We start from the raw sequence: 56,483 nt of genomic DNA on the forward strand, positions 1-56,483 counted from the left end.
GGGGGGCGGGGGTGTGGGGGGTGCACTCCCCGGGGCACGCGGGGGGGGGGGCCCCGGGGGGGGGGGGGGGCCCGGGGGCCCCTCCGGGGCCCGCCCGGGGGGGGGGGGGCCGCCGGGCCCCCCCGCCCCCGCCGCGCCGCGCCTGTGACTCGCGTCATCGCGCCCACGGAATTCGCGCGTAGGATCGGGAACAGCTCTACCGGCCCGCCTGTTGGAGGAAGCATGACCGACACCACCGAGATCGCCACGCACGGCGTGGACCTGTCCGACGTCGCCGCCGACAAGGTTCGCAGCCTCCTCGAGCAGGAGGGCCGCGACGACCTGCGTCTGCGTGTGGCCGTCCAGCCCGGCGGCTGTTCCGGCCTGATCTACCAGCTCTACTTCGACGAGCGCATCCTCGACGGCGACGCGCTGCGTGACTTCGACGGCGTCGAGGTCGTCGTGGACCGCATGAGCGTGCCCTACCTCGAGGGCGCGAAGATCGACTTCGCGGACACCATCGAGAAGCAGGGCTTCACGATCGACAACCCGAACGCCGGCAGCTCCTGCGCCTGCGGCGGTTCCTTCAGCTGAACCGCTGAGCGACTCCGACGGCCCGGCCACCCCCACGGGGCGGCCGGGCCGTCGTCGTTGCGGGGCGGTGTCGTTGCGGGGCGGTGTCGTCGCGGGCCAATGTCGCCGTGGATCAGTGTCGTCGCGGATCAGGAGGCGGCGCCCAGACGCACGGTGATCGACCACGTCGTCGGAGCGGTCCCGCCGGCCACGCCGCCGTCCTCGTCGCCGTCCTCGTCGCCGCCCCGGTCGTCGGGCTCCTCCGCCGCTCCGGTCTCGGCCTCGGTCCCGGTCGTGGTCTCGCCGACCGTCGCGTGCCCGCGCATCCGGGCCCAGGCGGGCACGTCGAGACGGGCCGCCGGGTCGGTCGACAGCACGGTCACGAGCGTCCCGGCGGGCAGGTCGCGGGCCGCCGCGGCGAGCCGGATCACCGGGAGCGGGCAGCGCAGGCCGCGGGCGTCGACCACCACGGCGTCCGCATCTGCGCCGATCTCTGCGCCAGACCCTGCGCCGTCGGTGCTCACAGCCCGGCCACCCCGAGCACGTCGCGCACCCGCCGGACGGCGCCCGGCAGGACCGCGAGGAAGCGGTCGACGTCGTCCTCGGTGGTCGACCGGTCGAGGGCGATCCGCACGTTGCCGTGCGTGAGCACCCCCATCGCCGCGAGCACGTGCGACGGCTCCAGGGTGCTGGCCGTGCAGGCCGAGCCGGAGCCGACCGCGAACCCGGCCCGGTCCAGCTCGGTCACGAGGGCCTCTCCGTCCACGTACAGGCAGGAGAACGTCACGACGTGGGGGAGCCGGTCGTCCGGGTCGCCCACCACCTCGACGTCGGGAACGGCGGCGGCCGCCGCCCGCACGCGCGCCGTGAGGAGCCGGCGCCGCTCGTCCTGGGCGGCGCGGTCGGCCGTCGTCGCCTGGAGGGCCACGGCGGCGGCGAACGCGGCGGGCACGCTCACCCCGCCGGGCGCCCAGGGGTCGGCGTCCTCCGGCCCGGGCGGCACGGCACGCACGCGCTGGCGCACGGCGAGCACGCCGACCCCGGCGGGCCCGCCCCAGTCGGCCGGGTGGGCGGCGAGGAGGTCCCAGGAGTCGGGGACGACGTCGTGACCCAGCGACGCGCCCGCGTCCACGAGCAGCGGGACCCCCGCCGCCCGCGCGGCGTCGTGCACGACGGCCAGCGGCTGTCGCGTGCCGACCTCTCCGTTGGCGTGCTGGAGCGCGGCGAGCGCGACGCCGGGTCGCGCGACCCGCTCCGCAAAGGTCGCCGCGTCGACGCGGCCGTGGCGGTCGACGTCCACCACGACGCGCTCGCCGTCCCGGGCCCCTGCGGCGGCCGCCGCCGCGTGCAGCACCGCCGCGCGCTCGGTGGCGCCCACGACGACGTCCCCACCCGCGCGCCGCCGGGCCTGCACGGTGCCCACCAGGGCGTCGCGGAGGGCGGACGCGTGGCTGGCGGTGAAGCGCACCTCCTCCGTGCGCGCGCCGAGGACGGCGGCGACGGCCTCTCGTGCGCCGTCGAGCAGCCGCGCCGCGCGGCGTCCCTCGGTGTGCAGCCGGTGCGGGTCGGCCCAGCCGTCCTCGAGCGCCTGCAGCAGGGCCTGCCGCGCGAGCGGGTGCAGCGGGGCGCCCCCGCCGTTGTCCAGGTGCACCCGTGAGCCGGCGGTCGCTGAGGACGTCGCCGCGGTCGCCGCCTGGGACGTCGGGGTGGACGGCGCCGAGGGGGAGTGGTTCCCGGTCGGGTCGGTGGTGTCGGTCACAGGCGTGCTCCGTGGGGGCTGACGTGCGTCCCGACACCGTCGGCGGGCGGGTCGGGCGGGCGCCCGAAGCGCGCCCGGGGCACGATCGTGCCATCTTCGGGGTCTCGAGGTCCGGTCGGTCGGGGTCCAGGAGCGCTCCGAGGATCTGACACTCCTGAGGATCGATCTGACACTCTCCAGGGGTCTGTGTGCAAGAAGGAGATGTGGACGTCCCGTGCGGAAAGAGTCACGCCCCGAGGGGGCTTTTGCGGCGTCGAACCTGCTCCGGGCGCGCTAGGCTGCACTTCATCGAGGACGAAGGTCCTGTCCGCGTGCCTGTTGCCCAGAGGGGCCGTGGCGGTCGGGCAGGACGTGACGTGAAAGGCCTCCCTTGCACTCGAAGAGCCCCACCCGCACCCGGCGGGTCATCCTGCGCGCGACGGCTATCGCCGGCGCCGTCGCCGTGTTGGCCTCCGGTTGTGCCAGCGACTCCGTCAAGCGCGGATACCTGCCCGGCTACAGCGACGGGGAGGTGACCAACCAGACCGAGCGAATCACCAACCTCTGGGTCGGCTCCTGGATCGCGGCGCTGATCGTCGGTGTGATCACATGGGGCCTGATGCTGTGGTGCGTCGCGGCGTACCGCAAGCGTCGGGACGACCACCAGCTCCCGATCCAGACGCGCTACCACATGCCGCTCGAGATCATGTACACGGCCGTGCCGACGATCATGATCCTCGTCCTGTTCTTCTACACGGACCGCGACATGTCGGCGGTGCAGGACACCAGCGCCGAGCCGGACGTGAACATCCAGGTCATCGGCAAGCAGTGGAGCTGGGACTTCAACTACCTCGACGACGACGTCTACGACTCCGGGCAGCACCTGCTCGACGTCGGCGGCCAGACGCTCGACGACGAGGTGGACGGCGCCCCGGGCACGTCGAAGGACGTCCCGACGCTGTACCTCCCGGTCGACCAGACGGTCGAGTTCACCCTGGACTCGCGCGACGTCATCCACTCCTTCTGGATCCCCGCCTTCCTGTACAAGCAGGACATGATCCCGGGCCGGACGAACACCTTCCAGGTCACCCCGACCCGTGAGGGCACGTACGCCGGCAAGTGCGCCGAGCTCTGCGGCGAGTTCCACTCCGGGATGCTCTTCAACGTCAAGGTCGTGTCGCAGGCGGAGTACGACGCCCACATGGCCGACCTCGAGGCCGCGGGCCAGACCGGCGAGCTCGGGCTCGACCTGAACCGCCAGCAGCACGACGCGAACTTCCCGCAGGAAGACACCCTCCCGGAGGTCGAGAACTGATGGCGGCCACGACTGCCCCCGCGCACGACGTCGAGGTCATCCCCGGTCTCGCGCCGAAGCGCCAGAACCTCGGTCGCACCGTGGTCAAGTGGATCACCTCCACCGACCACAAGACGATCGGCTACCTGTACCTCATCACGTCGTTCATCTGGTTCGCCGTGGGTGGCATCCTCGCCCTGCTGATCCGCGCCGAGCTGTTCATGCCCGGCCTGCAGGTCGTGCAGAGCAAGGAGCAGTACAACCAGCTCTTCACGATGCACGGCACGATCATGCTGCTGCTGTTCGCGACGCCGTTGTTCGCGGGCTTCGCCAACGTGATCATGCCGCTGCAGATCGGTGCGCCCGACGTCGCGTTCCCGCGGCTCAACATGTTCGCGTACTGGCTGTTCCTCTTCGGCGGCCTCATCGCGGGGGCGGGCTTCTTCACCCCGCAGGGCGCCGCGTCGTTCGGCTGGTTCGCCTATGCGCCGTTGTCGAACACCACGTTCAGTCCAGGGCTAGGCGGAGACCTCTGGGTGTTCGGGCTCGCGCTGGCGGGCTTCGGCACGATCCTCGGTGCCGTCAACTTCATCACCACGATCATCACGATGCGCGCGCCGGGCATGACCATGTTCCGGATGCCGATCTTCACGTGGAACACGCTCGTCACGAGCCTGCTCGTGCTGATGGCCTTCCCGCCGCTGGCCTCTGCGCTGTTCGCGCTGGGCGCCGACCGTCGCCTCGGTGCGCAGGTCTTCAACCCCGAGAACGGCGGGGCGATCCTCTGGCAGCACCTGTTCTGGTTCTTCGGCCACCCCGAGGTCTACATCATCGCGCTGCCGTTCTTCGGCATCGTGTCGGAGATCTTCCCGGTCTTCAGCCGCAAGCCGATCTTCGGCTACAAGGGCCTGATCTACGCGACGATCGCGATCGCGGCGCTGTCCGTGACGGTGTGGGCCCACCACATGTACGTCACCGGTGCGGTGCTCCTGCCCTTCTTCGCCTTCATGACGATGCTGATCGCCATCCCGACCGGCGTGAAGTTCTTCAACTGGATCGGCACGATGTGGCGCGGGAAACTCACGTTCGAGACACCCATGCTGTGGTCGATCGGCTTCCTCGTGACCTTCCTCTTCGGCGGTCTGACGGGCATCATCCTGTCGAGCCCCGCCCTGGACTTCCACCTGTCCGACTCGTACTTCGTGGTGGCGCACTTCCACTACGTGGTCTTCGGCACCGTGGTCTTCGCGATGTTCGCCGGCTTCTACTTCTGGTGGCCGAAGTTCACGGGCCGGATGCTCAACGAGCGGCTCGGCAAGGTCCACTTCTGGCTGCTGTTCGTCGGCTTCCACATGACCTTCCTCATCCAGCACTGGCTGGGTGTCGAGGGCATGGCCCGCCGCTACGCGGACTACATGCCCGAGGAGGGCTTCACCTGGGAGAACCAGGTGTCGACCATCGGCGCGTTCATCCTGGCCGCCTCGACCCTCCCGTTCCTGTGGAACGTGTACACGACCTGGCGCAACGCGCCGAAGGTCACCGTCGACGACCCGTGGGGCTACGGCCGCTCGCTCGAGTGGGCCACCAGCTGCCCGCCGCCGCGGCACAACTTCACCTCGCTGCCGCGCATCCGCTCGGAGTCGCCGGCCTTCGACCTGCACCACCCCGAGGTCGCGGCGATGGAGCAGGCGCCGGGCCACGGCCCGCTCAACCAGGTCTTCGGTGACCCGGAGCGCCGGGGGCACCAGCAGCTCGTCGAGGAGCGACGCGACAGCGCGCAGTCGTCGGCCGCACAGTCGACCACCACCGTGATCGACGACGAGGAGGAGAACCGCAAGTGAAGATCGAGATCAAGCTCTTCCTGTTCCTCGCCCCGTTCTTCGTCCTGGTCGGCGTGATCTACGGGTTGGTCACGCACTTCCAGGAGCCGGTCGGCTACCTCGGCATCCCCCTCGTAGGGGCGCTCGTCGCCATGGTGGGCGCCTACCTGGCGCTCACCGCGCGTCGCATCGACCCTCGCCCGGAGGACGACGAGGAGGGCGAGATCGAACAGGGCGCCGGCGACCAGGGCGTGTACTCGCCGTGGAGCTGGTGGCCGCTGGTCATCGCCGCTGCCGCCGCGGTCGCGTTCCTCGGGCTCGCCGTGGGCTGGTGGGTGCTGTACATCGGCTTCATCCTCGGGGTCATCGGGCTCGTCGGCTGGGTGTTCGAGTTCAGCCGCGGGCAGCACGCCCACTGACGCTCCTGCTCTGACGAGAGCCCCTCACGCGACTCGCGTGAGGGGCTCTTCGCCGTTCCGGGGGGAGGCGACGTCGCGGGACACGGATCGGCAACGATCGGCGTCCGCGCGGTCCGACCCGCCCATGGGACGACGGTCCCGTGATGCAATGAAGTCTCACGTTTCCCCGAGAAGGAGCAGCATGCGCGTCCCCCAGAAGACCGTGGCCCTGGCGTCGGCAGGCCTGGTCGCCCTCGCCCTGAGCGCCTGCGGGGGCGCGTCCCCGGCACCCGCCGGGGGCGAGCAGGCCGCCCAGGAGCAGGCGGCGGAGATCGCGACGGTCTCGACGATGACGGACCTGGCCGGGAAGATGAAGGCCGCGCAGGGAGAGGCCTCGACTGCGCACATGGAGCTGACCTACTCGGGGGAGCTTGCCGAGTCGGCCGGGATGACCGAGAGCACCACGACGGCCGACGTCGCCTACGGCCCGACGTTCGAGGAGACGACCCTGCAGATGACCATGGCGGTCATGGGCATGGACATGGACATCGTGCTGCTCGACGGCACGATCTACCTGTCCATGGGCGAGATGACGCAGGGCAAGTACCTGTCGATGACCGCCGAGGACATGGCGGACGACCCTGCCCTGGCCGGCACGATCGACTCGATGGAGTCCATGGACGCCGCCTCGCAGGCGGAGGCGATGGCCGACGCCGTCACCTCGTTCGAGCACACCGGCTCCGAGACCGTCGACGGCGTCGAGACCGAGGTCTACACGGCCACGATCGACCCGTCCAAGGTGAAGGACGGCACGGCGGGCATCGATGCGTCGACCGCGGACCAGCTCGGCGAGATCTCCGCGGTGTACAAGGTGGACCCGAAGGGGCTGCCCGTGGAGGCCGACATCACGATGGAGGTCGAGGGCCAGGAGATGGTCGTCGAGTCGACGTTCAGCAAGTGGGGCGAGCCGATCGACGTCCAGGCGCCCGCCGACGAGGACGTGATCCCGTACTCGGAGTTCGGCCAGAACTGATCCCGAGGCTGCCGCGCAGCTCGGAGAGGACGACGAAGGGCCCCGCACGCGGATGCGTGCGGGGCCCTCGCGCGTGCTTGCGCCGCCCTGTGCGGGCTGAGCGGGTCAGGCGGGGACGATGAGCCCGGCGGTCTGCGTGCGGGCGCGCTGGAGGCGCGCGGCGACGTCCTGCCAGTTCGCGATGTTCCAGACGGCCTTGACGTAGTCGGCCTTGACGTTGAGGTAGTCCAGGTAGAAGGCGTGCTCCCACATGTCCAGCATGAACAGCGGGGTGATGCCGACGGGGACGTTGGCCTGCTGGTCGAAGAGCTGGAAGATCGCGAGGCGCTGGCCGATGGAGTCCCAGCCGAGCACGGCCCAGCCGGAGCCCTGGATGCCGGTGGCGACGGCGGCGAACTGGGCCTGGAACGTCTCGAACGAGCCGAAGGCGTCCTTGACGGCCTCGGCGAGCTCGCCCTCGGGCTGGCCGCCGCCCTCGGGGGAGAGGTTGTTCCAGAAGACGGTGTGGTTGGTGTGGCCGCCGAGGTTGAACGCGAGGTTCTTCTCGTGCAGGTTCACCGCGGCGTTGTCGCCGGACTCGCGGGCCTCGGCGAGCTTGTCCAGGGCGGTGTTGGCGCCGGTGACGTAGGCGGCGTGGTGCTTGTCGTGGTGCAGCTCCATGATCTTGCCGCTGATGTGCGGCTCGAGGGCGCTGTAGTCGTAGGGCAGGTCAGGGAGCGTGTAGACAGCCATGCTGAGTTACCTCCGGTTGCGTGCCGCACGTCGTGCCCGGCGTGCGATGGGGGACGTCGTCGACGACCGGTCTCCGACCGAACTCATCGGCCGGGGACGACGACGGCCCGCGCACCCCGCCCGACGAGTCGGGGGAGGGAAGCGCGGGCCACCGTTCCAGCCTGCAGGAGACTCAGTGCTCCCGCTCGACGTTGCCAGACCCCGAGACCAGCTCGGGGGTGTCGTGGGCGGGCTCGAGCTCGTCGTGCTCGCCGTGGGCGTGCGCCGCGGCCAGCTCGGCCGGAGTCACGGGCTCCACCCGGTCCTCGTAGAAGAACTGCGACAGCTTCTGCCAGCGCTTGTCCTTCTTGTAGCCCTTGCGCTTGACGCCGCGGGCGTCGGTCGCAGGCTCGACCTCCAGGGGTCGGTGCGCCTCGTAGTTGACGCGCAGCCAGCGCTCCTGCTCGTCGAGCGGGCGGTGGACCTCGATGTACTCGCCGTTGGCGAACCGGACGATGCGGCCGGTCTCGTGACCGTGCAGCACCAGTTCGCGGTCCTTGCGCTGCAGGCCCAGGCAGATCCGCTTCGTGACCCAGAACGCGAAGACCGGGCCGACGAAGAACAGGATCCGGAAGACCCAGGTGATCGTGTTGATCGACAGGGCGAAGTGTGTCGCGATGAGGTCGTTCGACCCGGCCAGCGCCAGGATGACGAACGCCGTCAGGAACGCGACGCCGAGGCCCGTGCGGGCCGGGACGTTGCGCGGGCGGTCGAGCACGTGGTGCTCGCGGTGGTCGCCGGTCACCTTCGCCTCGACGAACGGGTACACGAAGAGGAACGTGAACAGCAGGCCCGGGATGATGACCGCCGGCACGAGGATGTTCAGCGACAGCGTGAAGTCGCCCCACGTGACGATCTCGGCCTGGCCCGGCATGAGGCGCAGCGATCCCTCGAGGAACAGCATGTACCAGTCCGGCTGGGCTCCCGCTGACACCGGTGACGGGTCGTACGGGCCGTAGTTCCAGACGTTGTTGATCGCCATCGTGCCGCCCATGAGGGCCAGCACGCCGAAGATGATGAAGAAGTTGCCGCCCATCTTCGTGGCGAACGCCGGGACCGCGGGGTAGCCGACGACGTTCTTGTCGGTGCGGCCACCGCCCGGGTACTGGGTGTGCTTGTTCAGCACCATGAGGAACAGGTGCACGCCGACCAGCGCCAGGATGAGCGCGGGCACGAGCAGGATGTGCACCGTGAACAGGCGCGGGATGATGTGCTCGCCCGGGAACTCGCCGCCGAAGACGAACCAGGAGAGGTACGACCCGATGATCGGGATCGACTTGATGACGCCGTCGGTGATGCGCAGGCCGTTGCCGGAGAGCACGTCGTCCGGGAGCGAGTAGCCCGAGAAGCCGGCGAGGAGGCTGAGGATCAGCAGCATCGTGCCGACCAGCCAGTTGAGCTCGCGGGGCTTGCGGAAGGCGCCGGTGAAGAAGACGCGCATCATGTGCACCACGATGCCGGCGACGAAGATCAGCGCCGACCAGTGGTGGATCTGCCGCATGAGCAGGCCGCCGCGCACCTCGAACGACATGTTGAGCGTCGACGAGAAGGCCGTGGACATGAGCTGTCCGTCCATCGTCGCCGGAGCGCCGTGGTGCGTGACGAGCGCCATCGACGGGTCGAAGAACATCGCCAGGAACACGCCGGAGATGAGCAGCACGACGAACGAGAACAGCGCGATCTCGCCGAGCATGAAGGACCAGTGGTCCGGGAAGACCTTGCGGACGAGCTGCTTCGCGAGCACGCCGACCTTGGTCCGCTGGTCGAGGTAGTCGGCGGACTTGCCGATCACGGTCGTCGGCTCCGCCGTGGCGGGGGGAGTGGTCGTGGTGCTCACTTCAGGCGCTCCCAGTAGCTCGGGCCGATGGGCTCGTTGAAGTCGTCCTCAGCCACAAGATACCCCTCGTCGTCGACGGTGATGGGCAGCTGGGGCAGCGGGCGCTTGGCCGGTCCGAAGACCACCTTGCAACCGTCCGCGATGTCGAACGTCGACTGGTGGCACGGGCACAGCAGGTGGTGCGTCTGCTGCTCGTAGAGGGCGACCGGGCACCCGACGTGGGTGCAGATCTTCGAGTACGCGACGATGCCGTCGTAGGAGGCGCCCTCGCGGTGGTCGCGCTTGAGGTCGCGGGGGTCCATGCGCACGAGGAGCACGACCGCCTTCGACTTCTCCGTGATCCACTCGTGCGACTCGCGCTCCTCGGCGGGCACGTCGGGGATGACGTGCGCGACGGAGCCGACCGTGAGGTCCGAGGCCTTGATCGGGCGCCCGGAGGGGTCGTACGCCAGGCGGACGCCCTTCTTCCAGATCGTGTGGCGGAACGAGGCGACGTTCCACGTGCCACCGACGCTCGACACGAGCGGCACGGCGATGGTCAGCGGGAAGAGGGCGAGCGCGGAGACGACCGCGCCCTTGAGGACGGGGCGGCGGGCGATGCCGGAGTCCTCGAGACCGTCCTTGAACTGCTGCTGGACGACCTCGCGCACGTCCTCCGAGCTGCTGCTCGAGTGGCGCTCCTCGACGTACTCCTTGCCCGACATCAGGGTCTTGGCCCAGTGCACGGCCGCGAAGCCGATGCCGAAGAGGGAGATCGCGATCGCGACGCCGAGCAGCACCGTCGAGAGGCGCACGCCGGGCGTGGTGCCGTCCGGCCGGACGGCGAAGTAGGCCACGATCGAGCCGATCGTGCCGAGGCACGACACGGCGAAGAGGATCGCGATGATCCGCTCGTTGCGCTTGGCGGCCTTGGGGTCGGTGTCCGTCAGGCGGGGGTGGTGCGCAGGGACGCCCGGGTCCGCGAAACGGTCGGTCCGGGCGACCGTGCCGTCGCCGTCGTGCCGGGCCACGTCGCGCGACGGGCCCTGGGGGTTCTGGTTCTCGCTCACGAGGACTTCGCTCCGATCCACACCGCGCCGCCGATGATCAGGCCGATGCCGATGATCCAGGCCCAGAGGCCCTCGCTGACCGGGCCGAGCGAGCCCAGGGTGAGGCCACCGGCCGAGCCCTGGTCCTGCTCGTCGAGGAAGGCGATGATGTCGCGCTTCTCGTCAGGGGTGATGTTGGCGTCGTTGAACACCGGCATCGACTGCGGGCCGGTGAGCATGGCCTGGTACACGTTGCGGCCGGAGGTGTCCCACAGCGGCGGCGCGAACTTGCCCTCCGAGAGGGCGCCACCGGCGCCCACGGCGTTGTGGCACATGGCGCAGTTGGTGCGGAACAGCGCCATGCCGTTGGCGGCGTCGCCCTTGCTCCCGTCCACCTGCTCGTCGGTGGGGATGGCCGGGCCGGCGCCGAGGGACGCGACGTACGCGGCGAGCGCGGCGGTCTGCTCCTCGTCCATCTGCCGGGGCTTGGCCTCGGCCTGGGGGCCGTTCATCTGCATCGGCATCCGGCCGGTGGAGACCTGGAAGTCGACCGCGGCCGCGCCGACGCCGACGAGCGAGGGCGCCTCGGTGGTGCCTTCCGCGTTCGGGCCGTGGCAGGTGGCGCAGTTGGCCTGGAAGAGCTTCTTCCCGGTCTCGATGTCCGCGGTGCTGGCGGTGTCGGCCTGGGCCGGGCTCGGGGCCAGGGCGGCGTAGACGCCGCCCGTGACCAGCAGCGCCAGCAGCAACAGCACGACCGGCGCGAACCGGTGGTGCCTGCGGGCGGCGAGTGCCTTCACGAAATGATCCTCGTCTCGCAGATCGAAGGTGCAGGGTCAGTGCCGGCGGCGACGCCGGCCGGGGGGTTCAGCGCAGGAGGTAGATGACGGCGAAGAGGGCGATCCACACCACGTCGACGAAGTGCCAGTAGTAGGACGTGACGATCGCGGTGGTGGCCTCGTGGTGGCCGAAGTTCTTGGCGGCGAAGGAACGCCCCAGCAGGAACAGGAAGGCGATGAGGCCGCCCAGCACGTGGAGGCCGTGGAAGCCGGTGGTCAGGTAGAAGACCGAGCCGTAGGGGCTGGACGAGATGGTCAGGCCCTCGTGCACCAGCTCGGTGTACTCGAAGATCTGGCCGCCGATGAAGAACGCACCCATGAGGTAGGTGAGCGTCATCCACTCGTGCATGCCCCACCTGTTCACCTGCAGCAGGGAGCCGGAGCGCACCGGCTTGAACCGCTCGGCGGCCCACACGCCCATCTGGCAGGTGACCGACGACAGCACCAGCACGGTGGTGTTGATCGTCGAGAAGGTGATGTTGAGCTTGTCCGCCTGAGCGGCCCACTCCGCCTCGGGCATCACCGACCGGACGGTGAAGTACATCGCGAAGAGGCCAGCGAAGAACATGAGCTCGCTCGCGAGCCAGACGATCGTCCCGACCGACACGGGGTTCGGACGGTTGACGCTCACGTGCTGGTGGGCATGGGGGGCAGCAGCCGTTGCGGTCGACACGTCAGCCATTATGGCCGACATACGGCCGGTTCGAGCCACCCGGGCGGGCCTTGCGCGAAGTCGATGTGCACAGAATCTGCGGAAACTCGCCACTCTGCCACTACGAGGTGACGGATCCGTGGAGAGTGCCAGTAAAAGACCACGTTCGGCACCTGCCCGAGGTGACGCGAGTGTGCCACGATGCCAGCAAACGTCGACGTCCGACGGCCGCGGTACGGGTGGCGGACGTCGTGACCGTGCCCGAAGCCGTGCACGTCCGCGAAGGGGAGCCAGACAGTTGACGGATCAGACGGACCAGACGGACCCGACGACGACCAGCCCGACCAGCCCGACCAGCCCGACCAGCCCGACCAGCCCGACCGGAGCGATCGTCCCGACGGCCCGCACGGGCCCGGCGGCCCGGGGGCCGCGCATCCTGCTCTACAGCGACGACCGCACCGTCCGCGCCCACGTGCGCACCGCCGTCGGCCCTCGTCTGCGCGCGCACGCCCCGGAGATCGCGTGGGCGGAGGTCGCGACGCCGGCTGCGCTCATCGCGGCGGCCGACCGCGGCGGGTGGGACCTGCTCGTGCTAGACGGAGAGGCGGACAAGTCCGGGGGCATGGGATTGTGCCGCCAGCTCAAGAACGAGGTGTACCGCTGCCCGCCCGTCGTGGTCCTCACCGGCAGGCCCGACGACGGATGGCTAGCATCGTGGTCGCTCGCCGACGCCGTGGTGCCGAGGCCGCTCGACGCGATCGAGCTGCAGCGCACGGTGGCCGGCTTCCTGACCGCAGCCGCCTAACCCGCCGCGGGGCCGCCCACGCCCTGTCGGAGGGCGTCCTGCTCCGACTCCGAAGGGATCTCCGTGGCCTCCACCGACCCGGCCTCCGACCTCACCTGGCCCGGCATCCTCACCGAGCTGGTCGCCGGGCGCGACCTGACCACCGCCGAGACGGCCTGGGCCATGGACGAGGTCATGTCGGGCGAGGTGCCCCCGACGCGTCTTGCCGGCTTCCTCGTCGGGCTCCGGGCCAAGGGGGAGACGGCCGCGGAGCTCACGGGGCTCGCTGACGCGATGCTCGCGCACGCCACGCGGATCGAGGTCCCGGGGAGGACGGTGGACATCGTCGGCACGGGCGGCGACCGGCACCACACGGTGAACGTGTCCACGATGGCGGCGGTCGTGATCGCAGGGGCCGGGCTGCGGGTGGTCAAGCACGGCAACCGCGCGGCGTCCTCGTCGTCGGGCTCGGCGGACGTGCTGGAGGCGCTCGGGATCCGCCTCGACCAGGCACCCGAGCGGGTCGCGGCCCTGGCCGAGCAGGTCGGCATCACGTTCTGCTTCGCCGGCCTGTTCCACCCGTCGATGCGGCACGCCGGCGTGGCCCGCCGCGACCTGGGCATCGCCACGGCGTTCAACTTCCTCGGCCCGCTGACCAACCCCGCCCAGCCCGGGGCGACGGCGGTCGGCTGTGCCGACGCCCGCATGGCGCCGCTCATGGCCGGGGTGTTCGCGAGCCGCGGGACGGACGCGCTCGTGTTCCGCGGCGACGACGGCCTCGACGAGCTCGCGGCCACCGGCGGCACGACCGTGTGGGAGGTGCGCGGCGGCGCGGTCGTCGAGCAGCGGCTCGACGCCGCGGCGGACCTCGGCCTGCAGCGCATCGAGGTCGCCGACCTCCGCGGGGGCGACGCCGCCCATAACGCGGGCGTGGCGCGCCGGGTCCTCGACGGGACCGACCGCGGCCCGGTGCGCGAGACTGTGCTGCTCAACGCCGCCGCGGGCCTCGTCGCCGACGGGAGCCTGCCCGGCACCGGCCAGGGCTCGCTCGTCGAGCGGCTGGCCGCGGGGATGGAGCTCGCCGCCCGCAGCGTCGACGAGGGCGGGGCCGTCCGGGTGCTCGACGGCTGGGTCGCGGCGACCGCGGCCTGACAGGGCAGCGGGGCGGCCGGGCGGACCCGGCCTGACAGGGCAGCGGGGCGGCCGGACGGACCCGGCCTGGTTGCCCCGGTTCTCGGTCGTCCGGTCTCAGTCGTCCAGGCCGAGGGCGAAGGCCTGCTCGAGGTCGACGTTCGAGTAGGTGCGGAACGCGATGAGCGTCTCCGTGCGCACCACGCCGGGGACCTTGCTGATCCCGTCGGCGATGACGTCGGCGAGCTCCTCGTGCTCGCGCACTCGCACCATGGCGACCAGGTCGGCCTTGCCGGTGACGGAGTAGACCTCGCTGACTCCCTTGAGGTCGGTGACCTTGGTGGCGACCTCGGGGATCTGGTCGGCCTCGGTGTCGATGAGCACGATCGCGGTCAGCATGCCGTCATCGTAGCCACCGACCCCGGGTCCGCGACGTGCTCGGTGGTCTCGTCGGGCGTGCCCGGGCCGGCCCACAGGCCGGCGACCGTCGTCGAGACCGCGCCGAGGTCGGTGTGCGCGGCCGCGGAGCGCACCGGGCACGTCCAGGGGTCGCTCACGTGCACGAGCCGGACCCCGGGCTCCTCCAGCCAGGCCAGCACCAGGGCGGCCTCCTCGGGATGGCATGCGGGCGCGGGCGCCACGGGCGGGGCGACGACCTCCGCCGTGGCGCGCAGGGCGTCGACCACGGGCAGCGGGTCCTCGTCGGGACCGGTCACGGCGGTCGCGGCGAGCCGCGCGTGCTTCACGACGACGAGCTCCCAGCCGCCCGCGGGGGTGGGCCGCGCGGCGACGAGCTCGGCGCACCGGGCGACCGGGTCCAGCCGCTGGGCGCGCGCCGCGCCCTGCACGAACGCCCGGAGCCGGTGGGTCACCGTCCCGGCCTCCTCGAAACGTTCCTGCGCCGCGAGCCTGGCCACCCGCGCGGCGAGGGCGTCGACGACGGACGAGGGGTCGGACGTCAGCGCCGTGCGGGCCGCGTCCGCGACGGCGTCGTACCCGTCGTCGGCGCGGCCGGCCGCCGTGCACGGCGCGGAGCAGCGGCCCATCCCCGCGAGGGCGCACGGGCTGCCGGCCGTCCGCGCGACGCGGGGGAGGCGCGCCGTGCACTGGCGCAGGGGCAGGGCGTCGTGGACCGCCTCGACGGCGGCCAGCGCTGTCTGTCGCGACGTGAACGGGCCGATGTGCGGCGTCCCGGCCCGCACGTCGCGCACGACGGACAGCCGGGGGTAGGCCTCGTCCGTGAGACGCACCCAGGTCTGGCGCTCCGGGTGCTTGGAGCGCCGGTTGTACCGCGGGGCGTGCTCGGCGATGAGGCGCAGCTCGCGCACCGACGCCTCGAGCGGGGTCGCGCAGACCACGGGGGTGACGGCGTGCGCGATCCGCACCATCTCGGTGATGCGCCCGCGCTTCTCCGCGGCCGTGAAGTAGGACCGCACCCGCTTGCGGAGGTTCGTGGACGTGCCGACGTACAGCACCTCGTCCCCGGGGCCGCGGAAGAGGTACACCCCCGGGGCCTCGGGCAGGCCGTCCGCGAGCGTCCGCTTGCGGCGCACGTCCGGCGGGACGGGGTCGGCGGCGCCGGCGAGGTCCTCCAGGTGGGTGATGCCGAGGGGCGCCAGGCGCTCCAGGAGCGCGTGCAGCACATCCACGGTGGCCCGCGCGTCCGCCAGCGCGCGGTGCTCGGGCGTCACCCGTGCCCGGAAGAGCGCGGCCAGGGTGGACAGCTTGTGGTTCGGCGCCTCGTCGCGGGTGACGACGCGGCGCGCGAGGGGCACGGTGTCCACCACCCGGAAGCCCGGCCAGTCGTAGCCGAGCCGGTCGCAGGCGGCGCGCAGGAAGCCGACGTCGAACGGTGCGTTGTGCGCCACCAGCACGGCGTCGCGGGCGAACTCCAGGAAGCTCGGCAGGACGAGCTCGACCGGGGGAGCCGTGGCGACCATGGACGTCGTGATGCCGGTGAGCCGGGCGACGAAGGCCGGCACGGGGTGGCCCGGGTTGACGAGCGACTGCAGCTCGCCCAGCACCTCGCCGCCCCGGACCTTGACCGCGCCGATCTCCGTGATGCCGCCGTCGGCGGCCCGGCCACCGGTCGTCTCGAGGTCGACCACGACGAAGGTGACGTCCCGCAGGGCGGTACCGAGGTCCTCGAACGAGGGCTGGAGCGCGGTCGGGTGCCCGGTGCTGCGCGTCGGGGACGGGGTGGTGCTCGGCATGCCGGGACCGTAGCGGCGGCCTCCGACAGGGGAGCCGGGCCGGGCAGAGGTCGAGCCCGCCGGGACGAGGTCCCGGCGGGCTCGACGGAGCCGGCACGTGCAGCCGCCCGGTGCTGGTGCGAGGCGGCGCCGGTGTCAGCTCGCGGACTTCTGCCGCGTGTCGACGTACAGCTGGTCGATCTCGGTGGCGAAGTCCTTGACGAAGACGTGACGGCGCACGCTCTGCTTGGGCGTGAGATACCCGTTCTCGACCGTGAGGTCGCCCGGCAGCACGGCGAACTTGCGGATCGACTCGGCCTTCGACACCGCCTGGTTGGCACGGGTCACGGCGGCGTCGAGCGCCGCCAGCACGTCCGGGTCGGTCGAGGCCTGCTCAGGCGTCATCTCCGGCTTGTCGTGCATCTTGAGCCAGCCGGGCAGGCCCTCGGCGTCGAGCGTGATGAGCGCGCCGATGAACGGGCGGTTGTCGCCGACCACGACGCACTGGCTCACGAGGGCGTGCGCCCGGATCCGGTCCTCGAGGAGCGCCGGGGCGACGTTCTTGCCCCCGGCCGTCACGATGATCTCCTTCTTGCGGCCGGTGATCGTGAGGAACCCGTCGTCGTCGAGGGTGCCGAGGTCGCCGCTGCGGAACCAGCCGTCGTCGAACGCCTCGGCGGTCGCCTCCGGGTTGTTGTGGTACCCGCGGAACACCTGGATGCCGCGCAGCAGCACCTCGCCGTCCGGGGCGATCCTGACCCCGCAGCCGGGCAGCTGCGGCCCGACCGAGCCGATCTTGATGGCGTCGGGGCGGTTCACGCTGGTCGGCGCTGTGGTCTCGGTGAGCCCGTAGCCCTCGAGGATCGTGACGCCGAGGCCGCGGAAGAAATGACCGAGCCGTTCGCCGAGCGGGCCGCCGCCGGAGACGGCGTACTGGGCCTGCCCGCCGAGCACGGCACGCAGCTTCGAGAACACGAGGGTGTCGGCGACCTTGTGCTGGACGCGGAGCCACAGCGACGGGCCCGACGGCGTGTCGAGCGCCCGCGAGTAGGCGATGCCGGTCGCGGCCGCCCAGTGGAAGATCTTCAGCTTGCCGCCGGCAGCCGCCTTCTGCTCCGCCGCGTTGTACACCTTCTCGAAGACGCGCGGCACCGCGAGGATGTACGTGGGCCGGAAGGCCTCCAGGCCGGCGGTGACCGTCTTGAGGTCGGCCCAGTGGCCGAGCACCGTGCCGCTCGCGATCGCGAGGATCTCGATGTAGCGCGCGAAGACGTGCGCCAGCGGCAGGAAGAGCAGCGTGCGCCCGCCGTCCTTGAACACCTCGGGCACGGCGGCGACGGCGTTCACGCCGAGCAGCGTGAGGTTGCCGTGCGTGATCTCGGCGCCCTTGGGGGTGCCGGTCGTGCCGGAGGTGTAGATGATCGTCGCGACGTCGGCGAGGTCCGCGATCCCGCGGCGGCGGACGATCTCGTCGTCGGCGACGTCGGCGCCCGCGGCCGTCAGCTTGGCGATCGCGCCGTCCTCGATCTCGAGGACCTCGCGCAGGGCCGGCGCACGGTCGGAGACCTCCGCGACGGTGGCGGCGAGGCCGGAGTCCTCGACGACGAGCAGCGTGATGCCGGAGTCGGTGAGGATCCACTCCACCTGCTCGGCGGACGACGTCTCGTAGATCGGCACGGGGACCGCGCCCGCGGCCCAGGCGGCGAAGTCGAGCAGGGTCCACTCGTAGCGGGTGTGGGACATGATGCCGACGGGGTCGCCGGGCTGGACGCCCTTGGCGACCAGCCCCTTGGCGACGGCCACCACCTCGGCGTCGAACTGTGCGGCCGAGACCGGCTGCCAGCCGTCGCCGGAAGGACGCTCGGCGAGCGTGGCGCGCGGGTCGCTCGCCACACGGGTGGCGAGGAGGTCGTTGAGGTTCGACGTGGCAGGCAGCTCGACCGCCTGCGGAATGGTGATCTCGTCCATGCTGACTCCATCGTCCATGCTCATGCATTGGCCAGGGGTGCGTTCCCCGGCCGCCACGATACCGGGTCTCAAGAGTGGTCCAGGACACGGTTCGGTGACGGTCCGTGGCCGATGGTGGCGTCCCGGTGATGGACGAGCGTCGCACCCCCGGGTCGTGGTGGCTAGTCTTGTCCCTGCGCGCACCGCGCGCCCCCGGCGCCGCGACGGCGACCGGGTGTTGCGCCGTGTGGACGCGGCGTCCCGACACATGAACGCGAGGTCCTGCATGCACGCCATCGGAGTCGACATCGGCGGCACCAAGATTGCCGTGGGTGTGGTGGACGAGGCGGGCAAGATCCTCGCGAAGGTGCGGCGCGAGACGGTCGCCGACGACGTCGCCTCGATCGACCGGGCGATCGCGGACGCGTGCACCGAGCTGGCCAAGGAGCACGAGATCGGCGCGATCGGCCTCGCCGCCGCCGGGTTCGTGAGCCCCGACCGGCGCTCGGTGCTCTTCGCACCGAACATCGCCTGGCGCGAGTACCCGCTGGCCGAGCGGATCGAGGGCCTGCTGGACGTCGACGTCCCCGTGGTCGTCGAGAACGACGCGAACGCGGCGGGCTGGGCGGAGTTCCGGTTCGGCGCCGCCCGCGAGGCCACCGACATGCTCATGCTGACGGTCGGCACCGGGCTTGGCGGCGCGATCGTGGTGGACCGCGAGCTCGTGCGCGGCAAGTGGGGCGTCGCGGCCGAGGTGGGCCACATGCGCGTCGTCCCGGGCGGCCACTACTGCGGCTGCGGCCACGAGGGCTGCTGGGAGCAGTACGCGTCCGGCACGGCCCTGGTGCGTGACGCGAAGCAGGCCGTGATCGCCCAGCCGGAACGGTCGGCCCGGCTGGTCGAGCTCGCCGGCGGCGACGTGTCCGCCCTCGAGGGCCCGCACGTCACGCAGGCGGCGCAGGAGGGTGACGAGCTCGCGGTCGAGCTGCTGGCGACGCTGGGCCGGTGGATCGGCGAGGGCTCCGCGTCCGTCGCCGCGCTGCTGGACCCCGAGCTGATCGTCATCGGTGGGGGCGTCGGCGCGGCCGGTGACCTGCTGCTCCTGCCCGTGCGCAAGGCCTACGAGGCGCAGCTCTCGGCCCTCGGGCACCGCCCGGTCGCCCAGATCGAGCTCGCCGAGCACGGCAACGAGGCGGGCATCATCGGCGCCGCCGACCTCGCCCGTCGCTGACCCGACCGTCCCTCCGGCCGGTCGGCTCGCCCGACCAGCCCTCCCGGGTCGGTCAGACGACGGCGCCCGTGCTGTGGTCGTCCGGGTCGCGGCGGTGCGGCATCCGCCAGATCAGGACGCCGAGCGCGACGAGGAAGAGGACTCCGGCGACCGGGCCGGACCATCCGGGGATGCGCAGGGCCGGCACGGCGGCGCGCAGGACGACGCCGAGCACGACGAGCACCGGCACCCCGACGACCGCCGCCCACGCGAGGGTGAGGAGGGGGTCGCGGGACAGGACCGGGTCCGGCTCCGGCGGCGTGAAGTGAGACTCCGTCTCTTCGAGCTCCTCGATCTCCGGCGTGACGGGCCAGTCGCGGGGACCCGGGCTCACCACCCGTCCGGGCGGCGGTGCGGCCTCCTCGCGGCGCTGGTCCGCGGTCGTGTCCTCGGTCGTGTCGCCCGCAGGCTCGTCCGGACGGTCGGCGTCGGCGGGCTCGTCGAGGGGCCCCAGCTGCGCGACGATGTCGGCCCAGCGGGCCTCGACGGCGTCGTCGGGCAGGTCGTCGTCCGGCAGGTCCGGTTCGGCGTCCGGGTTCGGTACGGGCATGGGTTCACTCTATTGTCGTGGGCGATGCTTCGTGTCGACGGTCCCGCCCGTCGGCGCCACGGCCCGTCACCGGCGGTCCGCTGAGCGGGGCGCCGTGCAGCACTGGGCGAGGAGGACAGTTGTTCTACTGGGTGATGAAGAACGTGGTGGTGGGGCCGTGGCTCCGGCTGGCGTTCCGCCCCTGGACGAAGGGCGTCGAGAACGTCCCGACCTCCGGCCCGGCGATCCTCGCGAGCAACCATCTCGCCGTCATCGACTCGTTCGTCCTGCCGCTCGTGCTCGACCGCCAGGTCCAGTTCCTCGGCAAGTCGGACTACTTCACCGGCGGCGGAGTCCGGGGCCGGATGGTGGCCGGCTTCATGCGCGGCGTCGGGACGATCCCGGTGGACCGGTCCGGCGGCAAGGCCAGCGAGGCCGCGCTGAACACCGGGCTGCGCGTGCTCGACGACGGCGACCTGTTCGGCATCTACCCCGAGGGCACCCGCAGCCCCGACGGGCGGCTGTACCGCGGCAAGACCGGCGTCGCCCGCCTCGCCCTGGAGTCCGGCGCCCCCGTGATCCCGGTGGCGATGGTGGGCACCGACGTCGCGCAGCCGATCGGCCGGTCGATCCCCAAGCCGATGCCGATCGGGATGGTCTTCGGCGAGCCCCTCGACTTCAGCCGCTACCGGGGGATGGAGGGCGACCGTTTCGTGCTGCGGTCGGTGACCGACGAGATCATGTACGCCATCCTGCGGCTGTCCGAGCAGGAGTACGTCGACGTGTACGCGGCCACGATGAAGGCGCGCCTCGCGGCGGCCCAGCACCAGCCGCCGGAGGAGCCCGGCGCCGGGTCCTGAGCCGCCTCGGCCCACCGCTCAGCCCACCGCTCGGCCCACCGAAAGGCTCAGCCACGCGTCCGGCGGCACGTCGGGGCGGCCGGGGACCGCGCGGTGGGCGACCGACCACGCGTCGCCCGCGACGTCGGTCGCGACGCGTGGCCAGAACGCCGCCGCGGCGGCGTTGGCGTCCTGGAACGCGATCTCCCACGGCCCGGGCACGTCCCGCAGCACGGCGGCGGCGACGTCGCGCCCGACGCCCTGCTGCCGGGCCGCGCGCACCACGAAGAACGCCGACAGCACCCGGGTCGGCGCGTCGAGCCCCCGGACCAGGGCGAACGCCACGGGTCGCTCGCCCGTCCGTCCACCCGCCCCGGTCGCGTCGCCGTCGACCGTCGCCAGGTACCCGCGCCAGACCGCGGGACGTCGTCACCTCCCGTCCTCGTCCCCCTGCGCGTCGTGTTCGATCCCGTCGATCCCGTCGATCCCGTCGATCTCGTCCAGGGCGGCGCGGAGCCGTTCGTCGCGAAAGTTCCCGTCGGGCCCGGGGAGCTCACCCGAGACGGCGGACATGTCGTGACGGAAGAGCGGCCACAGCCGCTCGAGGACAGGGCGGTCCGCCGGCGTGGCACGCCGGACGCGGACCGGCGGGCCCGCGGGGTGGGTGGACGGGTCGGGGAGGGGCGCAGGTGTCGTCATACGCAAGAGCCTCCCGGCGCCGGACGGCGGGGGAGGCTCGCCCGACATCATCGCACGGCGGGGCCCCGGAGCGCGCGGTGCGTTCGCCCGCCGGACGTGCGGGGCCCGGCGCGGGGAGGTGCTCCTAGGATGGGAGGGTTCCCGTCCCCCACCGAGAGGTAGCCCCTGTCATGTCGGTTCGTCGCGTGGCTCTCCTGACCGCCGGCGGCTTCGCGCCCTGCCTGTCCTCCGCCGTCGGCGGCCTCATCGAGCGCTACACGGAGCTCGACCCGTCGATCGAGATCATCGCCTACCAGTACGGCTACCACGGGCTCCTCACGGGCACGAAGATCGTCGTGGACGAGGAGGGCCGCAAGCAGGCCGGCATCCTGCACCGCTTCGGCGGCTCGCCGATCGGCAACTCCCGCGTGAAGCTCACCAACGCCGCGGACTGCGTCAAGCGCGGCCTCGTGCAGGAGGGACAGAACCCGCTGGAGGTCGCGGCCGAGCAGCTCAAGGCCGACGGCGTCGACGTGCTGCACACCATCGGCGGCGACGACACGAACACCACGGCTGCGGACCTGGCCGCGTACCTGCACGACAACGGGTACGAGCTCACCGTCGTGGGCCTGCCCAAGACGATCGACAACGACGTGGTGCCGATCAAGCAGTCGCTGGGCGCCTGGACGGCCGCCGAGGAGGCCGCGGGCTTCGCCGCGAACGTCATCGGCGAGCACCGCTCCGGCCCGCGCATGCTGATCGTGCACGAGGTCATGGGCCGCCACTGCGGCTGGCTCACGGCGGCCGCCGCGAAGGAGTACCGCACGTGGCTCGACGCCCAGGAGTGGGCGCCCGCCCTCGGCCTGACGCGCGAGCGCTGGGACGTGCACGCGGTGTTCCTGCCCGAGCTGGAGATCGACATCGACGCCGAGGCCGCCCGCCTGCGCGCCGTCATGGACGAGATCGGCAACGTCAACATCTTCCTGTCCGAGGGCGCGGGGATGAACGAGATCGTCCAGCAGCTCGAGGCGGCCGGCGAGGAGGTGCCGCGCGACCCGTTCGGGCACGTCAAGCTCGACACGATCAACCCGGGCCAGTGGTTCGCCAAGCAGTTCGCGGAGAAGCTGGGCGCCGAGAAGGTCATGGTGCAGAAGTCGGGCTACTACTCCCGCGCCGCGGCGGCGAACGCCGAGGACCTGCGTCTCATCAAGTCGATGACCGACCTGGCCGTCGAGTGCGCGCTGCGCGGCGAGCCCGGCGTCATCGGCCACGACGAGGAGGACGGCGACCGCCTCAAGGCGATCGCGTTCCCCCGCATCGCCGGCGGCAAGGCGTTCGACGTCAGCCAGCCGTGGTTCGGCGAGATCCTCGAGGGCATCGGCCAGCCTCTGGTGCCCGCGAAGCCCGCCGCGCACTGACGACCCGGTCGCGCCCGACCCGCAGCCAGAGGAAGAAGCCCGCATGACCACCGCCGTCGACACCCCGCCCGGGAGCGACCCCGAGGGCCTGGACCGGTTCCGGACCCTCGAGGCGCGCCAGCAGCCCGTGTGGCCGGACGCCGAGGCGCTCGCGGCGGTGGCGGGCCGGCTCTCGCAGGCCGCGCCCCTCGTGGTGCCCGCCGAGGCCCGGCTGCTCACGGAACGCCTCGCCGCCGCGGGCCGCGGCGAGGCGTTCCTGCTGCAGGGCGGGGACTGCGCGGAGACGTTCGCCGACGCGAACGCGACCCGCATCCGCAACAAGATGCGCACCATCCTGCAGATGGCCGTGGTGCTCACCCACGGAGCCAGCACGCCCGTGGTGAAGATGGGGCGGCTGGCCGGGCAGTACGCCAAGCCGCGCTCGTCGGACCTCGAGACCCGCGACGGCGTGACGCTGCCCGCCTACCGCGGCGACATGGTCAACGGGCACGAGTTCACGACCGCGTCGCGCACGCCCGACCCGCGGCGGCTCGAGCAGGCGTACCGGATCTCGTCCGCGACGGCGAACGTGGTGCGGGCCTTCACCCAGGGCGGCCACGCCGACCTGCGGCGCGTGCACGAGTGGAACCGCGGGTTCATGCGCAACCCCGCCTACGCGCGGTACGAGCGCACGGCGGCGGAGATCGACCGGGCGATCCGCTTCATGGAGGCCTGCGGCGCGGACTTCGACGCGCTGCGCTCCGTGGAGTTCTACCTCAGCCACGAGGCGCTCATCCTCGACTACGAGCGGGCGCTCACCCGGGTCGACTCCCGGTCCGGCGAGGCGTACGCGACGTCGGCCCACTTCCTGTGGATCGGCGAGCGCACCCGCCAGCTCGACGGCGCGCACGTGGAGTTCCTGTCGCGTGTGGCCAACCCGATCGGGGTCAAGCTCGGCCCGACGACGTCGGCCGACGACGCCCTCGCGCTGGCCGCGCGGCTCAACCCGGGCAACACCCCGGGCCGGCTCACGTTCGTCACCCGGATGGGCGCCGGCAAGGTGCGCGACGTGCTGCCCGAGGTGGTCGAGAAGGTCACCGCCGCGGGCGTGGCCGTCACCTGGGTGACCGACCCGATGCACGGCAACACCATCACCTCCGACAGCGGCTACAAGACGCGCCGGTTCTCGGACGTGCTCGACGAGGTCACCGGCTTCTTCGAGGTGCACCGCGCCCTGGGCACGGTGCCGGGCGGCCTGCACATGGAGCTCACCGGTGACGACGTCACCGAGGTGCTCGGCGGCAGCGAGGAGATCGACGACGCCGGGCTGGCGCTGCGCTACGAGACGCTCGTCGACCCGCGCCTCAACCACCAGCAGTCGCTCGAGATGGCGTTCCGCGTGGCGGAGATGCTCACGAGCTGGTGATGCGCCCGACGGTGCGGCTCACCAGACCGTCAGGGTGACCGTGCTGCCCTTCGGGGCCTTGCCCGTGGTGTCCTGGAACCGGACGGTGTCGAGGATGCCGCCCAGGTAGGCGTTCTCGTCGACCTTGAAGCCCGCCTTCTCGAGCGCCTCGCGTGCCGGCCCGGTGTGCTTGCCCACGACGTTCGGCACCTCGACCAGGGGCGGGCCCTGGGAGATCGTCAGCGTCACCGTGTCCGTGCGGTGCGCGGTGGCCCCCTCCTTCGGGTCCTGGGCCAGCACGTGCCCCTTCGGGACGTCCTCGGAGTACTTCGGGTCGGCCAGCTCGACGACGAGCCCCAGGCCCTCGAGGTCGGCGACGGCCGTGTCCTTCTCCTTGCCCACCTCCTGCGGCACCTGCACCGGGGCGGGGCCGTCGGAGACGGTGAGCGTCACGACGGTGTCGTGCCGCTGGCGCGAGCCCTCGTCGACCGACACGTCCAGCACCTCGCCGCGGCCCGCCTCGTCGTCGTACGACCGGGCGGGGTCGCCGACGGTGAAGCCGGCGTCCTCCAGGGCGCCGGTGGCGTCCTCGTGGTCGGCACCGACCAGGTCGTGCGGCACCGTGAGCATCTGCACGCCGCGGGACACGACCAGCTCCACGGAGCCGTCCGTGCGCACCCGGTCGCCGGGTGCGGGCACGGTCGTCACGACCGACCCCTGCGGGACGTCGTCGTCGAAGGCGCGGCTCGTCGTGGTGCCCAGCCCGGCGTCCTCGAGCACGGCGCGGGCGTCGTCGGCAGCCACCCCGGCGACCCCGGTCGGCACCGAGGTCCACGCGCCGGGACCGTCCGCGAACCACCACCACGTGCCCAGCCCGCCGCCGGCGAGCACCAGCACCAGCGTGAGGGTCCACGCGACCGCGCGACGACGGCGGGAGGGACGCCGGTACGCCTCGGTGGGCTGCTCGACCAGCAGGTCGGTGGGCTGTGCCGGCGCGCTCGCCGACACCTCCTGGAAGAACGCCGTCGGGATCTCGTCGACCGCGTCCGTCCCCGCGCTGCCGTCGTCCTCGCCGTCGTCGGGCGGTGCGTCGCCGATCCCGGGCGAGCCGCCCGGCCCCTCGGCGTCGGAGGGACCGGTGCCGGCCCCGGGCCGCTCCGCCCGTCGCGCGAGCAGGGCGTCGTCGAGCGACGAGCGCAGCGCCTCGACGGCCGCGAGGGCGGCACCCGCGTCCGGCGGGCGGCGCTGAGGGTCCCGCGCCGCGAAGGACGCGACGAGCGCGTCGACCTCGGCGGGGAGCCAGTCCACGAGCGCGGACGGGGCCGGGAGGTCCTCGTGCACGTGGTGGAAGGCGACCTGGATCGGCGTCTCGCCCGCATAGGGCAGCGTGCCCGTGACCAGCTCGTAGGCGAGAACCCCGACCGCGTAGACGTCGGTGCGGGCGTCGCAGGTGCCGCTGGTGATCACCTCGGGCGCCAGGTACGCGACCGTGCCCAGGACGGTTCCGGTGGTGGTCGTGGTCACCTCGGTGACCGCGCGCGCGAGGCCGAAGTCGGCGACCTTGACCCGTGCGCCCGGCACGGTGCCGCCGGCGGAGTCGTCCTGGGGGCCGTCGGGGGCGGCGTCGTCACCGACGACGAGCACGTTCTCCGGCTTGACGTCCCGGTGGACCAACCCCTTGCGGTGCGCGGCGGCGAGGGCCGCGAGCACCTGCGCGACGACGTCGAGGGCGCGGCCCAGGGTGAGGGCGCCCGACGCGTGCAGCTCGCGCCGCAGGTTGGTGCCCGGCACGTACTCCATGGCGAGATAGCTGGTGTCGCCGTCGACGCCCTGGTCGTAGACCGCGACGACGCCGGGGTGGGTGAGGCGGGCGGCGGCGCGCGCCTCACGGCGGAAGCGGGACACGAAGGCGGCGCCGTCCACGCCGTCCGCGAGGTGCGGGTGCATCACCTTGACGGCGACCTCGCGGTCGAGCCGGCGGTCGGTGGCCCGGTACACCGTGGCCATGCCCCCTCGGGCGACGCGCGCGACGATCTCGTACCGCCCGTCGACCAGGCGGCCGAGCATCGGGTCGGTCGTCGTGATGGCCACGCGACGAGTGTAGGGGCGCCCGGTTCGGCAGGCCCGTAGGCTGGTCCGGTGAGCGACACCACCACGCCGGAGCCCGGCGCCCCCGCCTCCGGCAGCACCGACGACCGCACCGACGACCGCACCGCCCTCGAGTCCCTCGTGGACGAGTGGCTCACCCTGCCCGACGTGGCCGAGGCCCTCGGGACCGAGGTGAGCAAGGTGCGCGGCCTGGTCTCGGAGCGCTCGCTGGTGGGGATCAAGCGGGGCGAGCGGAACACGTTCCAGGTGCCCGCCGCGTTCCTCGTGACCGACGACGGGGCCCCGCGCGTGCTCCACACGCTGCGTGGCACCGTGCTGGTGCTCTCGGACGTCGGGCTGGACGACGCCGCCATCCTGCGCTGGCTGTTCGAGACCGAGCCGTCGATCGGCCGCACCCCGATCGGGGAGCTGCGCGCCGGTCGTCGGGCCGAGGTGCGTCGGGTGGCGCAGGCGCTGCTCTGACGCCCGGTCCGTCGGTCTGAGGGCGGCCGGAGGGTCAGGCCGCCCGGTCGACGGCGGCCCGCGCGAGGTCCAGGAGGACCTCGCGCCCGGGCTCGGCGAGCGGGGCCGCCGACAGCGCGTCCAGCGCGCCGTCCGCGAGACCGTCGATGAGGGTCTCGACGCCGTCGAGCGCCCCCGAGCCGGCGATGATCCCGCGCAGCCGCTCGACGGTGGCGGCGTCCAGGGCCGGGTCGCCGAGCCGTGCGACGACGAGGTCGCGGTCGCCCGCGCCCGCGGCGGCCAGCGTGCGCGCCACCAGCACCGTGCGCTTGCCCTCGCGCAGGTCGTCGCCGGCGGGCTTGCCCGTCACGGACGGGTCGCCGAACACGCCCAGCACGTCGTCGCGGAGCTGGAACGCCTCCCCGAGCGGCAGCCCGGCGTCCGAGACGGCCGTCACCCGCGCGGGCGACGCCCCCGCGAGGACCGCTCCGAGCACGAGCGGGCGCTCGACCGAGTAGCGCGCCGACTTGGCGCGCAGCACGTCGCGGGCGCGCTCCTCGTCGGCCGCGGGGTCCAGGCCCCAGGGCTCGGCCTGCACGAGGACGTCGAGGTACTGACCCACGACCACCTCGGTCTGCATGGCGTCGAACAGCGCGCGGGCCGCGGCCGCGCGCTCCGCCGGCAGGTCGGCGACGGCGGCCGCGATCTCGCGCTGGCACGCCACGAGGCACAGGTCGCCGAGCAGGATCGCGGCGGACGTGCCGAACCGCTCGGCCGAGCCCGCCCAGCCCGCGGCGGCGTGCCGCGCCTCGAACGCGCGGTGCGCGGTGGGCTCGCCGCGGCGCGTGTCCGACGCGTCCATGACGTCGTCGTGCAGCAGGGCGGCGGCCTGGAACAGCTCGAGTGCCGCACCGGCCCGCACCACCGCGTCCCGCTCGGGGCCGACCGCGGCGCCGCCGTGGGCCCGGTAGGACCAGTAGCAGAACGCCGCCCGCAGCCGCTTGCCCCCGCGCAGCAGCACGGCGGCCTGGTCGGTCAGCGCGGTCGCCGCGGTGCCGATCGAGGCGACCTCGCGGGCGAGGGCGTCGAGGTGCTCCTCGACCCTGGCGTCGACGTCGGTGCGGAGGTTCTCGAGGTCGACCAGCGACGCGGCAGTGGGCATGCCGACAGCCTATGCGCCCGGTCGGGAGGTCCCGACGGGGCGAGGCCCGTCAGCCGACGACGACGGAGCCGCTGACCGTCACGAGGCGGCGCTCGCCCTCGTCGAGCACGCCGAGGGTGACGGACTCCACGACCGGTCCCGCGTCCTTCTTCCCCTTCGGCGTGCTCTCGCGGCCGAAGGTGGTCTGGGCGGTGAGGCCGGACAGGCTCGACGTGCCGGACTCCTCGAAGCCCGCCTTGCGCAGCCGCTTGGCGAGCTGGTCGATGACCTCCTGCGTGCCGCGCTGCGTGGCGAGGTTGAGGGTGACGTCGGTGAGGCCGCCCTCGCCCGAGGTGGCCGAGCTGGCGAGCACCGTCGCGTCCTCCGGGGCCCCGAGCAGCTTCTCGGGGAACCCGTCGGCGTACCCGCCGACCGTCGTATCCGGGTCAAACGTGGGCAGGGCTGACGCGTCGCCCGGCCCCGCCTCCGGAGCGGGTGCCTCGGTCGCGCCGCGCACCCCGACCCCGGACCCGTCCTCTCCAGTCGCGGCGACGTCGTCGTCCGGTGCCCCGGCGTCGCCGAGCAGCCCGCAGCCGGACAGCGCGAGGAGCGCGGTGAGCGCCGCGGCGCCGACGCCGCGGGCCCCCGCCGCGGGTGCGGGACGCGACCGGGCCGCGCGGCGCGGAAGGCGGGGGAGCGAGGGCACGGCGCCTACCGTAGCGGCCCGCTGTGCCCTGCTCGCACGTCCGGACGGGTGGGACGCCGCGGACGTCGCGCGGCGACGCAGGCCACGGAGCCTGCCCCCAGGCGGGCGCCGTCCACAGCAGGGCACGCCAGCGGCGCAGGGGCCCGAGCGGTGCCCTGGGATCGGACTCATGGACGCCGCATATGCCACCGATCGCGCCGGGGAGTCCGGCCTCGCCTTCGACACGCCCGTCGTGCTCCGCTCCTCCCGTGACCTGCTCGCGGCCGTGCCGTACCTGCTGGGGTTCCGGCCGCGGGAGTGCGTGGTCGTCGTCGCCGTCACCGGGGAGGGCCGGGTCGGCCTCGTCGTGCGGACCGGACCGGCAGACCGCGGCGAGGCCTCCGGAGGCGACGTCGCCGAGAGGTGGGACCGCACGGACGTCGTCGCCCGGGCGGTTGCCGGGGTCGGGGCCCGCCTGGCGCTCGTCGTGCTCTACACGGCGTCCCCGCCGGACCAGGCCCGGGCGCGCGAGGCAGCCGGGGTGGCGGCGCTGGCGGAGTCGCTGGGCCCGGCGGTCGACGTCGAGGCCTGGCTGGTCGGCCCGGACGGCTACCGCGGCCTCGACTGCGTCGATCCTGCGTGCTGCCCGGCGCGAGGGCGGCCGGTGAGCGAGCTCGAGCACGGAGCGGTGGGGGCGGCGTTCGTGGTCGCCGGGCGGGCGGTCGCCGACACGGAGCAGGAGGCGCACCGGGTGCGCGCGCTGCCGGCGAGCGTGCGGGACCGAGTCGCCAAGGCCGCCGGACGCGCGGCGCGGGCGCGCGAGGCGGCAGGTGACACGACCCGTGCGGCGCCTCGTGGGACGGCCCGTGACGAGCTGGGGCACTGGCGTGCCGAGGCCTACGGCGTCTGGTGCGACCTGGTGCGCCAGGCGGCGGCGGAGCTGCGCACGTGCCCGGACGGCGACGTCGAGCTCCCCGCAGCACGACTCGGCCGCCTGGCGGTGGCGCTCGCGGACGTCAGGGTCCGCGACGCCGTGCTGCTGTCGTTGGTCCCGGGGGCGCGCGAGGCGGCGGACCGGACCGCCGGGGCGGGCGGGGACGCCGCCGTCACGCGCGACGTGGAGGCCGCCACGGCCCGAGCGATCGCCCGGGTGGTGGACCCGAGGGTCGGGGTACCGCCGGACGGGGCGACCGCCGACGCGGCCCGGCTCGTGCTGGAGCAGCTGGTGGGAGGCGCGCCGCGGCGGTGGCACGCGCCGCCCCTCGCGCTGCTGGGTTTCCTGGCGTGGTGGCGGGGCGACGGGTGGCTCGCGGCCCGCCGCGTGCGGGAGTCCGCGCGCCAGGACCGGTCCTACCGGCTGGCCGCGCTCGTGGCCGGCGTGCTGGAGGCCGCGGTCCCGCCCGGGTGGGTGAGCGCGGCGCGGGGGCCCGCTGTGGAAGGTGCGTCCGGTGCGGTCGGTGTGACCTGGCCGACCGTCGGGTAGCGTGCCCCCATGGCGATCGTCGTCGGACTCCTGAGCACGGCCGAGGGACAGGCGGCGCTGGCCGCAGCGAAGCGCGAGGCGCGGGAGCGGTCCGTCCCGCTCACGGTCGTCGTCGCCCGGGACGACGGCGGGCCCGAGAGGCAGGCGGTCGAGGACGACCTGGCCACCTCAGGGCTCGCCTACTCGGTGGTGGGCGGAACAGGTGACCTCGCCGAGGATCTGGTGCGCACGGCGCAGGAGGCGGGCGCCGAGCTCATCGTCGTGGGCCTGCGCAGGCGCAGCCCGGTGGGCAAGCTGATCCTCGGGTCCGGCGCGCAGCGCATCCTGCTCGAGGCGCCCTGCCCGGTCCTGGCGGTGAAACCGTGACGACACGCGCGGCGACCCGCGCGGCCCTGGAGCCGTGCGGTGTGACGCTCGCGACCGTCCTCGGGCGGGCCGGCGCGAGCACGGGTGAGATCCGGGGGCGCCGTGCCGCCCGGAGTTTCGCCCGCCGTTCCGCCTGTGCGGCCGGGAATCTTCGCGCCGCCCCGTACGTTGAGCCAGGACCGGGGAACGGACGACGTGGGTACGGGACTGGGCGCAGGAGCCCGTGGTGCCCTTCCGTCGCTGATGTCGCCGGTACAATAGAGGTGTCCGCCTGAGCCACGACAGTCCGAGTCGGAGGCCTTGACGGCGGTGCACCGTCCCCTCGAATGCCGAAAGGTCGGTTTGTGGCGTCCACTGCGCAGAACCCTGCACTTCCCCGCGAGTTCGAGCACCCTGCCCTGCAGGGCCTGCTCGCTCGAGGCACCGCCGACGGCCGGGTCGACGCCGAGAGCTTCCGCGCTGCCTGCGAGAACGCCGCGGTGGCGGACCCGAAGCGTCTGAAGGCGGTCCTGCGCGCCTTCGCGACCGCCGGGGTGGAGATCGGTGTGCCCACGGCCACCAAGGTCGCCGCTGCCAGCGCCGGCCGGAGCACGACGACGCGTGCGAAGGCGCCCGCGGCGCGGTCCGCGAGCCCGGTGAAGACCTCGACCGTGACGACCTCCTCCGTGAAGTCCGCCGCGTCGACGGACGACGAGCCGGCCGAGGCGACGACCGCCAAGAAGCCGGCGGCGAAGGGCGCGTCCACGAGGTCCGCAGGCACCAAGACCGCCGCGGCCAAGGGCGCGAAGCCGACGCGTGGCCGCAAGGCGGCGTCGAAGGACGAGCCCGGTCCCGACGACGTCGAGGACGTCGAGCTCGACGACGTGAACGACGCCGAGGACGAGCAGGAGAACGAGGCCGCCGCCAAGGGCGGCAAGGCCACCGCCGCCGCAGGCAAGGGCAAGGGCGAGGACGAGGAGACCGGCTTCGTCGTCTCGGACACCGACGACGACGACCAGCCCGCGCAGCAGGTCGTCACGGCCGGCGCGACCGCCGACCCCGTCAAGGACTACCTCAAGCAGATCGGCAAGGTCGCGCTGCTGAACGCTGAGCAGGAGGTCGAGCTCGCCAAGCGCATCGAGGCCGGCCTGTTCGCGGAGGAGCGCCTGTCCAAGGACTTCGCCGCCTACGACAAGACGAAGGCGAGCGCCGACGAGCGTCGGATGTACCGCGACCTGCGGTGGATCGCGCACGACGGCAAGCGCGCCAAGAACCACCTGCTCGAGGCGAACCTGCGTCTCGTCGTCTCCCTCGCCAAGCGCTACACCGGCCGCGGCATGCTGTTCCTGGACCTGATCCAGGAGGGCAACCTCGGTCTGATCCGCGCGGTCGAGAAGTTCGACTACACCAAGGGCTACAAGTTCTCGACGTACGCCACCTGGTGGATCCGGCAGGCGATCACCCGCGCGATGGCGGACCAGGCCCGCACCATCCGAATCCCGGTGCACATGGTCGAGGTCATCAACAAGCTGGCCCGCGTGCAGCGCCAGATGCTCCAGGACCTGGGCCGCGAGCCCACCCCGGAGGAGCTCGCCAAGGAGTTGGACATGACCCCCGAGAAGGTGGTCGAGGTCCAGAAGTACGGCCGCGAGCCCATCTCGCTGCACACCCCGCTCGGCGAGGACGGCGACAGCGAGTTCGGCGACCTCATCGAGGACTCCGAGGCGGTCGTCCCGGCCGACGCCGTGAGCTTCACGCTGCTGCAGGAGCAGCTGCACCAGGTGCTCGACACCCTCTCGGAGCGCGAGGCGGGCGTCGTCTCCATGCGCTTCGGCCTGCAGGACGGCCAGCCCAAGACGCTCGACGAGATCGGCAAGGTCTACGGCGTCACGCGCGAGCGGATCCGCCAGATCGAGTCCAAGACCATGTCGAAGCTGCGGCACCCGTCGCGCTCGCAGGTCCTGCGCGACTACCTCGACTGAGGCTGCACGGCTCGGCCCACGCGGCCGCGCCCGCAGCACGCGAGAGCCCCGGTACCGGATCGGTACCCGGGGCTCTCGCGCGTCCGGGACGGCGGCGACGGCCGGCGTCAGGCCGCCGGGGTGCCGTCCACGACGTCCCACCGGGCCGACGGGGCGAGCACGTCGTGGGGGTCGAGCCGGCGGCGCAGCGCCACCAGGCGCTCATAGGTCGGGCCGTAGGCGCGGTGCACGAGCGACGCGCTGACGTCGTCGCGCGGCCCCGCGAAGTTCACCAGGGCACCGCCCGTGCTCCACGGCGCCATCGTCTCGCACACCCGCTGGAGCTCGTCGGCCACGTCCGGGGGGCCCACGGGGGCGGCGAGCGCTCCCAGGAACACCGTGTAGGACGCCTCGCGGCCGGCGACGGCGTTCGGCACGCCCGCCGGGCGGGCGACGGCGCCGCCCAGCAGCCGGATCTCCGCGGCGAGCACGGGGGAGTCCGGAGGCACGGCGCCGAGGAAGGCGTCGACGGCGTCCTCGTCCAGCGTGTGCAGGAGGCCGCCGCGGTCCACGAGGGGCATCGGGGCGTCCGGGTCGGCATGCACCTCGCCGATCCGCGCGTACGGCAGGTCGCCGACCGTGTCGAGGATGGGCGTCGCGACCTGCCGCAGCGTGTCGACGAGCGGGTCGGGCGCGCCGAGCTCGCCGTGGCGCACGTACCGGACGACGAGCACGGCGCGGCCCCGCAGCGGCTCGGGGACCTCCGGCAGCGGAGGCAGGTTGAGCCGGGCCACCGACGTCGAGACCTCCTCGGGAAGGGACGCGGTCTCGGCCCGCCAGCGGTGGAGCACCGCAGGCGCGTCGTCGACGTCGAACCACAGCGTGCCGGCCCGGACCGTGTCGAGCGGGAAGAGGTCGAACGTCATCGCCACGACGACGCCGAACGCCCCGCCGCCACCGCGCAGCGCCCAGAAGAGCTCTTCGTGCTGCGTCGGCGTCGCCGTGACGAGGTCGCCGGCCGGGGTGACCACGTCGATCGCGCGGACGTGGTCGGCGGCGAAGCCGAAGGTGCGGGCCAGGGGGCCGAGCCCGCCGCCGAGCGTGTAGCCGACCACCCCGACGTGGGGCGACGAGCCGCAGAGCCCGCCCAGCCCGTGGACCGCGCCGGCGGTGAGCACCGCCTGCCAGGGGACGCCGGGCCCGACGGTCGCGGTGCGGGCGACGGGGTCGACGACGAGGGTGTCGAGGGCGGACACGTCGAGCAGGACGTCGCCGGCGCCGGTCGCGGCGGCGCTGTGGCCCGTGGAGCGGACCCCGACGCCGAAGCCGTGGCCCGCGGCGGCGCGGACCGTCGCGACGACGTCCTCGGGCGAGGCCGCCCGTACGACGAGCGCGGGCCGGTGGGCGAGCGCGAGGTTGAAGCCGGGGAGCGCGGCGTCGTAGGCCGGGTCGGCGGGCAGGGCCGTGGTGCCGTCGAGTGCGCGGTCGAGCTGGGCGGCGAGGGCGGCGGCCCCGTCGAGGTCGCGGTCGGGGGCGGCGGGAGCGGAGCTGGACATCGGGGACTCTCCTTCGGTGGACGGTGCCGAGAAGAGAGAGACGCCCGCGCGCCGGCGATGACGGTCGGTGCCCCGGGCCCCCGGGTGAACTGTGGGGGTCGTTCCCCTGGCCTGGGTCGATGTGGCAAGGTGTCCGCGTGCTCCAGACCACGACCCTCCCCGGGCGGCCCCGGGTCGTCGCCCTGCTCGCGCTCGTCGTCGCCCTGGCGCTGTCGCTCGCCTCGGTGCTCGTGGCGCCCCCGGCGCAGGCGGCGACCTGGTCGCTGACGGGCTCCGGCGGGGGGACGACGACGGCGGCGACCGGAAAGTCCCTCACGGTCCGCTACCTCAAGTCCGGCAAGCCCGTGCAGGGCGCGACGGTCACGCTGCAGCGCAAGACGGGGACGTCGTGGGTGAAGGTCCGCACCGTGCGGACCGGGTCGACGGGCCGCGTGTCGACCACGGTGAAGCCCACCGCCTCGACGACGTACCGCTTCCGGACCAGCCACGCCACGAGCGGCGGTGTCACGGTGCTCGTGGTGCCGGTGCGGTTCGCGATCTCCGGCTCGGGCTCGGGGCACGGTGTCGGGATGGCCCAGTGGGGCGCCTACGAGCAGTCGCGCTCGGGCCGTACCGCGGCCCAGATCCTGGGCTACTACTACCCGGGCACCACCGTCTCGACGGCGAACGACCCCCGGACCACCCTGGACGTGCAGGTGCTCGGACCGCCGTCGGACAGCCGGACCACGACGGTGCTGGCGGTCGGCTCCGGCGCCTGGCGGCTCAAGGACCCGGCGGGCGCGGTCGTGGCGAGCGGCGGAGCCTCGGAGAAGGTGACCGTCGGCGTCGCGTCCGCGGGGGTCACGGCCAAGGTGACGAAGGGCGGTACGACGACGAAGAGCGTGTCCGCGCGCTCCAGCCTGACCTACGAGTGGTCCGGCACGCGGGACTACCAGCCCACCGGGACGAAGGCGGTCGCGACCGTGGCCGGCGCCCAGGGGACCTACCGCAACGGGCGCCTGGTGGTGACGAAGCGGTCGAACCGGCCGAACGTCGTCAACCAGGTGGTCATCAACACCGAGTACCTCTACGGGCTCGACGAGATGCCCTCGGGCTGGGGCGCGAGCAGCAACCGTGGTGCTGCCGCCCTGGAGGCGCAGGCCGTCGCGGCGCGCAACTACGCGATCGTCGAGAAGGTGAAGGGCCTGAAGTCCACGTGCGGCTGCCACGTCTACGACGACACCCGCTCGCAGCACTACACCGGCTGGAAGAAGCAGGGCGGGAGCTGGGGGAGCGCCTGGGTCGCGGCGGTGGACGCCACGGTGCAGGACGGCACGGTGACCGTGCTGCGCGACGCCGAGGGCGGATTCGCGGAGACGCCGTACTTCGCGTCGACCGGCAGCGCGGGAGGGCGCCGCGGCACGGCGACCAACACGGAGGTGTTCGGGACTGCGGCACTGCCCTACCTCGTGCACGTGGCCGACACCTCCTCGGCCAAGGCGCCCGGCAACCCGTACCTGACGTGGAGCGACTCGATCACGCAGGCGAAGGCCCGGTCGGTCTTCGGCCTCGCGTCGGTGCGCTCGATCGCGGTGACGTCGCGGTGGTCGAGCGGCCAGGTCAAGACGCTGACGGCCACCTCGGCCCTGGGGACGAAGGTGTCGCGGACCAAGACGGCGGACGGGTGGCGCACCACCCTCGGCGTCCGGGGGTCGTGGGTCGGCTCGTTCTCGGGCCGCAGCAGCTGATCCTCGCCGGCCACGACCGTCATCCCGCGCACGACGCACGAGAGCCCCGCACCGGACGGTGCGGGGCTCTCGTGGGGTCGGTGTGCTGCGCCGGGGTCAGCGCGCCCCGTGCTCCTCGTGGAGCCGGTCCGTCTCGTCCTGGACGTGGACGGCGACACCCTGGTAGGCGTCCGCGTGCGCGCGTGCGTGGTGCCCGCAGAAGAGGAGCTCTCCGACAGGCAGGACCACTCGCACGTACGCCTGGGCGCCGCAGCGGTCGCAGCGGTCGGCGGCGGTCAGCGGCTGGGTCGGTTCGGTCGTCGTGGTGCTCACATGACCATCCAACCAGACAGGTGGCCCGGAGCATCCCCGACCCGGGCCGGGTTCGCTCCGGGCATAGCGGCGTGGAGCACACCCGGCGGCGTGGGTCGACGGTACAGGCGTTCGAATCGTCTACCCTCGTTCCCGTGACAGCCACCTCCGAGTCCGGGTACACCGCGCGCCACCTGTCGGTCCTCGAGGGCCTCGAGGCGGTGCGCAAGCGCCCCGGCATGTACATCGGGTCCACCGACTCGCGCGGCCTCATGCACTGCCTGTGGGAGATCATCGACAACTCGGTCGACGAGGCCCTCGGCGGCTTCGCGACCGCGATCCGCGTCGTGCTGCACGCCGACTCGTCGGTGACGGTGGAGGACGACGGCCGCGGCATCCCGGTGGACGTCGAGCCCAAGACGGGCCTGACGGGCGTCGAGGTGGTCTTCACCAAGCTGCACGCGGGCGGCAAGTTCGGTGGCGGCTCGTACACGGCGTCGGGCGGCCTGCACGGCGTGGGCGCCTCGGTCGTGAACGCGCTCTCGGCGCGGCTCGACGTCGAGGTCGACCGCAGCGGCAAGACGTACGGGATGACGTTCCACCGGGGGGAGCCGGGAGTCTTCGGGGACCCGGCCTCCGGCCCGTCGCCGGAGTCGCCGTTCGAGCCCTTCGTGTCCGGGTCGGAGCTCGCGATCGTCGGCAAGGCGAAGCGCGGCGTCACCGGCACGCGCGTGCGCTACTGGGCCGACCGGCAGGTGTTCCCCAAGACGGCGGTGTTCAGCTACGACGAGCTGGTCACGCGCGCGCGCCAGACGACGTTCCTGGTGCCGGGCCTGAAGCTCACGGTGCGCGACGAGCGCGGGTTGCCGGGCACGCCGGGGGAGTCGGGCCCGCACGAGGAGGTCTTCCAGCACGACGGCGGCGCGGTCGACTTCGTCGAGTTCCTCGCGCCCGACGCACCGGTCACGTCGACGTGGCAGCTCAAGGGCAGCGGCCACTTCACGGAGACCGTGCCGGTGCTGGACTCCCGCGGCCACATGTCCCCGCAGGAGGTGCAGCGTGACTGCGAGGTGGACGTGGCGCTGCGCTGGGGCGGCGGCTACGACACGGAGGTGCGCACCTTCGTCAACATCATCGCGACGCCCAAGGGCGGCTCCCACCTGTCCGGCTTCGAGCAGGGTCTGCTCAAGACGGTGCGCAAGCAGATCGAGACGAACGCGCGGCGACTGAAGGTCTCCACGAAGGACGCTGCCGAGCGCATCGAGAAGGACGACGTCCTCGCGGGCCTCACCGCGGTCGTCACTGTCCGCCTCGCGGAGCCGCAGTTCGAGGGGCAGACCAAGGAGGTGCTCGGCACCGCACCCGTGCGGGCGATCGTCTCCCGCGTCGTCGAGAAGGAGCTGGGCGCCCTCCTCACGTCGTCCAAGCGGGACGAGAAGGCGCAGTCGGCGCTGCTGCTCGAGAAGGTCGTGGCCGAGATGCGCGCCCGCGTCACGGCGCGCAAGCAGAAGGAGATCTCGCGGCGCAAGAACGCCCTCGAGGCGTCGTCGCTGCCGGCGAAGCTCGCGGACTGCCGCAGCGACGACGTGAACCGCAGCGAGCTGTTCATCGTCGAGGGCGACAGCGCCCTCGGCACGGCCAAGCTGGCGCGCTCGAGCGACTTCCAGGCGCTGCTGCCGATCCGCGGCAAGATCCTCAACGTCCAGAAGGCGTCGATCAGCGACATGCTCCGCAACGCGGAGTGCGCCGCCATCATCCAGGTGCTCGGGGCCGGCTCCGGACGGTCCTTCGACCTCGACGCGGCCCGCTACGGCAAGATCGTGCTGATGACCGACGCCGACGTCGACGGCGCGCACATCCGCACCCTGCTGCTCACGCTCTTCTACCGCTACATGCGCCCGATGCTCGAGGCGGGCCGCGTGTTCGCCGCCGTCCCGCCGCTGCACCGGGTGGAGGTGCTGGGCAGCGGCCGACGCAAGAACGAGTACGTGTACACGTACTCGGAGGCCGAGCTCACCGCGACGCTGAAGAAGCTCGACCGTGCCGGCCGCCGGTACAAGGAGGACATCCAGCGGTACAAGGGGCTGGGGGAGATGGACGCGGACCAGCTCGCCGAGACCACCATGGACCCGCGGCACCGTACGTTGCGCCGCGTCACGGTGGAGGGCGCCGAGGCCGCGGAGCGGGTGTTCGAGCTGCTCATGGGCAGCGACGTCGCACCCCGCAAGGAGTTCATCGTCGCCGGGGCGAGCACGCTGGACCAGTCGCGGATCGACGCCTGACCTCGTCCGCATGGCGGCCCGAGCGGCGGGCGCGCCCCGGTGATGGGTACCCTCTGGCCGTGAAGATCCCCCGCTCGACCTCCCGTTCGGCGTCCCGTTCGGCATCGTCCCGACTGCTCGCGCTGCTCCCGGCGACCGCCCTGGCCGCGGGCCTGCTCGCCGGCTGCTCCGGTGAGGGCACGCCCGACGCCGGCGCGTCGGCGACGGCCACCGCGTCGGTCGACCCGACGCAGCAGGTCGCGGAGAACCTCAGCGAGTTCTCCTACGCGGGCGAGGACGGCAAGACGGCGCTCGAGCTCCTCGAGCAGCACGACCCGGACGCGCAGGTCCAGGGCAAGGGCGAGAACGCCTTCGTCACCGCGATCCGCGGGCGCGGGGCCGACCCGGAGACGGAGTTCTGGGGCCTGTACGTCGACGACGAGATGGCCCAGGTCGGCGCGGGCTCGCTCGAGACCAAGGACGGGCAGACCATCACCTGGAAGCTCGAGGAGATCGAGCAGTGACCGCCGTGACCTCGCGCCTGGAGGCTCCGCTGGCCGCCCGCGAGCTCGTGCACCGGTGGTGGCGGCCCGCGCTGGCCGTGCTGCTCGTCGCGGGCGCCGTCGTCTGGCGGCTGGTGAAGACCGATCTCGGCGCGCCGCCGAATCTCGAGCTCTCGACCGCGGCGGCGTTCGCCGCCGCGGGGCTGCTGCGCCACCGGCTCGCGATGCTCGCGCCGTTGGTCGTGGTCGCGGTGAGCGACGTCCTGCTCGGGAACTCCTCGGTGCTGGTGTTCACGTGGACCGCTTGGGCCGTGATCGGCGTCGGCGCCTGGTGGGCCGGCCGCACCCGGGGTGGCGCGGGACGCCTCGTCGCCGCGCTCGGCTTCGGCGTCGGCAGCTCCCTGTTCTTCTACCTGTGGACCAACGCGGGCGTGTGGTGGCTCGGCCGGGGCACGTTCTACCCCGCGGGCCTGGACGGGCTGCTGGCCAGCTACGTCGCCGGGCTGCCCTTCCTGCGCCCGATGCTGCTGGGCAACCTGGTGCTCGTGCCGCTCGCCGCGGGTCTCGTCGCGCTCGTGGCACGGCTCGAGCGGGCGTCCGTGCCGGGCGTCGGCGCGGTCGCCGCGCGGTAGCCTCGACGGGAGCACACCCGACCGCCACGACAGGAGGCGACCGATGCCTGCCGACCGGATCCGGCGGATGCCCTTCGCCAGCGTGTACCCGCTCTACGTGCAGAAGGTGGAGCGCAAGGACCGCAGCACGGATGACCTCGACCGCGTCCTGACCTGGCTCACGGGCTACGACGACGCCGGCCTCGAGCGGGCCGTCGCCGACGAGGTGGACCTGGAGACGTTCTTCGCCCAGGCGCCCGCGATGAACCCGAACGCGTCACTCATCACCGGGGTGATCTGCGGTGTGCGCGTCGAGGACATCGACGACCCGCTGATGCAGCAGATCCGCTGGATGGACAAGCTCGTCGACGAGGTCGCCAAGGGCAAGAAGATGACGTCCATCCTGCGAGGGAGCGCGGCCGCCTAGCCTGTGGCCCGCGGCGATCGATCGACGGCGCCGGTCCGGGATCAGCGGCGCGGCAGGCGCATGCCCATGGTCAGCCCCCACGGGTGGTGCTCCAGCGTGCGGAAGCCCAGGTGCTCGTAGAAGCCGATCGCGCGCACGTTGCGCCCGCCGACGCCGAGGTGGATGCCCGGCGCACCGGCCGCGGCGACGGCGTCGAGCACCGCCTCGAGCACGCGGCGTCCGCGGCCGCCGCCCTGCGCCTCGGGCAGCAGGTCCACATGGAGGTGCGCGGGGAACTCGTCGAGCCACGGCGCCGTGGTGCGCGACGGCGCGTGGATCGCGCGCAGCAGCGGCGCGTCCGGCGACGCGTCGTCCTCCGCAGGGGCGGCATACCGCCGCCGCAGCGCCGGCCACCAGCTCTCCTCGCAGCGGCGCTCGAAGTCCGCGGTGCTCGCCGTGGCCACGCAGTACCCGAGGGGCGTGCCGTCCTCCCGCCGCAGGACGCGCGCCAGGTCGGGCTCCAGCTCGAGGTACGCGCCGAGGTAGACGTGGCCGAGCAGGTCGCCGTCGGCGTACAGCCCGGTGGCGTCCTCGCCCGAGTCGCCGGTGCGCAGGCACACGTCGTAGAGGGTGTCGCGGTCGGTGGGGCGGTATCGGTCCACGGCGATCGCCTGGTGGGGCCCCGCGGGCATGACGTCGTGACCGGTCTGCGGCGTGCTCATGCTCGTATCGTCCCTGGTTGCGCGCCCGACGTCGAACCTGGTCGACCCGACAGAGCACGCCCCAGGACTCACACGGAGAAGTACTTCGCCTCGGGGTGGTGGAAGACGAACGCGTCGGTGGACTGCTCGGGGTGGAGCTGCAGCTCGTCGGACAGCGTCACGCCGACGCGCTCCGGCCGCAGCAGCTCGACCACCTTGCGGCGGTCCTCCATGTCCGGGCAGGCGGGGTAGCCGAGGGAGAACCGGGCGCCGCGGTACTGCAGCTTGAACAGGCCCTCGACGTCGGTGGGCTCCTCGCCGGAGAATCCGAGCTCGTCGCGCACGCGGGAGTGCCAGAACTCGGCGAGCGCCTCGGTGAGCTGGACGGACAGGCCGTGCAGCTCCATGTACTCGCGGTAGGCGTTCGCCTCGAAGAGCTTCGCGGTGTGGCCCGAGACGGTGTCGCCCACGGTGACGAGCTGCACGGGCAGCACGTCGAACCGGCCGGTCTCCTCGGCGAACGACCGCGGCCGCACGAAGTCGGCGAGACACAGGTGCCGGTCGCGGCGCTGGCGCGGGAAGTGGAACCGCAGCCGCTCGGTGCCCGGCTCGCCCCCGGAGCCGCCGTCGGGCCCGTCGTGGTGCGCCACCACGACGTCGTCGCCCTCGGACCACACGGGGAAGTACCCGTACACGACGGTCGGGTCCATGATCTGGTCGGTGCGCACGCGCTCGAGCCACGCGGCCAGCCGTGGCCGGCCCTCGGTCTCGACGAGCTCCTCGTACGAGGCACCGTCCTCGCCTCGACCGGGCTTGAGCCCCCACTGGCCCATGAACGTCGCACGCTCGTCGAGGAACGCCGCGTAGTCGGCGAGCTGGACGCCCTTGACCACGCGGGTGCCCCAGAACGGGGGTTCGGGCACGGGGTTGTCGGCGGCGACGTCGGAGCGCGCCGGCAGGTCCTCCGGCGCCGTCTCGGTGACGGTGACGACACCGTGCCGGCGCTTGCGGAGCGCGGGCAGGCCCACGGACTCCGGGTCGGCGCCGCGCGCGATGGCGACGAGCGGCTCCATGAGCCGCAGCCCCTCGAACGCGTCCTTCGCGTACCGCACGGTGCCGGGGAACGCGGAGGCGAGGTCGTCCTCGACGTACGTGCGGGTGAGGGCCGCGCCGCCGAGCAGCACGGGCCAGCGCTTCTCCAGCCCGCGGGAGACCAGCTCCGCGAGGTTCTCCTTCATCACGACCGTCGACTTCACGAGCAGGCCGGACATCCCGATGACGTCGGCGTCGTGCTCCTCGGCGGCCTCGATCATCGCGCTGACCGGCTGCTTGATGCCGATGTTCACGACCGTGTAGCCGTTGTTGGTGAGGATGATGTCGACGAGGTTCTTGCCGATGTCGTGCACGTCCCCGCGCACGGTGGCCAGCACGACCGTCCCCTTGGAGCGGTCCTCGCCGCCCTCGACCTTCTCCATGTGCGGCTCGAGCAGCGCCACCGCGGTCTTCATCACCTCGGCGGACTGGAGCACGAACGGCAGCTGCATCTGGCCGGAGCCGAACAGCTCGCCCACGACCTTCATGCCGCCCAGCAGGTGGGTGTTGACGATGTCGAGGGCCTTCATGCCGTCGGCGAGCGCCTCGTCGACGTCCTCCTCCAGGCCCTTGCGCGCGCCGTCGACGATGCGGCGTTCGAGCCGTTCGCCGACGGGCAGCGCGGCGAGCTCGGCGGCGCGCTGGTCGCGCAGGGCGGTGGCGTCGACCCCCGAGAACAGCTCGAGCAGGTGCGCCAGCGGGTCGTGGACGAGGTTGCCCTCGTCGTCGTAGCGGCGCCGGTCCCACACCAGGTCCTCCGCCGCCTCCCACTGCTCGTCGGGGATGGCGTTGCGCGGCAGGATCTTCGCCGCGTGCACGATGGCGGAGTCCAGGCCCGCCTGCGTCGCCTCGTGCAGGAACACCGAGTTCAGCACCGTGCGTGCGGCCGGGTTCAGGCCGAACGACACGTTGGAGACGCCGAGCGTGGTGTGCACGCCGGGGAAGCGGGTGGTGATCTCGCGGATCGCCTCGATCGTCTCGATGGCGTCGCGCCGCGTCTCCTCCTGGCCCGTCGCGATGGGGAAGGTCAGGGCGTCGACGATGATGTCGTCCACCCGCATGCCCCAGTCGCCCGTGAGCTGCTCGACGAGGCGGGTGGCGATCGCGACCTTGCCGTCCTTGGTGCGCGCCTGGCCCTCCTCGTCGATGGTCAGCGCGACGACGGCGGCCCCGTGCTCCTGCACGAGCGGCATGATCTTCGCGTAGCGGGAGCCCGGGCCGTCGCCGTCCTCGAAGTTCACCGAGTTCACGACGCCGCGCCCGCCGAGCAGCTCGAGCCCTGCCTGCAGCACGGCCGGCTCGGTCGAGTCGATCACCAGCGGCAGCGTGGAGGCCGACGCCAGCCGCGAGACGACCTCGCGCACGTCCGCCACGCCGTCGCGCCCCACGTAGTCGATGCAGACGTCCAGCAGGTGCGCGCCGTCGCGCGTCTGGGCGCGCGCGATGTCGACGACGTCGTCCCAGCGGCCCTCGAGCATCGCCTCACGGAACGCCTTGGAGCCGTTGGCGTTGGTGCGCTCGCCGATCGCCAGGTACGACGTGTCCTGGCGCAGGTCGGTGTGGGAGTAGAGGGACGCGACGCCGTTCTCGCGCTGTGGGTCCCGGGCGGGCAGCTCCCGGCCCCGCACGGCCTCGACCACCTGGCGCATGTGCTCGGGCGTCGTGCCGCAGCACCCGCCGACCAGGCCGAGCGCGAACTCCTGCACGAACTGCGTGTGCGCGGCGGCGAGCTCCTGCGGCGTCAGCGGGTAGACGGCGCCGTGAGGTCCGAGCTCCGGCAGGCCCGCGTTGGGCATGCAGGTGACCGGCACCTCGGAGTGCCGCGCGAGGTGGCGCAGGTGCTCGCTCATCTGGTCCGGGCCGGTGGCGCAGTTCAGGCCGATCGCGTCGACGCCGATCGCCTGCAGCGTGGTGAGCGCCGCGCCGATCTCCGAGCCCATGAGCATGGTGCCGGTGGTCTCGACGGTGACGGAGACGATGACCGGCACGTCGCGGCCGACCTCCGCGATCGCGTCGTGGCAGCCCGTGACCGCCGCCTTCGCCTGCAGCAGGTCCTGGCTGGTCTCCACCAGCAGCGCGTCCGCGCCGCCCTCGAGGAGCCCGGCCGCCTGCTCGGCGAACGTCGTGCGCAGGTGCGCGTACGTGGTGTGGCCGAGGCTCGGCAGCTTGGTGCCCGGGCCCATCGAGCCGAGCACCCAGCGCGGGTGGTCGGCGGTGGCGAAGGCGTCCGCGCGCCCGCGGGCCAGGGCGGCGCCCGCCCGGGCGAGCTCGCGGATCCGGTCGTCGATGCCGTAGTCGGACAGGTTCGACCAGTTGGCGCCGAAGGTGTTGGTCTCGATCGCGTCGACGCCCACCTCGAGGTACTCGTCGTGCACGGCGCGGATGATGTCGGGCCGCGACACGTTGAGGATCTCGTTGCAGCCCTCGTGCCCCTCGTAGTCCTCGAGGGTGGGGTCCGCGGCCTGGATCATCGTGCCCATGGCCCCGTCGGCCACCACGACGCGCGTGCGCAGGGCCTCGCGCAGGGCGGTGGAGCGGGCGTCGGCGGCGGCGGGGTCGAGCGTGGTCGTCACCCGTGCAGCGTAACGGCGCGCGGCGCCGCTCGGACGGCGCGTCCACCGTCGCGAGCGGGCCCCGCGGGCCCGGCTCAGAGCAGCGGAGCGCCGTTCACGGTGAGCAGGATCGAGTACACCGACGTGGACGCCGTGACGAAGAGGCGGTTGCGCTTGCGGCCGCCGAAGGCGAGGTTCGAGACCTCCTCGGGCAGGTGGAGCCGCCCGAGGAGCGTGCCGTCGGGGTCGAGGACGTGCAGGGCCTCCCCGGCGGCCACCCAGACGCGGCCCGCCGTGTCGACGCGCACGCCGTCCGGCCCGCCGTCGAGCTCGGCGAGGACGTCCCCGCCCGTGAGTCGTCCGCCGTCGACGTCGAAGGCCCGCAGGTGCCGGCGTTGCGTGTCCGCGACGTACAGCCGCTGCCCGTCGACGGAGAACGCCAGTCCGTTGGGGCGCTCGAGGTCCGTCGCGACGGCGGCCACCTCGCCCGTGCGCGGGTCGACCCGGTAGACGTGGCAGCCGTCGATCTCCGGCTCCGCGTGCTCGCCCTCGTAGTCGCTCGTGATCCCGTACGGAGGGTCGGTGAACCAGACCGCGTCGTCGGCCGACACGACGACGTCGTTGGGGCTGTTGAGGCGCCGTCCCTGCCACCGGTCGGCGAGGACCGTCATGGACCCGTCGTGCTCCGTGCGCACCACGCGCCGCGGACCCTGTTGGCACGTGACGACGCGGCCCTGCCGGTCGATCGTGCGCCCGTTGGCGTAACCGGCGGGGGAGTCGAAGACGCTCACCGAGCCGTCCGTCTCGTCCCAGCGCAGCACCCGGTCGTTGGGGATGTCGCTGAACAGCAGGTAGCGGCCCGCGGGGACGTACAGCGGTCCCTCGGTCCAGCGCGCGCCGGTCCAGAGGCGCTCGAGGCGGCTGTCGCCGCGCACGGCGGCGAACCGCGGGTCGAGGAGCTCGTACACGGCGGGGACGGTCTCGGTCATCGCACGCTCCGTTGCGGTCGGTGCAGGTCAGGACGGTGCACCGTGCCACACGGCCGCCGCCCCGGACAAGCGCCGGCGGACGAAAAGGCCGTGCGGGGGGCCCCGGCGGTGCCTACCGTGTGGCCCATGGCGACCCCTGCCCCCGCCCCGCTCGCGCCCCTCGCGGAGCGCGCTGGCGCCCCGTCCGTCCTGCCGCCGCTCACGGCCGGCGGGCTGACCTGGCGCCCCGCGACCCGCGACGACGCCGGCGCCCTGCTCGACCTGCGCAACACGGTCGCGGAGGCGGACCGCGAGCCGTACCGGGAAACGCTGGACGAGCTGCTCGAGATCCTCGACGCACCGTGGCGCCGGCTCGCGACCGACTCGGTCGTGGGGCTCGACGCCGACGGTCTGCTGCGCGCCTACGGCTACGTCGAGACCATGCCCGGCGACACCAGCCGGGTGCGGGCGTTCCTGTGGGGGGCCGTGCACCCCGACCGCCGCGGGGAGGGCATCGGCCGGGAGCTGTTCGCCTGGCAGGAGGCACGGGCCCGCCAGATGCTCGCCGCCTCCGGCGCGAGCGTCCCCGGCCGGATCGGGGGGTTCCTCGAGGACACGGCCCCGGCCCCGAAGGTGCGGCTGTACGAGCGTGCGGGCTTCACGCCGCGCCGCTTCTACTCCGACCTCGAGCGCGACCTGCGCGACCTCGACGCGCACCCCGTGCCCGATGTCGCGCTCGACGACGGGCTCCGGCTCGTGCCGCTCGCCGACGACCTCGACGAGCCCGCCCGCCTGGCCCACAACGACGCGTTCCGCGACCACTGGGGCAGCGAGCCGCAGACCCCGGAGCAGTGGCGGAGCGGGCGCTCGACCTACGCCCCCGAGTGGTCGTTCGTGGTCGTGGACCCTGCGCCGGACGTCGCCGCCCTCCTGGCCGACCCGCGCACCGACGGCGAGACGGCGGCCGCGCTGCGGGCGGGTGAGCCGCTCGTCGTCGGCTACCACGTCGCGGCCCGGTTCACGGCGGACTTCGCGGTGCGCGGCCACCCGTTCGGCTACACGGAGATCCTCGGCGTGCGCCGCGCCTACCGCGGCCGCAAGGTCGCCGTCGCGCTGCTCGCCGCCGGCATGCGGGCGTTCGCCGCCGACGGCATGGCGGTCGCCGCGCTCGACGTCGACACCCAGAACCCGAGCGGCGCCCACGGCCTGTACGCGAGCCTGGGGTACACCGAGCGGCACGGCTCGCGCCTGGTGACGATCGAGCTCTGACCGGCGGACGGGTCTCACCCGACGGCGGGTTTCGGACTGACGTCCCGGGGCCCTAGGCTGCCCCGCGTGACCGACGTCGTTCATCCCGGGCTGCTCCCGGCGCCGCCGCAGCGGCTCCTGCCCACCGTCACCTCCCGCGCGGCCGCCGTCGCGCTGGCGATGCTCACCGTGCTGCACCTCGTGGCCCAGGTGGCCGAGGCCAGCACCTGGGCGCGCGTCACCCAGGTCTGCCTGATGCCCCTGCTCGCCGTGACGCTCTGGTGCGCCGCGCCCGCACCGCGCTCGCGGCTGGTGCGCCTGGTCGCCGTGGCCCTCGGCCTGTCCTGGCTGGGGGACACGGCTCCCGCGGCGTTCGAGGGTGATGCCGCGTTCCTCGTCATGGTGGGCTTCTTCCTGCTCGCCCAGGGTGCCTACGTCGTCGCGTTCTGGCCGACCCGGCGGGCGAGCGTCGTGCGCCGGCCGGCGCTCCTCGCGCCCTACGTCCTCGCGGCCGTGGCGCTCGTCGTGGCCTGCGCCCCGGGTGCGCCCGGGCCGCTGCTGGCCGCCGTGGTCGTCTACGGGGTCTGCCTGGTGGCGATGGCGGTGCTCGCCACGGGCGTGCACCCGCTGGCCGGCGCCGGCGGCGTCGTCTTCCTGGCGTCGGACGCCATGATCGCGCTGGGCGCCTTCACCGGCTGGTTCGACCCGCCCGCCTCCGGCTTCTGGGTGATGCTCACCTACGTCGCGGGTCAGGCGCTCCTGGTGGCCGGGGTGCTCGCCTGCAGCTGCAGCCAGCTGTCGGGCTCGGGGACGGGCATGAAGCCGGCGCGCTCGTAGATGCGCCGGCCCTGGTCGGACGCGCGCAGCAGGACCCGCTTCAGCCCGAGGGACTCGACGTCGGCCAGCGCGCCCGCGACGACGGCGCGGCCCAGCCCGTGCCCCCGGTGCGCGGGGTCGACGATCACGTCCGCGAGCCAGCCGAACGTCGCGCCGTCCGTGACCAGGCGGGCGTAGGCGGCGAGGTCGCCCGTCGCGGCGAGGACGCCGTAGCTCCGGGACCCCGCCATGGCGGCGCGCTGCTGCTCGCGGGAACGGCCGGCGGCCCAGTACGCGTGCGCAGCGAGCAGCTCGTGCACCCGGTCGGCGTCGATCCGCTCGGGGGCGGTGGTGAAGACGTAGCCGTCGGGCAGGTGGAGGTCGGGGAGGTCGAGGTCCGGCAGGTCGAGGTCGGGCATGGCGGCAGTGAAGCAGCCGACGTGTCGGAGGTCACGCCTAATCTCGGGACATGGACATCATCCTCGTACCCGGGTTCTGGCTCGACGGATCGGCCTGGGACGACGTCGTCCCGGTGCTCGCGGCGGCGGGCCACACGCCCCACGCCGTCACCCTGCCGGGACTGGAATCGGTGGACGCCGACCGCTCCGGCATCCGCCTGGCGGACCACGTGGACACCGTGGTCGCCGCGATCGACGCCGTCCCGGGCGACGCGCCCGTCGCGCTCGTGGGGCACTCCGCCGGCGGAGGGCTCGTGTACGCGGCCTCCGACCGGCGTCCGGACCGGGTCGCCCGCGTGGTGTACGTCGACTCGGGGCCGTTCGCCGAGGGCCAGGCCGTGAATGCCGACCTCCCGGCCGACGTCGTCGACCACGAGCTGCCCGCATGGAGCGAGTTCGAGGAGCAGGACCTCGTCGGGCTCGACGACGAGGTCCGCGCACGGTTCCGGGACCGTGCCGTGCCGCAGCCCGGCGGGACGGTCCGCGAGGGCCACCACCTCGGCGACGACGCGCGCCGGCTCGACGTCCCGACGACGGTGATCGCCTGCGAGATGCCCGGCGAGGTGCTGCGGGGCCTGATGGCCGAGGGCCACCCGTTCGTGGCCGAGCTGGCGCGCCTGCACGACTACGAGATCGTCGACCTGCCCACGGGCCACTGGCCGATGTTCTCGCGCCCTGCCGACCTGGGCACGGCGATCGTCGCCGCAGTCGACCGCTAGCGGACCGGGCGGGCGCGGCCGCGGGGGCCGACGGCACGGAGCGCGGTCGTGAACGCGTCGTCGGACGAGGTGGTCGCGACCGGGGTGCGCACACCGTCGCGGGCCTCGTCCCAGGACGCGTACCCGCCCAGCGCGACGTCCTGCCAGGTCGGCACACGCTGGCCCGGGAGGTCGGGCCGCCGGGCCTCGACGCGGCGGCGGTGCTCGGCGGCGTCCGCGAGCACGGTCTCGAGCACGACGGGGCGTGCCCCGGCGGCCCGCGCGGTGTCGGCCCAGGCCGACCGGGACTCCGGCACCGGGCAGACGGCGTCCACCACGACGTCGCCGCCGAGCTCGAGGTTGGACCGGGCGAGCAGGTGCGCGACCGCGTGGCCCTCGGGTCCGGCGGAGCGGGCGTCGCCGGTGCCGAGCGCCGCCTCGATCGCGTCGACCCGCACGTAGGCGGCGCGCAGCGCCCGGGCGAGACGCCGCGCCAGCGTGGTCTTGCCCGTGCCGGGGCGGCCCGTCACGACCACGAGGACGGGTACGTCGTCCGGCTCGGCGACGGGGCCCGCGCTCATGCCCGGCCGTCAGCCGATCGCGGCGACGGGCGCGGGCAGCGGCTGGCCCGAACCGTCGCGGCGGTCGGTGCTCTCCGGCAGCTCGGCCGGCTGACCGGCGCCGCCCACGGCGCGGGCGGGCCCTTCGCCCACCCAGGCCAGGACGAGGCCGTCCTCGCCCTTGAGGAAGCGGTGCGCGCGCACCCCGCCGGTGCCGCGCCCCTTGCCGGGGTACAGCTCGTACGGCGTGACCTTCGCAGAGCCGCCGCCCGTGCCGGGCAGCGCGCCCGACGTCCCCGCCACCGTGACGACCGTGTGCAGGTCGCGGGTCGCGGCCCTCGCGACGCCGAAGAAGACGACCTGCTGGCCCGCACCGAGGCGGATGCCCGCCATGCCGGCCGCGGCCCGGCCCTGCGGGCGCACCGCGGAGGCGTCGAAGTGCAGCAGGCTCGCGTCGGAGGCGACGAAGACGAGCTCGTCGTCCTCGCCGACCGGGCTCGCACCGACCACGCGGTCGCCGTCCTTGAGGGCGATGACGTCCCACTCCTCGCGGTTCGCGGGCACGTCGCCCGCGGCGACGCGCTTGACGACGCCGTTCGCGGTGCCGAGGGCCAGGGTGGGCGCGTCGTCGTCCAGCGAGACCACGGCCAGGGCGGTCTCGCCGGGCGCGAGCGCGACCAGCTCGCTCACCGGGATCCCGCCCGAGAGGGACGGCGGGCCGTCGACCGGGGGGAGCGCGGGAAGGTCGAGCGCGGACACCCGCAGGAGACGGCCCGCGGACGTCACGAGACCGACGTCGCCGCGCGTCGTGGTGGCGACGTCCCCGCGCATCGCGTCGTGGGCGTGCCGGCGCCCGGCGCGCTCGAGGGGCGCGTCCGCGGCCTCGCCCGAGGTGCGGGCCAGCAGCCCGGTGGCCGACAGGAGCGCCCGGGTGGGGGAGTCCGCGATCTCCAGGCTGATGGCCGGCGCCTTGCTGCGGCCGTTCGTCGCCGCCGGGGCGGTGGCGCCGCCGGCCGAGTCGAGCAGCACGGTGCGGCGCGGGGTGCCGTAGGTCGAGGCGACCTCGCCCATCTCGGCGCTGACGACGGCGCGCAGGCGCGCGTCGTCGGCGAGGATCTCCTGGAGCTCGGCGATCTCGCGCTCCAGCTCCGACTGCTCCTTCTCCAGCTCGATGCGGGAGAACTTGGTGAGGCGGCGCAGCTGGAGGTCGAGGATGTACGTGGCCTGGGGCTCCGAGAGGTCGAAGACGCTCATGAGGCGCTCGCGCGCGGCGCCCGCGTCGTCGGAGGTGCGGATGACCTGGATGACCTCGTCGATGTCGACGATGGCCAGCAGCAGGCCCTCGACCAGGTGCAGGCGCTCCTGCCGCTTGGCGAGCCGGAAGGTCGAGCGGCGGCGCACGACGTCGATCCGGTGGGCCACCCACACCCGCAGCAGCTCGAGGAGGCCGAGCGTGCGCGGCTGCCCGTCGACGAGGGCCACGTTGTTGATGCCGAACGAGTCCTCGAGCGGGGTGGTGCGGTACAGCTGCTCGAGCACGGCGTCGGGGTCGAAGCCGGTCTTCACCTCGACGACCAGGCGCAGCCCGTGGGTGCGGTCGGTGAGGTCCTGGACGTTGGTGACGCCCTGGATCTTCTTGGCCTTCACGCCGTCGGCGATCTTCTCGATCACCTTCTCCGGGCCGACGCCGTAGGGCAGCTCGGTGACCACGATGCCCTTGCGGCGGGGCGTGACGTTCTCGACGCGCGCCGTCGCGCGCGTGCGGAACGTGCCGCGCCCCGTGCGGTAGGCGTCGCGCACGCCGTCGAGCCCGACGATCTTGCCGCCCGAGGGCAGGTCGGGGCCGGGCACGAAGCGCATGACGTCGTCGAGCGTCGCGTCGGGGTTGGTGATGAGGTGCTGGGCGGCGGCCACGACCTCGACGAGGTTGTGCGGCGCCATGTTCGTCGCCATGCCGACCGCGATGCCGGACGAGCCGTTGACCAGCAGGTTCGGCACCGCGGACGGCAGCACCGCGGGCTGCGTGAGCTTGTTGTCGTAGTTCGGGACGAAGTCGACGACGTCCTCGTCGAGCCCCGCGGTCATCGCCATCGACGGCGGGGCGAGCCGGGCCTCGGTGTACCGCGGAGCGGCCGGGCCGTCGTCGAGGGAGCCGAAGTTCCCGTGACCGTCGACCAGCGGCAGGCGCATCGAGAAGTCCTGCGCGAGGCGGACCAGCGCGTCGTAGATCGCGGTGTCACCGTGCGGGTGCAGCTTGCCCATGACCTCGCCGACCACGCGCGACGACTTCACGTGCGCGCGGTCGGGCCGCAGGCCCATGTCGGACATCATGTAGAGGATCCGGCGGTGCACCGGCTTGAGGCCGTCGCGGGCGTCCGGCAGGGCGCGCGAGTAGATGACGGAGTACGCGTACTCGAGGAACGACGTCTCCATCTCCGCCGCGACGTCGATGTCGACGATCTTCTCGTCGAACGGCTCGTCGGTGGCGGGTGCGCTGCTGCTCTTGCGCGCCATGCGGTGCGGCTCCTGAGTTCGATGGACGGCTCGGCGGGACGGCCGGCGGGGTTCGCGGTCGGGCGTCCCTCGCGGACGGCACCAGACTCTAGTCGCCGGCGCCCACAGGGCCGCGCAGGCGCGGCGACGCGCCCGCGTCACAGGGCCCGGATAGCCTGCACGGGTGGACGCACCCGACACTCCGGACGCCCGGCCGGCGGCTGGGCAGGACGCTCGGCCGGACCCTGGGTACCCGGTCGCGTGGGAGGCCGACGTCGTGCTGCGCGACGGCACGACCATGCACGTGCGCCCCCTGCGGCCCGACGACGCCGACGCGATCCAGCGCTTCCAGGAGGCGCAGTCCGAGCGGTCCGCGTACTTCCGCTTCTTCGCGCCGGTGCGCCGGCTGACGGACCGCGAGCTGAACCGCCTCACCCACCTCGACCAGCGCGACCGGGTGGCCCTGGTCGCGGTGCGGCCCGGCGCCGACGACGCGGGCCGCCCGCGCGAGGACGTGCTCGGCGTCGCCCGGTACGACAAGGTCACGCCCACGGAGGCGGAGGTGGCCTTCAACATCGCCGACGCGATGCAGGGCAAGGGCCTCGGCTCGGTGCTCCTCGAGCACGTCGCCGCGGCGGCGCGCGAGCGCGGGGTGCGGCGCTTCACCGCGGACGTGCTGCCGCAGAACTCGTCGATGCTCGCCGTCTTCCGCGACGCCGGGTACGCGGTGAGCCAGCACCTCGACGACGGCGTGGTCACGGTGGCCTTCGACCTCGACCCCACGGAGCGCTCCCGCGAGGTGATGGCGGACCGCGAGCACCGCGCGGAGGCGCGCTCGATGCAGGCGCTGCTGTCCGCCCGCCGGGTCCTGCTCGTCGGGCCCGGCCCTGCGGGGCCCGGCGGAGCGACGCCGGAGCACCACCTCGCGCAGCGCGTCGTCGACGCCGCGGCGACCGACCCGGGGGACACCCGGCTCACGGTGCTCGGCGCCCCCGGTCCGGTCCCGGACGCCCCGGGGCTCGCGGTCGCCGGGTCGTGGGACGACGCGCTCAAGGCCGGCGACGAGGCGAGCGACGGGGACGCGCGCGACGACGGCGTCGACCTCGCGCTCCTGGCGGTGCCGCCGGACGCCGCCGTCGACGCGGTGCGGCGCCTGGCCGGTCGCGGCGCGCGCGGCGTCGTCGTGCTGGCCGCCGGGTACGCGGAGACCGGGCCGGACGGCCTGGCCCGGCAGCGCGAGCTGGTGCGCGCCGCGCACGCGGGCGGGATGCGGGTGATCGGCCCCGCGTCGTTCGGCCTGCTCACCACGACGCCGGGCGCGCGGCTGCACGCGAGCCTCGCGGAACGGACGCCCCGGGCCGGCGTGGTCGGCATGTTCTGCCAGTCGGCGCCCGCCGCCGTCACGCTCACGCGGACGCTCGAGCGGCGCGGCCTGGGCGTCTCGGCGCTGCTGTCCGCGGGGCATCGCGCCGACGTGTCGGGCAACGACCTCATGCAGTACTGGCAGGACGACGCGCGCACCGCCGTCGTCTGCCTCTACCTCGAGTCCATCGGCAACCCCCGCAAGTTCTCCCGGATCGCGCGCCGGCTGGCCGGGGTCAAGCCCGTCGTCGTGGTCGTGGCGGGCCGGTCGGGCCAGGTCGTGCCCCCGGGGCACGCCGTGCGCGCCACGCGGGCGCCGCGTCGCCTGCTCGACGAGATGCTGCGGCAGTCCGGCGTGATCCGGGCCGAGAACACCCACCAGCTCATGGACGTCGCGCAGGTGCTCGCGCACCAGCCGCTGCCGACCGGCGGCCGGGTGGGCATCCTCGCGTCGTCCGCCGCGCTCGCGGCCCTCGTGGCCGAGGCCGCGGCCGCCGCGGGCCTCGTCGTCGCGGCGTCCTCCGACTTCCTGCCGCCGGACGCCACCGACGAGCAGATCGCGCAGGTGACCGGTGCGCTCTACGCGCCCGGGGCGTGCGACGTCGTCGTCGCCGTCGACGTGCCCGTCGTCGTGCCGCGCACCGGGGCCGTGGCGCGCGCCGTCGCCGAGGCCGCCGCGCGGACCGGGCGCACCACCGTCGCGTCGATGCTCGGCCTCAGCGGCCTGCCCGACGAGCTCGCGGCCACGGGCCCAGACGGCACGCCCGTGCGGATCCCCGCGTTCTCCACGCCGGAGGACGCGGTGACGGCGCTCGGCAAGGTCGTGACGTACGCGCGCTGGCGCACGGAGGACCGCGGCACCCACGTGCGGCCCGAGGGCATGGACGCGCGGCGGGCGCGCAAGCTCGTCGAGCGCTGGCTCGCCGACGCCGAGGGCGGCGAGGGGCGGGCGCTCACGCAGGACGAGACGGCGGAGCTGCTCGACTGCTACGGCGTGCGGCTCTGGCGCTCGCGGACCGTGCGCACGGCGGACGAGGCCGTCGCGGCGGCCGACGAGCTCGGCTGGCCGGTCGCCCTCAAGACCGCCTCGACGGCGCTACGCCACCGCACCGACCTGGGCGGGGTGCGCCTGGACATCGCCGACGCGGCCGAGCTGCGTGCCGACGTCGAGCGCATGCGGCAGGTCGCGCTGGACGTCCTGGGGGAGGACGAGCCCGCCATGGAGGTGCAGCCGATGGCACCCGTCGGGGTGCCGTGCGTCATCCGCTCGGGCGAGGACCCGCTGTTCGGCCCGAAGGTGTCGTTCGGCCTCGCGGGCGACGCGACGGACCTCCTCGACGACGTGGCCTACGGCATCCCGCCGCTGACGGACGTCGACGTGGCCGCCATGGTGCGCACGGTGCGCGCGGCGCCGCGGCTGTTCGGGTACGGCGGCGCCCCTGAGGCGGACATCGACGCGCTCGAGGACGTGCTCGCGCGCGTGTCCGTGCTGGCGGACGACCTGCCCGAGCTCGCGTCGCTGGAGCTGTACCCCGTCGTCGTCGGCTCGGTCGGGGTGAGCGTGCTGCACGCCGTCGTCCGGCTGCGGTCGGCGGCGCAGCGCGCGGACGCGCCGCGCCGCGCCCTGCCCGGCTGACGTGCCGGAACGCGGGGACGGCACCGGCTGGGGACGGCGGTGGCCACGGCCGCCGGGGCGGTGGGAGAATGCGCGGGTGCCGCATGCCACCGCCCGCGAGAACCTCCGTACCGAACTGTCCGCCCACGTGCGCCGGGCCGGGTACTACCCGGACCTCGTGGAGGACGTCCTCGACGTCGCGCTCGCCGACGAGGACGTGCTCGCCCACCTCGTCCAGGCCGAGACCACCTTCGACGACGCCGTGCGCCGGCACCTCACCGTGCTGGCCCTCACGCCCACCCGCCTCGTCACCGCGCACGTCGACGACCACGAGGGCGACGCCGCCCACCCGTCGTCAGCCGCCGCGACCACGGAGGCCGTGCCGCTGAGCGAGATCCGGTCGGTCGCCCTCACGCACATCGTCGCCGAGCCGGCGGAGCACCGCCCCGGGGACAGCGCGTCCGAGCTCACGCTCGCCATCGGCTGGGGCGCCGTCTCCCGCGTCGACCTCGAGCCCGTGCAGTGCCCGGACCCGAACTGCGAGGCCGACCACGGGCTCACCGGCCAGCTCACGCCCGACGACGTCGTCGTGCGCGTCAGCGGTGCCGCGGAGGGTCGGGACGCCCTGCGCCGCGCGATCGCGTTCTCGCGCTCCCTGTCGGCGGCGACCGGGACGGGCGGGCGCGCCGCCCGATGACGGCGACCCTCGCGCTGCCGGACGGCCTCCTCGCCCCCTCCTACGGGACGGGCTCCCTCGCCGCCGTGCTGCCCGCTGTCGCGGGCGCCCTCGGGGCGGATCTCACGACCGCGACCGGGCTGCGGTCGGCGGACTGCCGCGACGCGCTCGGGCTGCCTTCCGGCGTCCGCCGGGTGGTCGTCGTCCTCGTCGACGGCCTGGGCCTGGCCAACCTCGCCGAGCGTGGCGGGCACGCCCCGTTCCTGCGCTCGCTGGCCGCGGACGGCCGGTCGGTGCTGTCGAGCTTCCCCTCGACGACGGCGGCGGCGCTCGCGACGTTCGGCACGGGCACGGCCCCGGGCCGCACCGGGCTCCTGGGCTACACGCAGCGCAACCCCGCCACGGGCGGCCTCGCCACCACCGTGTCCTGGACCGAGCAGTCGGACCCGTACCGGCGTACCAAGCTCTCCGGGCCCATGCGTGCCGAGCCCGAGGACGTGCAGCGCGAGCCCACGGTGCTCGAGACGCTCGTGCGGCACGGGGTGCGCGTCACCTCGCCCGGGCCCGCGCGGTTCGCGGGCTCCGGGATGACGCGCGCGGCGCTGCGCGGCCCGCGCTACGCGGCCGCCGAGGGGCTCGACGCCCAGGTGGGCACCACGGTGCGCGAGCTGCGCGAGCCCGGCCTCGTGTACCTCTACCACGGTGCCGTCGACAAGGCGGGCCACCAGCACGGTCCGCAGTCGTGGCAGTGGGGCGACGCCCTCGAGGAGACGGACTCCGAGCTGCGCCGCCTGGTGCGCTCCGTCCCGAAGGGCACGCTCGTCGTCGTCACGGCCGACCACGGTCAGGTGACGGCGGACCTGTCCCACCAGCACGACGTCGCCGCCCGGCCGGAGCTCGCGCGCGACGTCGCCCTCCTCGGCGGGGAGCCGCGCGCCGGCCACGTGTACGTCGCTCCCGGTGCCGACCCGCGGGACGTCGCGGACCGCTGGGCCGCGGTGCTCGGGGACGACGCCCTCGTCGTGCTGCGCGACGACGCGGTCGCGGCCGGATGGCTGGGTCCCGTGGCCGACCACGTGCTGCCCGCGGTGGGCGACGTCCTGGTCGCGGCGCGCGGGGCGGCGACGGTCGTCGACTCGCGCCTGCACCCGTCCGGCGCCCGCGAGATGCCGGGCGTGCACGGGTCGCTCACGCCCGCGGAGATGGTCGTGCCGCTGCTGGTCGCGCAGGCGTAGCCCCGGCGGTCGTCGCCCTCGCACGCGGCACGAGCACGGCACGAGCACGGCACGAGCACGGCGCGGAAAGCCGTGGCGCGGAAAGCCGTGGCGCGCCCGCGTCGCGGGTGTCACGATGCCGAGATGGAGCCCCGCGAGCAGGACCCTGCGCCCGAGTCCCGTTGGACCCGCGCCACCGTCTACCCCGACATGTGGGTGGACCCGGACGACGACCCGCGCGAGAGCGACGTCGAGCTGGTCGACGAACGGGCGATCCTGCTCGACTCGCTCCGCTCGTACCGGCTCACCGTCGAGATGAAGTGCGCCGACCTGGACGCCGAGCAGCTCGCCCGCCGCTCGGTGCCGCCGTCGACGATGT

General features: G+C 73.6%; 51 protein-coding genes (1 of these 51 only partly in view). 27 read left to right on the forward strand and 24 right to left on the reverse strand.

The window, feature by feature from the left end:
* Positions 1–222 precede the first annotated feature (222 nt).
* Positions 223–573, forward strand: coding sequence for an iron-sulfur cluster insertion protein ErpA (gene erpA / locus ACFQ8E_RS13330; protein WP_430551045.1), 351 nt, complete (start codon positions 223–225; stop codon positions 571–573).
* A 128-nt stretch (positions 574–701) separates the two neighbouring features.
* Here erpA and ACFQ8E_RS13335 read toward each other — a convergent pair whose 3' ends face one another.
* Both ACFQ8E_RS13335 and ACFQ8E_RS13340 read right to left on the reverse strand, forming a co-directional pair.
* Positions 702–1,022 (reverse strand): sulfurtransferase TusA family protein, encoded by a 321-nt coding sequence (locus ACFQ8E_RS13335; protein WP_430551046.1) that lies wholly within the window; start codon positions 1,020–1,022, stop codon positions 702–704.
* 50 nt (positions 1,023–1,072) lie between these two features.
* Positions 1,073–2,203: a cysteine desulfurase family protein gene (locus ACFQ8E_RS13340; protein ID WP_430551264.1), complete on the reverse strand. Its 1,131-nt coding sequence runs from the start codon at positions 2,201–2,203 to the stop codon at positions 1,073–1,075.
* A gap of 478 nt (positions 2,204–2,681) precedes the next feature.
* Between ACFQ8E_RS13340 and coxB the strand changes: the two genes are divergently transcribed.
* The 4 genes from coxB to ACFQ8E_RS13360 all read left to right on the forward strand — a co-directional run bounded on the left by coxB (position 2,682) and on the right by ACFQ8E_RS13360 (position 6,835).
* Positions 2,682–3,605, forward strand: a complete 924-nt coding sequence (coxB, locus tag ACFQ8E_RS13345; RefSeq protein ID WP_430551047.1) for a cytochrome c oxidase subunit II — start codon at positions 2,682–2,684, stop codon at positions 3,603–3,605.
* Positions 3,605–5,425: a cytochrome c oxidase subunit I gene (gene ctaD, locus ACFQ8E_RS13350; protein WP_430551048.1), complete on the forward strand. Its 1,821-nt coding sequence runs from the start codon at positions 3,605–3,607 to the stop codon at positions 5,423–5,425. Before coxB ends, ctaD begins: the two co-directional genes overlap by 1 nt.
* Positions 5,422–5,823: a cytochrome c oxidase subunit 4 gene (locus ACFQ8E_RS13355; RefSeq protein ID WP_430551049.1), complete on the forward strand. Its 402-nt coding sequence runs from the start codon at positions 5,422–5,424 to the stop codon at positions 5,821–5,823. The genes ctaD and ACFQ8E_RS13355 overlap by 4 nt, the downstream gene beginning before the upstream one ends.
* A 181-nt stretch (positions 5,824–6,004) precedes the next feature.
* A complete protein-coding gene (locus ACFQ8E_RS13360) occupies positions 6,005–6,835 on the forward strand; it encodes an LppX_LprAFG lipoprotein (protein ID WP_430551050.1) in 831 nt (276 codons plus the stop codon).
* A gap of 105 nt (positions 6,836–6,940) precedes the next feature.
* Here the strand turns inward: ACFQ8E_RS13360 and ACFQ8E_RS13365 are convergent, their stop codons facing one another.
* From ACFQ8E_RS13365 to ACFQ8E_RS13385, 5 genes are all read right to left on the reverse strand, one after another.
* A complete protein-coding gene (locus tag ACFQ8E_RS13365) occupies positions 6,941–7,567 on the reverse strand; it encodes a superoxide dismutase (RefSeq protein WP_430551051.1) in 627 nt (208 codons plus the stop codon).
* 172 nt (positions 7,568–7,739) lie between these two features.
* On the reverse strand, positions 7,740–9,443 hold the full coding sequence (locus tag ACFQ8E_RS13370; protein WP_430551052.1) for a cytochrome bc complex cytochrome b subunit: 1,704 nt from the start codon (positions 9,441–9,443) through the stop codon (positions 7,740–7,742).
* The gene (locus ACFQ8E_RS13375; protein ID WP_430551053.1) at positions 9,440–10,492 is read right to left on the reverse strand and encodes a Rieske 2Fe-2S domain-containing protein; all 1,053 of its coding nucleotides are present in this window, start codon (positions 10,490–10,492) and stop codon (positions 9,440–9,442) included. Before ACFQ8E_RS13375 ends, ACFQ8E_RS13370 begins: the two co-directional genes overlap by 4 nt.
* Positions 10,489–11,268: a c-type cytochrome gene (locus ACFQ8E_RS13380; RefSeq protein ID WP_430551054.1), complete on the reverse strand. Its 780-nt coding sequence runs from the start codon at positions 11,266–11,268 to the stop codon at positions 10,489–10,491. The genes ACFQ8E_RS13375 and ACFQ8E_RS13380 overlap by 4 nt, the downstream gene beginning before the upstream one ends.
* Positions 11,269–11,335: 67 nt before the next feature.
* Positions 11,336–11,989, reverse strand: a complete 654-nt coding sequence (locus tag ACFQ8E_RS13385) for a heme-copper oxidase subunit III (RefSeq protein ID WP_430551055.1) — start codon at positions 11,987–11,989, stop codon at positions 11,336–11,338.
* A 358-nt stretch (positions 11,990–12,347) separates the two neighbouring features.
* Between ACFQ8E_RS13385 and ACFQ8E_RS13390 the strand changes: the two genes are divergently transcribed.
* A complete protein-coding gene (locus ACFQ8E_RS13390) occupies positions 12,348–12,764 on the forward strand; it encodes a hypothetical protein (RefSeq protein WP_430551265.1) in 417 nt (138 codons plus the stop codon).
* A 63-nt stretch (positions 12,765–12,827) separates the two neighbouring features.
* On the forward strand, positions 12,828–13,895 hold the full coding sequence (trpD, locus tag ACFQ8E_RS13395; RefSeq protein WP_430551056.1) for an anthranilate phosphoribosyltransferase: 1,068 nt from the start codon (positions 12,828–12,830) through the stop codon (positions 13,893–13,895).
* 96 nt (positions 13,896–13,991) lie between these two features.
* Here trpD and ACFQ8E_RS13400 read toward each other — a convergent pair whose 3' ends face one another.
* The 3 genes from ACFQ8E_RS13400 to ACFQ8E_RS13410 form a co-directional block, all read right to left on the reverse strand.
* Complete coding sequence (locus tag ACFQ8E_RS13400) at positions 13,992–14,273, reverse strand: Lrp/AsnC family transcriptional regulator (RefSeq protein WP_430545226.1); 282 nt, start codon at positions 14,271–14,273, stop codon at positions 13,992–13,994.
* Positions 14,267–16,087 (reverse strand): DEDD exonuclease domain-containing protein, encoded by a 1,821-nt coding sequence (locus tag ACFQ8E_RS13405; RefSeq protein WP_430551057.1) that lies wholly within the window; start codon positions 16,085–16,087, stop codon positions 14,267–14,269. The genes ACFQ8E_RS13400 and ACFQ8E_RS13405 overlap by 7 nt, the downstream gene beginning before the upstream one ends.
* A 135-nt stretch (positions 16,088–16,222) precedes the next feature.
* On the reverse strand, positions 16,223–18,034 hold the full coding sequence (locus ACFQ8E_RS13410) for an AMP-dependent synthetase/ligase (protein ID WP_430551058.1): 1,812 nt from the start codon (positions 18,032–18,034) through the stop codon (positions 16,223–16,225).
* Positions 18,035–18,299: 265 nt separating this feature from the next.
* On the opposite strand from ACFQ8E_RS13410, the gene ACFQ8E_RS13415 reads away from it, so the two are divergent.
* Entirely contained in the window at positions 18,300–19,244 is a 945-nt protein-coding gene (locus ACFQ8E_RS13415) for an ROK family glucokinase (RefSeq protein WP_430551059.1), read from the forward strand.
* Between the two features lie 52 nt (positions 19,245–19,296).
* Here ACFQ8E_RS13415 and ACFQ8E_RS13420 read toward each other — a convergent pair whose 3' ends face one another.
* Positions 19,297–19,833: a hypothetical protein gene (locus ACFQ8E_RS13420; RefSeq protein ID WP_430551060.1), complete on the reverse strand. Its 537-nt coding sequence runs from the start codon at positions 19,831–19,833 to the stop codon at positions 19,297–19,299.
* A 119-nt stretch (positions 19,834–19,952) separates the two neighbouring features.
* Between ACFQ8E_RS13420 and ACFQ8E_RS13425 the strand changes: the two genes are divergently transcribed.
* On the forward strand, positions 19,953–20,672 hold the full coding sequence (locus tag ACFQ8E_RS13425; RefSeq protein WP_430551061.1) for a lysophospholipid acyltransferase family protein: 720 nt from the start codon (positions 19,953–19,955) through the stop codon (positions 20,670–20,672).
* 18 nt (positions 20,673–20,690) lie between these two features.
* On the opposite strand, the gene ACFQ8E_RS13430 is transcribed toward ACFQ8E_RS13425, so the two are convergent.
* Entirely contained in the window at positions 20,691–20,996 is a 306-nt protein-coding gene (locus ACFQ8E_RS13430; RefSeq protein ID WP_430551062.1) for a hypothetical protein, read from the reverse strand.
* 84 nt (positions 20,997–21,080) lie between these two features.
* On the reverse strand, positions 21,081–21,350 hold the full coding sequence (locus ACFQ8E_RS13435) for a hypothetical protein (RefSeq protein ID WP_430551063.1): 270 nt from the start codon (positions 21,348–21,350) through the stop codon (positions 21,081–21,083).
* 170 nt (positions 21,351–21,520) lie between these two features.
* Between ACFQ8E_RS13435 and ACFQ8E_RS13440 the strand changes: the two genes are divergently transcribed.
* Together ACFQ8E_RS13440 and ACFQ8E_RS13445 are read left to right on the forward strand one after the other, a co-directional pair.
* Positions 21,521–22,747, forward strand: a complete 1,227-nt coding sequence (locus ACFQ8E_RS13440; protein ID WP_430551064.1) for a pyrophosphate--fructose-6-phosphate 1-phosphotransferase — start codon at positions 21,521–21,523, stop codon at positions 22,745–22,747.
* A gap of 43 nt (positions 22,748–22,790) precedes the next feature.
* Positions 22,791–24,152, forward strand: coding sequence for a class II 3-deoxy-7-phosphoheptulonate synthase (locus ACFQ8E_RS13445; RefSeq protein ID WP_430551065.1), 1,362 nt, complete (start codon positions 22,791–22,793; stop codon positions 24,150–24,152).
* An 18-nt stretch (positions 24,153–24,170) separates the two neighbouring features.
* Here ACFQ8E_RS13445 and pknB read toward each other — a convergent pair whose 3' ends face one another.
* Positions 24,171–26,222, reverse strand: a complete 2,052-nt coding sequence (pknB, locus tag ACFQ8E_RS13450) for a Stk1 family PASTA domain-containing Ser/Thr kinase (protein ID WP_430551066.1) — start codon at positions 26,220–26,222, stop codon at positions 24,171–24,173.
* 48 nt (positions 26,223–26,270) lie between these two features.
* Here pknB and ACFQ8E_RS13455 point away from each other — a divergent pair, with 48 nt between their 5' ends.
* The gene (locus ACFQ8E_RS13455) at positions 26,271–26,702 is read left to right on the forward strand and encodes an Rv2175c family DNA-binding protein (protein WP_430551067.1); all 432 of its coding nucleotides are present in this window, start codon (positions 26,271–26,273) and stop codon (positions 26,700–26,702) included.
* A gap of 34 nt (positions 26,703–26,736) precedes the next feature.
* On the opposite strand, the gene ACFQ8E_RS13460 is transcribed toward ACFQ8E_RS13455, so the two are convergent.
* A complete protein-coding gene (locus ACFQ8E_RS13460) occupies positions 26,737–27,843 on the reverse strand; it encodes a polyprenyl synthetase family protein (RefSeq protein WP_430551068.1) in 1,107 nt (368 codons plus the stop codon).
* Positions 27,844–27,892: 49 nt separating this feature from the next.
* Positions 27,893–28,528, reverse strand: coding sequence for a hypothetical protein (locus ACFQ8E_RS13465; protein ID WP_430551069.1), 636 nt, complete (start codon positions 28,526–28,528; stop codon positions 27,893–27,895).
* Between the two features lie 169 nt (positions 28,529–28,697).
* On the opposite strand from ACFQ8E_RS13465, the gene ACFQ8E_RS13470 reads away from it, so the two are divergent.
* The 3 genes from ACFQ8E_RS13470 (at position 28,698) to ACFQ8E_RS13480 (ending at position 32,317) form a co-directional block, all read left to right on the forward strand.
* Positions 28,698–29,990 (forward strand): DUF4192 family protein, encoded by a 1,293-nt coding sequence (locus tag ACFQ8E_RS13470; RefSeq protein ID WP_430551070.1) that lies wholly within the window; start codon positions 28,698–28,700, stop codon positions 29,988–29,990.
* 9 nt (positions 29,991–29,999) lie between these two features.
* Positions 30,000–30,356 (forward strand): universal stress protein, encoded by a 357-nt coding sequence (locus ACFQ8E_RS13475; protein ID WP_430551071.1) that lies wholly within the window; start codon positions 30,000–30,002, stop codon positions 30,354–30,356.
* A gap of 344 nt (positions 30,357–30,700) precedes the next feature.
* The gene (locus ACFQ8E_RS13480) at positions 30,701–32,317 is read left to right on the forward strand and encodes an RNA polymerase sigma factor (protein WP_430551072.1); all 1,617 of its coding nucleotides are present in this window, start codon (positions 30,701–30,703) and stop codon (positions 32,315–32,317) included.
* 107 nt (positions 32,318–32,424) lie between these two features.
* Here ACFQ8E_RS13480 and ACFQ8E_RS13485 read toward each other — a convergent pair whose 3' ends face one another.
* Positions 32,425–33,852, reverse strand: coding sequence for an FAD-binding oxidoreductase (locus ACFQ8E_RS13485; RefSeq protein WP_430551073.1), 1,428 nt, complete (start codon positions 33,850–33,852; stop codon positions 32,425–32,427).
* Positions 33,853–33,989: 137 nt separating this feature from the next.
* Between ACFQ8E_RS13485 and ACFQ8E_RS13490 the strand changes: the two genes are divergently transcribed.
* Entirely contained in the window at positions 33,990–35,579 is a 1,590-nt protein-coding gene (locus tag ACFQ8E_RS13490; RefSeq protein WP_430551074.1) for a SpoIID/LytB domain-containing protein, read from the forward strand.
* Positions 35,580–35,675: 96 nt separating this feature from the next.
* Here the strand turns inward: ACFQ8E_RS13490 and ACFQ8E_RS13495 are convergent, their stop codons facing one another.
* A complete protein-coding gene (locus ACFQ8E_RS13495; RefSeq protein ID WP_429729875.1) occupies positions 35,676–35,891 on the reverse strand; it encodes a DUF7455 domain-containing protein in 216 nt (71 codons plus the stop codon).
* Between the two features lie 134 nt (positions 35,892–36,025).
* Between ACFQ8E_RS13495 and ACFQ8E_RS13500 the strand changes: the two genes are divergently transcribed.
* Genes ACFQ8E_RS13500 through ACFQ8E_RS13515 form a run of 4 tightly spaced genes read left to right on the forward strand, consistent with a single transcriptional unit; the run spans position 36,026 to position 39,672 of the window.
* The gene (locus ACFQ8E_RS13500) at positions 36,026–38,152 is read left to right on the forward strand and encodes a type IIA DNA topoisomerase subunit B (protein WP_430551075.1); all 2,127 of its coding nucleotides are present in this window, start codon (positions 36,026–36,028) and stop codon (positions 38,150–38,152) included.
* A gap of 59 nt (positions 38,153–38,211) precedes the next feature.
* Complete coding sequence (locus ACFQ8E_RS13505) at positions 38,212–38,655, forward strand: DUF4430 domain-containing protein (protein ID WP_430551076.1); 444 nt, start codon at positions 38,212–38,214, stop codon at positions 38,653–38,655.
* Complete coding sequence (locus ACFQ8E_RS13510; protein ID WP_430551077.1) at positions 38,652–39,266, forward strand: DUF6580 family putative transport protein; 615 nt, start codon at positions 38,652–38,654, stop codon at positions 39,264–39,266. Before ACFQ8E_RS13505 ends, ACFQ8E_RS13510 begins: the two co-directional genes overlap by 4 nt.
* 43 nt (positions 39,267–39,309) lie before the next feature.
* Entirely contained in the window at positions 39,310–39,672 is a 363-nt protein-coding gene (locus ACFQ8E_RS13515) for a DUF2200 domain-containing protein (RefSeq protein ID WP_430551078.1), read from the forward strand.
* 41 nt (positions 39,673–39,713) lie between these two features.
* Here ACFQ8E_RS13515 and ACFQ8E_RS13520 read toward each other — a convergent pair whose 3' ends face one another.
* From ACFQ8E_RS13520 to ACFQ8E_RS13530, 3 genes are all read right to left on the reverse strand, one after another.
* A complete protein-coding gene (locus ACFQ8E_RS13520; protein WP_430551079.1) occupies positions 39,714–40,373 on the reverse strand; it encodes a GNAT family N-acetyltransferase in 660 nt (219 codons plus the stop codon).
* Positions 40,374–40,441: 68 nt separating this feature from the next.
* Positions 40,442–44,017, reverse strand: coding sequence for a methionine synthase (gene metH / locus ACFQ8E_RS13525; protein WP_430551080.1), 3,576 nt, complete (start codon positions 44,015–44,017; stop codon positions 40,442–40,444).
* A 74-nt stretch (positions 44,018–44,091) separates the two neighbouring features.
* Entirely contained in the window at positions 44,092–44,985 is an 894-nt protein-coding gene (locus ACFQ8E_RS13530) for an SMP-30/gluconolactonase/LRE family protein (protein WP_430551081.1), read from the reverse strand.
* Positions 44,986–45,111: 126 nt separating this feature from the next.
* Between ACFQ8E_RS13530 and ACFQ8E_RS13535 the strand changes: the two genes are divergently transcribed.
* Complete coding sequence (locus tag ACFQ8E_RS13535; RefSeq protein ID WP_430551082.1) at positions 45,112–46,233, forward strand: GNAT family N-acetyltransferase; 1,122 nt, start codon at positions 45,112–45,114, stop codon at positions 46,231–46,233.
* Between the two features lie 66 nt (positions 46,234–46,299).
* The gene (locus ACFQ8E_RS13540; RefSeq protein ID WP_430551083.1) at positions 46,300–47,049 is read left to right on the forward strand and encodes a lysoplasmalogenase; all 750 of its coding nucleotides are present in this window, start codon (positions 46,300–46,302) and stop codon (positions 47,047–47,049) included.
* Here ACFQ8E_RS13540 and ACFQ8E_RS13545 read toward each other — a convergent pair.
* The gene (locus tag ACFQ8E_RS13545) at positions 46,962–47,447 is read right to left on the reverse strand and encodes a GNAT family N-acetyltransferase (RefSeq protein WP_430551084.1); all 486 of its coding nucleotides are present in this window, start codon (positions 47,445–47,447) and stop codon (positions 46,962–46,964) included. The two genes, ACFQ8E_RS13540 and ACFQ8E_RS13545, sit on opposite strands and share 88 nt — an antisense overlap.
* Positions 47,448–47,497: 50 nt before the next feature.
* Between ACFQ8E_RS13545 and ACFQ8E_RS13550 the strand changes: the two genes are divergently transcribed.
* The gene (locus tag ACFQ8E_RS13550; protein WP_430551085.1) at positions 47,498–48,205 is read left to right on the forward strand and encodes an alpha/beta fold hydrolase; all 708 of its coding nucleotides are present in this window, start codon (positions 47,498–47,500) and stop codon (positions 48,203–48,205) included.
* Here the strand turns inward: ACFQ8E_RS13550 and ACFQ8E_RS13555 are convergent.
* Complete coding sequence (locus tag ACFQ8E_RS13555) at positions 48,202–48,765, reverse strand: AAA family ATPase (RefSeq protein WP_430551086.1); 564 nt, start codon at positions 48,763–48,765, stop codon at positions 48,202–48,204. The genes ACFQ8E_RS13550 and ACFQ8E_RS13555 overlap by 4 nt on opposite strands.
* A gap of 9 nt (positions 48,766–48,774) precedes the next feature.
* Positions 48,775–51,258 (reverse strand): DNA topoisomerase (ATP-hydrolyzing) subunit A, encoded by a 2,484-nt coding sequence (locus tag ACFQ8E_RS13560; protein WP_430551087.1) that lies wholly within the window; start codon positions 51,256–51,258, stop codon positions 48,775–48,777.
* Positions 51,259–51,421: 163 nt separating this feature from the next.
* On the opposite strand from ACFQ8E_RS13560, the gene ACFQ8E_RS13565 reads away from it, so the two are divergent.
* The 4 genes from ACFQ8E_RS13565 to ACFQ8E_RS13580 form a co-directional block, all read left to right on the forward strand.
* Positions 51,422–54,235, forward strand: coding sequence for a GNAT family N-acetyltransferase (locus ACFQ8E_RS13565; RefSeq protein WP_430551088.1), 2,814 nt, complete (start codon positions 51,422–51,424; stop codon positions 54,233–54,235).
* Between the two features lie 76 nt (positions 54,236–54,311).
* Positions 54,312–54,911 carry a DUF5998 family protein gene (locus tag ACFQ8E_RS13570; protein ID WP_430551089.1) on the forward strand — a complete coding sequence of 200 codons (600 nt, stop codon included), beginning with the start codon at positions 54,312–54,314 and terminating at the stop codon, positions 54,909–54,911.
* Positions 54,908–56,125 carry an alkaline phosphatase family protein gene (locus ACFQ8E_RS13575; protein WP_430551090.1) on the forward strand — a complete coding sequence of 406 codons (1,218 nt, stop codon included), beginning with the start codon at positions 54,908–54,910 and terminating at the stop codon, positions 56,123–56,125. Before ACFQ8E_RS13570 ends, ACFQ8E_RS13575 begins: the two co-directional genes overlap by 4 nt.
* Before the next feature lie 123 nt (positions 56,126–56,248).
* Positions 56,249–56,483, forward strand: partial view of a DinB family protein gene (locus ACFQ8E_RS13580; protein WP_430551091.1) — the beginning only. 374 nt of this gene lie beyond the right edge of the window; the window shows 235 of its 609 coding nt (coding positions 1–235); the start codon lies at positions 56,249–56,251; its stop codon lies beyond the right edge, outside the window.

It is taken from the genome of Isoptericola sp. NPDC056573 (assembly GCF_042793335.1).
Classification (GTDB): Bacteria; Actinomycetota; Actinomycetes; order Actinomycetales; family Cellulomonadaceae; genus Isoptericola.

Bases quoted from the DNA above. Each gene is read 5' to 3' on its own strand.
- erpA (WP_430551045.1), top strand. From the start codon at position 223: ATGACCGACACCACCGAGATCGCCACGCACGGCGTGGACCTGTCCGAC.
- ctaD (WP_430551048.1), top strand. From the start codon at position 3,605: ATGGCGGCCACGACTGCCCCCGCGCACGACGTCGAGGTCATCCCCGGT.
- ACFQ8E_RS13360 (WP_430551050.1), top strand. From the start codon at position 6,005: ATGCGCGTCCCCCAGAAGACCGTGGCCCTGGCGTCGGCAGGCCTGGTC.
- ACFQ8E_RS13365 (WP_430551051.1), bottom strand. From the start codon at position 7,567: ATGGCTGTCTACACGCTCCCTGACCTGCCCTACGACTACAGCGCCCTC.
- ACFQ8E_RS13385 (WP_430551055.1), bottom strand. From the start codon at position 11,989: ATGGCTGACGTGTCGACCGCAACGGCTGCTGCCCCCCATGCCCACCAG.
- ACFQ8E_RS13400 (WP_430545226.1), bottom strand. From the start codon at position 14,273: ATGCTGACCGCGATCGTGCTCATCGACACCGAGGCCGACCAGATCCCC.
- ACFQ8E_RS13405 (WP_430551057.1), bottom strand. From the start codon at position 16,087: ATGCCGAGCACCACCCCGTCCCCGACGCGCAGCACCGGGCACCCGACC.
- ACFQ8E_RS13410 (WP_430551058.1), bottom strand. From the start codon at position 18,034: ATGGACGAGATCACCATTCCGCAGGCGGTCGAGCTGCCTGCCACGTCG.
- ACFQ8E_RS13415 (WP_430551059.1), top strand. From the start codon at position 18,300: ATGCACGCCATCGGAGTCGACATCGGCGGCACCAAGATTGCCGTGGGT.
- ACFQ8E_RS13420 (WP_430551060.1), bottom strand. From the start codon at position 19,833: ATGCCCGTACCGAACCCGGACGCCGAACCGGACCTGCCGGACGACGAC.
- ACFQ8E_RS13435 (WP_430551063.1), bottom strand. From the start codon at position 21,350: ATGACGACACCTGCGCCCCTCCCCGACCCGTCCACCCACCCCGCGGGC.
- ACFQ8E_RS13440 (WP_430551064.1), top strand. From the start codon at position 21,521: ATGTCGGTTCGTCGCGTGGCTCTCCTGACCGCCGGCGGCTTCGCGCCC.
- ACFQ8E_RS13445 (WP_430551065.1), top strand. From the start codon at position 22,791: ATGACCACCGCCGTCGACACCCCGCCCGGGAGCGACCCCGAGGGCCTG.
- ACFQ8E_RS13460 (WP_430551068.1), bottom strand. From the start codon at position 27,843: ATGCCCACTGCCGCGTCGCTGGTCGACCTCGAGAACCTCCGCACCGAC.
- ACFQ8E_RS13470 (WP_430551070.1), top strand. From the start codon at position 28,698: ATGGACGCCGCATATGCCACCGATCGCGCCGGGGAGTCCGGCCTCGCC.
- ACFQ8E_RS13475 (WP_430551071.1), top strand. From the start codon at position 30,000: ATGGCGATCGTCGTCGGACTCCTGAGCACGGCCGAGGGACAGGCGGCG.
- ACFQ8E_RS13485 (WP_430551073.1), bottom strand. From the start codon at position 33,852: ATGTCCAGCTCCGCTCCCGCCGCCCCCGACCGCGACCTCGACGGGGCC.
- ACFQ8E_RS13515 (WP_430551078.1), top strand. From the start codon at position 39,310: ATGCCTGCCGACCGGATCCGGCGGATGCCCTTCGCCAGCGTGTACCCG.
- ACFQ8E_RS13520 (WP_430551079.1), bottom strand. From the start codon at position 40,373: ATGAGCACGCCGCAGACCGGTCACGACGTCATGCCCGCGGGGCCCCAC.
- ACFQ8E_RS13530 (WP_430551081.1), bottom strand. From the start codon at position 44,985: ATGACCGAGACCGTCCCCGCCGTGTACGAGCTCCTCGACCCGCGGTTC.
- ACFQ8E_RS13535 (WP_430551082.1), top strand. From the start codon at position 45,112: ATGGCGACCCCTGCCCCCGCCCCGCTCGCGCCCCTCGCGGAGCGCGCT.
- ACFQ8E_RS13545 (WP_430551084.1), bottom strand. From the start codon at position 47,447: ATGCCCGACCTCGACCTGCCGGACCTCGACCTCCCCGACCTCCACCTG.
- ACFQ8E_RS13550 (WP_430551085.1), top strand. From the start codon at position 47,498: ATGGACATCATCCTCGTACCCGGGTTCTGGCTCGACGGATCGGCCTGG.
- ACFQ8E_RS13555 (WP_430551086.1), bottom strand. From the start codon at position 48,765: ATGAGCGCGGGCCCCGTCGCCGAGCCGGACGACGTACCCGTCCTCGTG.
- ACFQ8E_RS13560 (WP_430551087.1), bottom strand. From the start codon at position 51,258: ATGGCGCGCAAGAGCAGCAGCGCACCCGCCACCGACGAGCCGTTCGAC.
- ACFQ8E_RS13575 (WP_430551090.1), top strand. From the start codon at position 54,908: ATGACGGCGACCCTCGCGCTGCCGGACGGCCTCCTCGCCCCCTCCTAC.